47 protein-coding genes (1 of these 47 running past the window's edge) are annotated in these 49,609 nt (G+C 66.1%); 28 read left to right on the plus strand and 19 right to left on the minus strand.

Translation table 11 applies throughout. The annotated features are described in order from the left end of the window. The 6 genes from LC092_RS13380 to LC092_RS13405 form a co-directional block, all read left to right on the plus strand. On the plus strand, positions 1–572 hold the 3' portion of the coding sequence (locus tag LC092_RS13380) for an ABC transporter substrate-binding protein (protein ID WP_224807089.1). 463 nt of this gene lie to the left of the window's left edge; the window shows 572 of its 1,035 coding nt (coding positions 464–1,035); the start codon falls outside the window, past its left edge; it ends in the stop codon at positions 570–572. A 99-nt stretch (positions 573–671) separates the two neighbouring features. After that, positions 672–1,496 (plus strand): ABC transporter permease, encoded by an 825-nt coding sequence (locus LC092_RS13385; RefSeq protein WP_224807090.1) that lies wholly within the window; start codon positions 672–674, stop codon positions 1,494–1,496. Further along, the gene (locus LC092_RS13390; RefSeq protein WP_224807091.1) at positions 1,489–2,292 is read left to right on the plus strand and encodes an ABC transporter permease; all 804 of its coding nucleotides are present in this window, start codon (positions 1,489–1,491) and stop codon (positions 2,290–2,292) included. The genes LC092_RS13385 and LC092_RS13390 overlap by 8 nt, the downstream gene beginning before the upstream one ends. 3 nt (positions 2,293–2,295) lie before the next feature. After that, positions 2,296–3,345, plus strand: coding sequence for an ABC transporter ATP-binding protein (locus LC092_RS13395; RefSeq protein ID WP_224807092.1), 1,050 nt, complete (start codon positions 2,296–2,298; stop codon positions 3,343–3,345). 89 nt (positions 3,346–3,434) lie between these two features. Beyond that, positions 3,435–4,868, plus strand: coding sequence for an aminobutyraldehyde dehydrogenase (locus tag LC092_RS13400; RefSeq protein WP_224807093.1), 1,434 nt, complete (start codon positions 3,435–3,437; stop codon positions 4,866–4,868). Positions 4,869–4,917: 49 nt separating this feature from the next. After that, positions 4,918–5,850 (plus strand): LysR family transcriptional regulator, encoded by a 933-nt coding sequence (locus LC092_RS13405; RefSeq protein WP_224807095.1) that lies wholly within the window; start codon positions 4,918–4,920, stop codon positions 5,848–5,850. A gap of 43 nt (positions 5,851–5,893) precedes the next feature. Here the strand turns inward: LC092_RS13405 and LC092_RS13410 are convergent, their stop codons facing one another. The 4 genes from LC092_RS13410 to LC092_RS13425 all read right to left on the minus strand — a co-directional run bounded on the left by LC092_RS13410 (position 5,894) and on the right by LC092_RS13425 (position 8,300). After that, positions 5,894–6,916 (minus strand): fatty acid desaturase, encoded by a 1,023-nt coding sequence (locus LC092_RS13410; RefSeq protein WP_224807097.1) that lies wholly within the window; start codon positions 6,914–6,916, stop codon positions 5,894–5,896. Positions 6,917–7,118: 202 nt separating this feature from the next. Then, positions 7,119–7,328 (minus strand): cold-shock protein, encoded by a 210-nt coding sequence (locus LC092_RS13415; RefSeq protein ID WP_029058547.1) that lies wholly within the window; start codon positions 7,326–7,328, stop codon positions 7,119–7,121. A 271-nt stretch (positions 7,329–7,599) separates the two neighbouring features. Beyond that, positions 7,600–7,905: a PilZ domain-containing protein gene (locus tag LC092_RS13420; RefSeq protein WP_224807099.1), complete on the minus strand. Its 306-nt coding sequence runs from the start codon at positions 7,903–7,905 to the stop codon at positions 7,600–7,602. Positions 7,906–7,970: 65 nt separating this feature from the next. Further along, positions 7,971–8,300, minus strand: a complete 330-nt coding sequence (locus tag LC092_RS13425; RefSeq protein WP_224807100.1) for a TraR/DksA family transcriptional regulator — start codon at positions 8,298–8,300, stop codon at positions 7,971–7,973. A 180-nt stretch (positions 8,301–8,480) separates the two neighbouring features. On the opposite strand from LC092_RS13425, the gene LC092_RS13430 reads away from it, so the two are divergent. The 4 genes from LC092_RS13430 (at position 8,481) to der (ending at position 12,781) form a co-directional block, all read left to right on the plus strand. Continuing rightward, a complete protein-coding gene (locus tag LC092_RS13430; protein WP_224807102.1) occupies positions 8,481–9,056 on the plus strand; it encodes an NnrU family protein in 576 nt (191 codons plus the stop codon). Between the two features lie 198 nt (positions 9,057–9,254). Continuing rightward, a complete protein-coding gene (locus tag LC092_RS13435; RefSeq protein WP_224807104.1) occupies positions 9,255–9,929 on the plus strand; it encodes a tetratricopeptide repeat protein in 675 nt (224 codons plus the stop codon). Then, a complete protein-coding gene (locus LC092_RS13440) occupies positions 9,926–11,257 on the plus strand; it encodes a PQQ-binding-like beta-propeller repeat protein (protein ID WP_224807106.1) in 1,332 nt (443 codons plus the stop codon). Before LC092_RS13435 ends, LC092_RS13440 begins: the two co-directional genes overlap by 4 nt. A gap of 90 nt (positions 11,258–11,347) precedes the next feature. Further along, a complete protein-coding gene (der, locus tag LC092_RS13445; RefSeq protein WP_263627132.1) occupies positions 11,348–12,781 on the plus strand; it encodes a ribosome biogenesis GTPase Der in 1,434 nt (477 codons plus the stop codon). An 18-nt stretch (positions 12,782–12,799) separates the two neighbouring features. Here der and LC092_RS13450 read toward each other — a convergent pair whose 3' ends face one another. The 4 genes from LC092_RS13450 to LC092_RS13465 form a co-directional block, all read right to left on the minus strand. Continuing rightward, complete coding sequence (locus LC092_RS13450) at positions 12,800–13,480, minus strand: LutC/YkgG family protein (RefSeq protein WP_224807118.1); 681 nt, start codon at positions 13,478–13,480, stop codon at positions 12,800–12,802. Beyond that, positions 13,477–14,898, minus strand: coding sequence for a LutB/LldF family L-lactate oxidation iron-sulfur protein (locus LC092_RS13455; RefSeq protein WP_224807120.1), 1,422 nt, complete (start codon positions 14,896–14,898; stop codon positions 13,477–13,479). The genes LC092_RS13450 and LC092_RS13455 overlap by 4 nt, the downstream gene beginning before the upstream one ends. Before the next feature lie 65 nt (positions 14,899–14,963). Then, complete coding sequence (locus LC092_RS13460; protein ID WP_224807122.1) at positions 14,964–15,782, minus strand: (Fe-S)-binding protein; 819 nt, start codon at positions 15,780–15,782, stop codon at positions 14,964–14,966. After that, positions 15,779–16,609, minus strand: coding sequence for a FadR/GntR family transcriptional regulator (locus tag LC092_RS13465; RefSeq protein WP_224807124.1), 831 nt, complete (start codon positions 16,607–16,609; stop codon positions 15,779–15,781). Before LC092_RS13465 ends, LC092_RS13460 begins: the two co-directional genes overlap by 4 nt. Before the next feature lie 334 nt (positions 16,610–16,943). On the opposite strand from LC092_RS13465, the gene LC092_RS13470 reads away from it, so the two are divergent. The 4 genes from LC092_RS13470 to LC092_RS13485 all read left to right on the plus strand — a co-directional run bounded on the left by LC092_RS13470 (position 16,944) and on the right by LC092_RS13485 (position 22,043). After that, complete coding sequence (locus tag LC092_RS13470; RefSeq protein WP_224807125.1) at positions 16,944–17,981, plus strand: TRAP transporter substrate-binding protein; 1,038 nt, start codon at positions 16,944–16,946, stop codon at positions 17,979–17,981. A 293-nt stretch (positions 17,982–18,274) separates the two neighbouring features. Further along, a complete protein-coding gene (locus tag LC092_RS13475; protein WP_224807127.1) occupies positions 18,275–19,237 on the plus strand; it encodes a TRAP transporter small permease subunit in 963 nt (320 codons plus the stop codon). A 16-nt stretch (positions 19,238–19,253) separates the two neighbouring features. Further along, complete coding sequence (locus LC092_RS13480; RefSeq protein ID WP_224807130.1) at positions 19,254–20,630, plus strand: TRAP transporter large permease; 1,377 nt, start codon at positions 19,254–19,256, stop codon at positions 20,628–20,630. Between the two features lie 81 nt (positions 20,631–20,711). Beyond that, positions 20,712–22,043: a DUF3422 family protein gene (locus tag LC092_RS13485; RefSeq protein WP_224807131.1), complete on the plus strand. Its 1,332-nt coding sequence runs from the start codon at positions 20,712–20,714 to the stop codon at positions 22,041–22,043. Positions 22,044–22,191: 148 nt separating this feature from the next. Here LC092_RS13485 and LC092_RS13490 read toward each other — a convergent pair whose 3' ends face one another. Beyond that, entirely contained in the window at positions 22,192–22,593 is a 402-nt protein-coding gene (locus tag LC092_RS13490) for a c-type cytochrome (RefSeq protein WP_224807133.1), read from the minus strand. A gap of 159 nt (positions 22,594–22,752) precedes the next feature. Further along, positions 22,753–23,703, minus strand: a complete 951-nt coding sequence (locus tag LC092_RS13495) for a LysR family transcriptional regulator (protein WP_224807135.1) — start codon at positions 23,701–23,703, stop codon at positions 22,753–22,755. A 197-nt stretch (positions 23,704–23,900) separates the two neighbouring features. Between LC092_RS13495 and LC092_RS13500 the strand changes: the two genes are divergently transcribed. Beyond that, positions 23,901–25,397, plus strand: coding sequence for an FAD-linked oxidase C-terminal domain-containing protein (locus LC092_RS13500; protein ID WP_224807140.1), 1,497 nt, complete (start codon positions 23,901–23,903; stop codon positions 25,395–25,397). 11 nt (positions 25,398–25,408) lie between these two features. Next, positions 25,409–26,620, plus strand: coding sequence for an FAD-binding protein (locus tag LC092_RS13505; RefSeq protein WP_224807142.1), 1,212 nt, complete (start codon positions 25,409–25,411; stop codon positions 26,618–26,620). Positions 26,621–26,729: 109 nt separating this feature from the next. Here LC092_RS13505 and LC092_RS13510 read toward each other — a convergent pair whose 3' ends face one another. After that, the gene (locus tag LC092_RS13510) at positions 26,730–27,371 is read right to left on the minus strand and encodes a hypothetical protein (protein WP_224807144.1); all 642 of its coding nucleotides are present in this window, start codon (positions 27,369–27,371) and stop codon (positions 26,730–26,732) included. 146 nt (positions 27,372–27,517) lie between these two features. Here LC092_RS13510 and glcF point away from each other — a divergent pair, with 146 nt between their 5' ends. Next, complete coding sequence (glcF, locus tag LC092_RS13515) at positions 27,518–28,876, plus strand: glycolate oxidase subunit GlcF (protein ID WP_224807146.1); 1,359 nt, start codon at positions 27,518–27,520, stop codon at positions 28,874–28,876. A gap of 3 nt (positions 28,877–28,879) precedes the next feature. Here glcF and LC092_RS13520 read toward each other — a convergent pair whose 3' ends face one another. The 4 genes from LC092_RS13520 to LC092_RS13535 all read right to left on the minus strand — a co-directional run bounded on the left by LC092_RS13520 (position 28,880) and on the right by LC092_RS13535 (position 32,102). Next, positions 28,880–29,371, minus strand: coding sequence for a c-type cytochrome (locus LC092_RS13520; protein ID WP_224807148.1), 492 nt, complete (start codon positions 29,369–29,371; stop codon positions 28,880–28,882). A 72-nt stretch (positions 29,372–29,443) separates the two neighbouring features. Beyond that, positions 29,444–30,178: a hypothetical protein gene (locus LC092_RS13525; protein ID WP_224807150.1), complete on the minus strand. Its 735-nt coding sequence runs from the start codon at positions 30,176–30,178 to the stop codon at positions 29,444–29,446. 172 nt (positions 30,179–30,350) lie between these two features. Beyond that, complete coding sequence (locus LC092_RS13530) at positions 30,351–31,079, minus strand: L,D-transpeptidase (protein WP_224807152.1); 729 nt, start codon at positions 31,077–31,079, stop codon at positions 30,351–30,353. 288 nt (positions 31,080–31,367) lie between these two features. Continuing rightward, complete coding sequence (locus LC092_RS13535) at positions 31,368–32,102, minus strand: DUF2927 domain-containing protein (RefSeq protein ID WP_224807154.1); 735 nt, start codon at positions 32,100–32,102, stop codon at positions 31,368–31,370. A 250-nt stretch (positions 32,103–32,352) separates the two neighbouring features. On the opposite strand from LC092_RS13535, the gene LC092_RS13540 reads away from it, so the two are divergent. From LC092_RS13540 to LC092_RS13565, 6 genes are all read left to right on the plus strand, one after another. Further along, positions 32,353–33,072, plus strand: a complete 720-nt coding sequence (locus tag LC092_RS13540; RefSeq protein ID WP_224807155.1) for a protein phosphatase CheZ — start codon at positions 32,353–32,355, stop codon at positions 33,070–33,072. A gap of 201 nt (positions 33,073–33,273) precedes the next feature. Next, complete coding sequence (locus LC092_RS13545) at positions 33,274–33,924, plus strand: DNA-3-methyladenine glycosylase I (protein ID WP_224807157.1); 651 nt, start codon at positions 33,274–33,276, stop codon at positions 33,922–33,924. 176 nt (positions 33,925–34,100) lie between these two features. Beyond that, positions 34,101–35,111, plus strand: coding sequence for a TRAP transporter substrate-binding protein DctP (gene dctP / locus LC092_RS13550; RefSeq protein ID WP_224807161.1), 1,011 nt, complete (start codon positions 34,101–34,103; stop codon positions 35,109–35,111). Between the two features lie 99 nt (positions 35,112–35,210). Continuing rightward, positions 35,211–35,714, plus strand: coding sequence for a TRAP transporter small permease (locus LC092_RS13555; RefSeq protein WP_224807163.1), 504 nt, complete (start codon positions 35,211–35,213; stop codon positions 35,712–35,714). Between the two features lie 10 nt (positions 35,715–35,724). Then, complete coding sequence (locus tag LC092_RS13560; RefSeq protein WP_224807165.1) at positions 35,725–36,999, plus strand: TRAP transporter large permease; 1,275 nt, start codon at positions 35,725–35,727, stop codon at positions 36,997–36,999. Between the two features lie 52 nt (positions 37,000–37,051). Beyond that, positions 37,052–37,921 (plus strand): isocitrate lyase/PEP mutase family protein, encoded by an 870-nt coding sequence (locus LC092_RS13565; RefSeq protein ID WP_224807167.1) that lies wholly within the window; start codon positions 37,052–37,054, stop codon positions 37,919–37,921. 212 nt (positions 37,922–38,133) lie between these two features. Here LC092_RS13565 and LC092_RS13570 read toward each other — a convergent pair whose 3' ends face one another. The 4 genes from LC092_RS13570 to hisS are packed head-to-tail and all read right to left on the minus strand — an operon-like array spanning position 38,134 to position 43,269. Then, a complete protein-coding gene (locus LC092_RS13570; protein WP_224807170.1) occupies positions 38,134–39,582 on the minus strand; it encodes an amidase in 1,449 nt (482 codons plus the stop codon). Positions 39,583–39,624: 42 nt separating this feature from the next. Beyond that, positions 39,625–40,599 carry an ATP phosphoribosyltransferase gene (hisG, locus tag LC092_RS13575; RefSeq protein ID WP_224807179.1) on the minus strand — a complete coding sequence of 325 codons (975 nt, stop codon included), beginning with the start codon at positions 40,597–40,599 and terminating at the stop codon, positions 39,625–39,627. 7 nt (positions 40,600–40,606) lie between these two features. Continuing rightward, the gene (locus LC092_RS13580; RefSeq protein ID WP_224807183.1) at positions 40,607–41,719 is read right to left on the minus strand and encodes an ATP phosphoribosyltransferase regulatory subunit; all 1,113 of its coding nucleotides are present in this window, start codon (positions 41,717–41,719) and stop codon (positions 40,607–40,609) included. Next, on the minus strand, positions 41,716–43,269 hold the full coding sequence (gene hisS / locus LC092_RS13585; RefSeq protein ID WP_224807184.1) for a histidine--tRNA ligase: 1,554 nt from the start codon (positions 43,267–43,269) through the stop codon (positions 41,716–41,718). The genes LC092_RS13580 and hisS overlap by 4 nt, the downstream gene beginning before the upstream one ends. A gap of 335 nt (positions 43,270–43,604) precedes the next feature. Between hisS and LC092_RS13590 the strand changes: the two genes are divergently transcribed. From LC092_RS13590 to LC092_RS13610, 5 genes are all read left to right on the plus strand, one after another. Further along, positions 43,605–44,747, plus strand: a complete 1,143-nt coding sequence (locus tag LC092_RS13590; protein ID WP_224807213.1) for a glycosyltransferase family 2 protein — start codon at positions 43,605–43,607, stop codon at positions 44,745–44,747. 7 nt (positions 44,748–44,754) lie between these two features. After that, positions 44,755–46,269, plus strand: a complete 1,515-nt coding sequence (locus tag LC092_RS13595; RefSeq protein WP_224807185.1) for a glycosyltransferase family 39 protein — start codon at positions 44,755–44,757, stop codon at positions 46,267–46,269. A gap of 51 nt (positions 46,270–46,320) precedes the next feature. After that, positions 46,321–47,127, plus strand: a complete 807-nt coding sequence (locus tag LC092_RS13600; protein WP_224807193.1) for a ChbG/HpnK family deacetylase — start codon at positions 46,321–46,323, stop codon at positions 47,125–47,127. 272 nt (positions 47,128–47,399) lie between these two features. Beyond that, entirely contained in the window at positions 47,400–48,089 is a 690-nt protein-coding gene (locus LC092_RS13605; RefSeq protein ID WP_224807195.1) for a Crp/Fnr family transcriptional regulator, read from the plus strand. Between the two features lie 177 nt (positions 48,090–48,266). Continuing rightward, a partial coding sequence (locus tag LC092_RS13610) for a cache domain-containing protein (RefSeq protein WP_224807205.1) occupies positions 48,267–49,609 on the plus strand: 1,343 nt, incomplete at its 3' end.

The raw sequence follows: 49,609 nt of genomic DNA on the forward strand, positions 1-49,609 counted from the left end.
AGGCCTATGCCGACCACATCGTGCTGACCGATATCTCCAACGGCTACGGCATGCTCGGCTTCCTGATGCTCAACAAGGTGCGCGGCGGCACGCTGGATGACATCCAGCCGGGTCTCGACGCCGTGACCGAGCTGCTCGACAATGGCGCCATCGTCGTGAACACCTCGCCTGAGATCCAGCAGGAATTCGCCCAGAACGACGCCTGGGTCGCGCCTTATGCCTCCGACTATGCCTTCACGCTGCGCAAGGCCGGCCTGCCGTCCGCCTTCGTGCAGGGCGAGGAAGGCACGCCGGCGAGCTTCATCACCGCCAACCTCGTCGCCGGTCGCGACAACCAGGACCTGGCGCTGAAGTTCATCGACATGTCGATCTCGCGCGAGGCGCAGGAGTGCTTCGCCGGCGAGCTGCGCTACTCGCCGACCAACAAGACGGTCGAGCTGTCCGATGAGGTCGCTGCCGACGTCGCCTATGGCGAGGCCGCCGTGGCCGGCCTGCTGCGCTTCGATCCGACCGTGATCGAGGCGAAGCGGTCGGAGTGGGTCGACGCCTGGAACCGGACCATCGCCCGCTAAGCCGACACGACACCGCACCGCCGCGTGGCAGTATCGCCGCGCGGCGGTCGCCTTTTCAACGACCGTCCGGCGCGAGCCGGCGCAAGGCAAGGGATCCCGATGAACGATCGCGCGGAAAACACGCTGCTGGTCTTGCCTGGCCTGGCTTTGCTGGCCCTGGCGTTCTTCGTCCCCATCACCCAGATGCTGATCCTGTCGGTGTCCGGCGATGACGGGCCGACGCTGGCCCATTTCACCCGCTTCCTGGGTGACCCCTATTATCTCGGCGTGCTGTGGCGCACGGTGCGCCTGTCGATCCTGATCACCGTGATCTGCGCGGCCATCGGCTTTCCGCTTGCCTACATCATGGCGCGAGTCGGGCCCCGGCTGCGGCTGTGGCTGATCGTGCTCGTCATCCTGCCGCTGATGACCAGCGTCGTGGTGCGCACCTTCGGCTGGATGGTGCTGCTGTCGCGCTCCGGGCTGATCCCCGAGATGCTGCGCGACATGGGCCTCGTCGGCCGCAATTTCGCGATCATGCAGACCGAGACCGCCATCGTCATCGGCATGGTGCAGGTGCTGCTGCCCTTCATGACCCTGTCGATCCTGGGCATCGTCACCCGCATCGACCCGCGGCTGGAAGAGGCCGCGCGCACCATGGGGTGTTCCTTCCTCCAGTCGCTGCGCACCGTGGTGCTGCCGCTGGCGGTTCCCGGCATCATTGCCGGCTCGCTGCTGGTCTTCACGCTCTCGGCAAGCTCCTTCGTGACGCCTAACCTGCTCGGCGGGTCGCGCATCCAGGTGCTGGCGGCCTCCATCTACCGCTCGGTGACGCAGACGCTCGACTGGCCCTTCGCGGCCGCCCAGGCGGTGATCCTCTTCGTCGGCATCCTGCTCATCCTCGTGCCTTACGCCCGTCTCGCCGGAGGTCGGTCCAATGGTTAAATCCATCTCGACGCCGCTGCGCCTCGCCACAATGGTGTTCGTGGTGTTCACGGCGATCTTCCTGCTGGCGCCGCTGGTCGTCGTTGTCGGCGTGTCGGTCTCCGAAAGCCAGTTCATCGCCTTCCCGCCGTCCGGCTTCTCGCTGCGCTGGTACGAGGAGGTGCTGGGATCCGACGCCTATGTCGGGGCCGCCTGGATCAGCCTGCGGGTGGCGATCCTGGTCACGCTGACGGCGACCTTCGTCGGCGGCGCGGCGGCGATTGCCCTGCACCGGCGCAAGCTGCCGTTTTCCGGCGCGCTGGCGACCTTCTTCCTGTCGCCGCTGGTGCTGCCGACGATCATCTACGCCATCGGCATGCTGATGCTGTGGAGCGCGATCTTCGGTCCCGTCTCCATCGTCACGCTGTGGCTGAGCCACACGGTGATCACCATCCCCTATGTGGTGCGCACCACGCTGGCCGTGCTGTCGGAATCCGATCCCTTCCTGGAAGAGGCGGCGCAGACCATGGGCGCAAGCCGCCTGCAGCGGCTCTGGCTGGTGGTCGTGCCGCAGTGTCGCCCCGGCCTGATCGCCGGCGCCTTCTTCGCCTTCAACATCTCCTTCGACGAGGCGGTGCTGGCGCTCTTTCTGCGCAAGCCCGGTCTCACCACCTTGCCGGTGCAGATCTATGGCCAGCTCGAGTTCAGCCCCGACCCCTCGGTCGCCGCTGTCTCCACCATCATGATCGCCCTCACCATCACCTTGATCCTGGTTATCGACCGCCTGCTCGGTGTCCAGAAATTCGCGAGTGCCTGACCCATGGCTGATGTCCGTCTCACACAGATCAAGAAGTCCTTCGGCCAGGTCGAGGTTCTCCACGGGATCACGCTCGACATCGCCTCGGGCGAATTCATCAGCCTGCTTGGCGCCTCGGGCTGCGGCAAGACCACCTTGCTGCGCATCGTCGCCGGCCTGGAAGGCGTCACCAGCGGCACGGTGGAGATCGCCGGCCGCGACGTGACGGAGCTTCCGCCGGAAAAGCGCGACATCGCGATGATGTTCCAGTCCTATGCGCTTCTGCCGCATCTCTCGGTATCGGAAAACGTTCGCTTCCCCTTGCGCATGCGCAAGATCGGCAGCCGCGAGGAGCAGGCGGAAAAGGTGCGCGACGCGCTGGAGACGGTGCAGCTCGGCCATCTCGCCGACCGCAAGCCGCGCCAGCTCTCCGGCGGCCAGCAGCAGCGCGTGGCGCTGGCGCGGGCCATCGTCTCGCGCCCGCAGGTGCTTTTGCTGGACGAGCCGCTGTCGAACCTCGACGCCCGGCTGCGCGAGGACATGCAGGTGGAACTGATCGAGATCCACAAGCGGCTCGGCCTCACCTCCATCTTCGTCACCCACGACCAGGAGGAGGCGCTGAGCCTTTCCGACCGCGTCGTGCTGCTGAACGGCGGCAAGGTCGAGCAGGAAGGCGCGCCGAGCGAGATCTATTCCAACCCGGCGACCGGCTTTGCCTCGAATTTCCTGGGGGCTGCAAATCTCCTGCCGGCGACGCTGACGGAGACTGCCGCCGGACGTGCCGCGAAGCTGGAGGACGGGCAGGTGTTCCCGATCGAGACCGGCGCGGGCGAGGGCGGCGAGGTCACGCTCGCCCTGCGTCAGGAGGATGCGACGCTCTGCGCCGAGGGAGAGGGCCAGCTCACCGGCGTCGTCGCCGCGCGCATCTATCTGGGCGCGCGCAACCGCTATGTCGTCAAGGTTGCCGGCCACGAGGTGCGCGTGCTGACGGGGACGGAAACCCTGTATGAAAGCGGCGCCCGCGTCGGCCTGCAGATCGATCCTGCGCGCGTTCGCGTCCTGCCGCGCGACTGAGCCCGACCCCGCCGCAAGTTCCAGCGCCCCCGCCGCGGCAGATCGCCTGCGTCAGGGACGGCGCCACCCCAAGACGGAGACAACCGATCATGATCGCTTTCGAGACCGGCCTGTTCATCGATGGTGCCTTTGTTGCCGGGGAGGGCGCTTGCGAGCCGGCGCGCGACCCTGCGCGCGGCACGCTTCTCGCCGAGGTTTCCTCCGCAAGTCTGGCGCAGGTCGACCGCGCCGTCGAGGCCGCCCATGCGGCCTTCGCGACCTGGCGGCGCACGACGCCGAAGGAGCGCAGCCGCCTGCTGTGGGCGATCGCCGATGCGGTGGAGGCGAATGCCGACACGCTGTCGGAAGTGGAATCGCTCAACGCCGGCAAGCCGCGCCGCTTCGTCGCGATGGCGGAACTGGCCAATGTCGCAGATGTCTTCCGCTTCTTCGCAACGGCGGTCCGCAACATGCCGGCGGTCGCGGCCAACGGCTATCGCTCCGACACGATGACCTCGATGCTGCGCCGCGACCCGATCGGCGTGATCGCCTCCATCGCGCCGTGGAACTACCCGCTGCTGATGGCGGCGTGGAAGCTGGCGCCAGCACTTGCCGCCGGCAACACGGTGGTGATCAAGCCGTCGGAAAACACCCCGCTCAGCTTGTTGGCCTTTGCCGGCATTCTCGGCGAGTTCCTGCCCAAGGGCGTGGTCAACGTCATCTGCGGCAACGGTCCGGACGTCGGCCAGCGGCTGATCACCCACGATCTGGTGCGGATGATCTCGCTCACCGGCGACGTGCGCACCGGCCGCGCCATCCTGAAGGCGGCCGCCGGCGACACCATCAAGCGCACCCATCTGGAGCTTGGCGGCAAGGCGCCGGTGATCGTGCTCAAGGACGCCGATCTCGATGCGGTGGTCTCGACGATGCGCGAGGCGAGCTTCTACAACGCCGGTCAGGACTGCACCGCCGCCTGCCGCGTGCTGGTCGACGCCTCGGTCGCCGACGAACTCGCGGCGAAACTGGCGGAGATGGTCGGCAGCCTCGTCTACGGCGAACCGGAGCGCGACGACGTCGAGTTCGGCCCGCTGATCAGCCAGGCGCAGCAGCAGCGCGTCGCCGGCTTCGTCGAACGCGCCCGCGCCTCCGGGGCGGAGATCCTCGCCGGCGGCAACATCGTCGAGGGGCCGGGTTTCTTCCACGAGCCGACGCTGGTGCGCGCGCCGATCGAGGCGGAAATCGTCCAGAAGGAGGTGTTCGGTCCGGTGGTGACGTTGACGCCCTTCGAGACGCCGGAGCAGGCGCTCGCCTGGGCGAATGCCTCGGAATACGGGCTGGCGTCCTCGGTGTGGTCGCGCGACGGGCAGGCGGCGATGCGGATTGCCAATGCGCTTGAATACGGCATCACCTGGGTGAACACCCATGGCGTCTTTGCGACCGAGATGCCGCATGGCGGCATGAAGAACTCGGGCTACGGCTCGGATCTTTCCATGCAGTCGCTCCTCGACTACACCCAGGTTCGACATGTGATGATCGCCTCCTGACCGGATACGGCCAGGGTCGGGCGTCTGCGCAAGCCGGTGGATCCGTGATATGAATGACCGCATGCGCCTGCTGGACATGAAGACCTATGTCGTGCTGGCCCGAAATCGTCATTTCGGCCGTACGGCGGACGAGCTCAACACCACCCAGCCGGCGATCTCCAGCCGGCTGGCCTCCATCGAGCGCGAGCTGGGGTGCAAGCTGGTCATCCGCGGCGACGGCCGCTTTGCGCTTACCGCCGATGGCGAACGGGTGCTGCAGCATTTCGAGACGGTTCTCGACGACATCGATGCGCTGAAGGATTCGCTTGCCGGCGCCGACCACCACAGCCACGAACCCTTGCGCATCGGCGCGATCGATTCGGTGTCCTCGACCTGGATGCCGCAGCTGATCGAGGCGCTGCACCAGCAGTTTCCCGGGCTGAAGATCGAATTGACGGTGGATGGCACCAAGCCGCTCGTCTCGGGCATGCGCAAGGGCGAGTTCGACCTGATCTTCTGCCTGCACCCGGTGCTCGACGAGGGCTTTCGCAGCTACACCGCCTGCGTGTTCCAGATGAGCTGGGCCGGCTCGCCGAAGCTGATCGATCCCGACCGGGTCTATTCGGTGGCGAGCCTTGCTGACCTGCCGATCATCTCGTTTCCGAAGAACTCTCCGCCCTACCAGATGGTCGCGCCGTATTTTCACGACGAGCAGGCGCTGGCCTCCAAGCTGACCAGCTGCAATTCGCTGTTCGCGATCATCAACTTGCTGATTGACGGCTTTGGCGTCGGCGCGGTGCCGACGGTGACGATCTGGCGCGAGCTGGAAATGGGCCTGCTCAAGACGATCACCGTCACCAAGCGCTTTCCGCCGATGCCGATCATCGCCTCTTATCAGGCGAGCCTGCGTCAGGAGTTCATCGGCCAGATCGTGCGGCAGGCGAAACACTGCGTCGCCGACTATTGCGCGCGGGTCACACCCGACATGGTGTGGATCGACTGACGCGGCCCTGCACGGACCGCGTCTGAGTTGTGTCGGGCTGCCGTCAGGCGGCGGCGGCCTGGGCCGCGTTTGCGGCGCGCGCCTCGCGGAAGGACACGAGCCGGTTTTGCGCCTCGTCCCAAAGCGCAAGCTTCACGCAGGAAAAGCTCTCCCGCAGCGTGATCCGGCCGATGTTGCGAAGTTCCGGGTGGTCGCGCAGGATCTCCGGCAGGCGGTAGAACGGCACTTTCGAGCACAGGTGATGCACGTGGTGGATGCCGATGTTGCCGCTGAACCAGCGCAGCACTGCCGGCAGGTCATAGTGCGAGCTGCCATGCAGCGCGGCGTGCTGGAACGTCCAGTCGTCCGTCTGCGACCAGTGGGTCCCCTCGAACTGATGCTGGACGTAGAACAGCCACACACCGCCGGTGGCAGCCATCAGCGTGATCGGGATCTGCACCATCAGGAAGGGGCCGAGGCCGATCAGCCAGATCAGCCCGGCGACAGGAACCGCCACGGCGAGGTTGGTCGAGATCGTCGAGATCCAGGGCCGCGCGCCGGCGCGCATCAGGCCGATCGGCAGCCGGTACTGGCATACGAACAGCCAGGCGGGGCCAAGGCCGAACATCACGACGGGATGGCGATAGAGGCGGTAGCGCAGTTTCGCAAAGCGCGACAGCGCCTGGTATTCGGCGACCGTCAGCGTGTCGACATCGCCGATGCCGCGCTGGTCGAGATTGCCGGCGGTGGCATGGTGGACGGCATGGGTGTGCCGCCAGTAGTCGTAGGGGGTTAGCGTCAGGACGCCGATCACCCGGCCCACCCAGTCATTGGCGGAGCGTCTGGTAAACAGCGAACCGTGACCGCAGTCGTGCTGGACAATGAACAGGCGGACCAGAAAACCGGCCGCCGGAATGGTCAGCAAAAGCCCCCACCACTGGCCGTGGATCGCGGCAAGCGCGCTCAGCGCCCACAGCGCGGCGAAAGGCACGGCCGTGAGCACGATCTCGAGACAGCTGCGCAATGTGCTCGGCGCCCTGTATTGCATCAGGACCTTGCCCCAGGCACGGGCCTCGGCAGCCTTCATGGCGTGATCTTCAGGGGATGGGTGCATGGAAACCTCAAGAGACGGATGACCACCTTGATGTGGTCTACCGGCACGACGCGATCAAGACGGACCCTGCCGCAACAGCTCGCGCGTGAACGAAAAAAGGCCGGGCAATGCCCGGCCTTTCTGGATACCGACGATCGCGCCCACCGGATGACGGTCGCGGATCGGAATCGGTAACTCAAGCTTCCTGCAGGTTGTCCGCAGCGCTCTTGCCCGAACGGCTGTCCTTGACGACGTCGAAGGACAGCTTCTGGCCTTCCACGATCGTGTGCAGGCCAGCGCGCTCGACGGCGGAGATGTGGACGAACACGTCCGGGCCGCCATTGTCGGGCTGAATGAAGCCGAAGCCTTTGGTGGTGTTGAAGAACTTAACGGTACCAGTGTTCATGACGATTTCCTTTCAATCGGTCACAAAGAAATGCCCGCCACGCGAAAGCCGCGCGACCAGCGGTTAGGATCGACATTGAGAAGGAAGTTCGTCGTAGCGCCGAAGCACGGTAACAAAGTTCTACCAGCAAGATCGATGAAGAGCTTATAGCCGCAATCGGTGTTCAAAATAAGATGCTAAAAAAAATAAATTCTTCAGGGCGGTTAACGCCGGGCGGCCTGCGCCGGCCACGCCCGGAAAACGGCTCGGACCGGGCGGATCGCCTCCACCGTCATTCGGTGCTTTTCTCGAACTGGACGCCGAGTTCCGTCCCCGTGCGCCAACGCACCAGGGCAATCACCTGGATGTCCTCGTTGACGATGCGCAGTTCGAACCGGTCGGGAATGTCGATGGTGCTGGGCAGCTTGAGCAGCGCGCCGTCCTCCGACAGGTTGCGGACGCGGCAGTCGAAAACCATCGTGTGATTGCCAAGAACGATCTTGCCGCTCTTCAATGTGCGGTGACGGGGGCTGCTCCGCCGGTTTTTGTCGCTCATCGTGTGCTGGCCCCGCTCCACGTCCTCGTTGATTGTCATCATCCCCGATCATCCTATGCCTATTCGGCCTGATTGCGCCCGCAATCGGGCAATTTCGCGCCCTGTTCCTAGGTGGCGCAGGCAATGCACAGTGACGCCGCCGGGTCGGCCTCAAGCCGCCCCTGCGCGATCTCCTCGCCGCACGACAGGCAGTCGCCATAGGTGCCGGCATCGATACGGTGCACGGCGGCGTCGATCCGGGCAAGCTCGGCGACGCGTTGGCGCTCCGATGCCTGCGCCATTGCCTGTCCCTGAAGGGCATCCATGCGCGACAGCCGTCCGACGGACTGCTGGTCGAGGGAAACGACGCTGCGGGCATCGCGCGCCATGGCGCTCAGGTCAACGAGCTCGCGCCTGCGCGCGAGCAATGCCCGGCGTGCGTCTTCCGGATCGATCATCGGTGTGGTTCCCGCTGCCCTCGACGATGGCAAGGTTCCACAGCCGTCGCCGTCGCGCAATGGGGCTGATCGCGCCGCCGGCTCCGGGCGCGGCGCACGCCAATGCTTGACCGCAGGCCCCCGGGCAGGCATTCCCTTGGAGACTTGCGTCTCTTTCGATCGCGAGGGTGGAGCCCAAACATGACGTATCTGATAGCCGGACTGATCATCTTCTTCGGGGTACATGCCCTGCCCATGCGTCCCGCGCTGCGCGGTCGGATGCGCGAGCGTCTGGGCGACCTCGGCTACAAGGCCGCTTTCGCCCTTGTCTCGCTTCTGGGTCTCGTGCTCATCATCCATGGGTACGGCATGGCGCGCGCCGCCGGGTCGCCGATCCTGTATTCGCCACCGGTGTGGATGAGCCACATCACCATGTTGTTGATGGTTCCGGTGTTCGTGCTGCTGGTCGCCGCCTATGCGCCGACAGGCACGGTCAAGGCCCGCAGCAAGCATCCGATGATTCTCGCCGTCAAGATCTGGGCGCTCGCCCATCTCCTGGCGAACGGCGACCTGGCCTCGGTGGTGCTCTTCGGCAGCTTTCTGGCATGGGGGGTCGTCGATCGCATTTCGCTCAAGCGGCGCGGCGACATCGGCGGCGCCGGCGCACTGCGCAAGTCGATCGCGGGCGACGCGATTTCGGTGGTCGTCGGTCTCGCCCTTTATGCCGTGTTTGTCGTCTATCTGCATACGTGGCTGATCGGCGTGCCGGTGATCTAGCGGGACGCGCGGTTTGGCCGCCTCACTTGTGCCATCAAGACGCGCAAGGGAAGCGGTCGAATGCGGACAGGAAACGGTTCGTGCGCTGGCGTTGACGGCGGTCAAAGGCCGTTTGCCAGTCTCAGGTCAAATGGATAAGGTGGCGCCGCGCGGCACGGATCGCGCGCTCCATGCATTGTTTTCGGGAAAACGCAGCGTATGTCGGACATTTTTCGCGAGGTCGACGAGGAAATCAGGCACGAGCGCTACAAGCGCCTGTGGGACCGCTTCGGACCGTATCTGATCGCCGGGGCCTTACTGATCGTCGTCGGCACGGCCGCCTATCGCGGCTGGGTCTACTGGCGCGAGACCGAGGCGCAGGCGTCCGGCGATGTCTTCGTGCAGGCCGTACGGCTTGCGGAAGAGGGCAAGTTCGCCGACGCCGAGGCTCGCCTCGGCGATCTGTCCGACGCGCCCGGCGGCTATCCGAGCCTCGCCCGGCTGCGCGCGGCAAGCCTTCAGGCCCAGGCCGGCGATCCGGCCGCGGCCCTTGCCCGCTTCGACGCGATTGCCGCCGACAGCGGCGAGAATGACGCGCTGCGCGACATCGCCCGCCTGCGCGCCGGCTATGTCGCGCTCGACACCCAGGATTTCTCCGGCGCCGCCGACCGGCTCGAGCCGCTTGCGGGTGACGACAACGCCCTGCGGTTCCTGGCACGCGAGGGGCTTGCGCTTGGCGCCTGGAAGGCGGGCAACACGGATGACGCGCGTCGCTGGATCGCCGGTATTCTCGACCAGGAAGGCGCGCCGAGCGATGTCGCGACCCGGGCGCGGACCTTGCTCGACCTGCTGAACGCCGCCGAGGGAACTCCCGACGACAAGGCTGACTCATGATGACAGTGCCCGGCTTCAAATGGGCTGCGCTCCTCGGCGCGGCACTTGCGCTTTCCGCATGCGAAACCGTTTCTGACCTTAATCCGTTCTCCAAGGAAGACATCCTTCCCGGCGAACGCGAGGCGCTGTTCGACAACGCCGATCCGATGTCCGGCCAGACCCAGGCCCGCAGCGCCAGCATCGGCGGCGCATCGGGCGTGACCTGGAGCCAGGGCGGCGGCAATGCGGCCAACAATCCGGGCAATGTCGCGGTGTCGATTTCCGGCGGACGCTCGTGGCGCTCCTCCATCGGCAGCGCCGGTGGCGGCATCTTCTCCGGCAGCGTGCGCACCACCGCCCGCCCGGTCTCGGCCGACGGGCGGATCTTCGTCTACAAGCAGAATGGCGACGTGGTCGCGCTGTCGACCAACGGCGGCCGGCTGTGGAGCCGCTCGCTGCGGCCCGAGGGCGAGCGTGATGTGGCCTCAGGCGGCGGTGTCGCCGTCGATGGCGGGCGCGTGTTCGCCGCCACCGGCTATGGCCAGCTTGCCGCCCTCGACGCCGCCTCCGGCCGCGTGCTCTGGTCGAAGGACATCGGCGCGCCCGCACGCCAGGCCCCGGCCGCGTCCGGCGGCAATGTCTTCGCCGTGACCCAGAACGGCGAAATTCACGCCCTGAAGCAGGGCGACGGCGAGGAAAACTGGACCTATACGGGGATCGCGGAAAACAGCGGGCTTCTCGCCTTCGCCAATCCGGCGGTTGCCGGCGGCATGGTGATCGTGCCCTTCACCTCCGGCGAGGTGATGGCGCTCGACATCAAGAGCGGCGAACCGAAGTGGATCGAGGGCGTGACCCGCTCCTATCGCACGCGCGCCGTCTCCGGCTTTTCCGATGTCGCCGCAAGCCCGGTGGTCTCCGACGGCGTGGTCTATTCCTCCGGCGTGTCGGGCCGGCTGGTGGCCAGCCGCCTGTCGACCGGCGAGCGCGTCTGGGAACAGGATGTCGGATCGCTGCACACGCCGGTCGTGTCCGGCAATGCGGTGTTCCTGATCGACATTGAGGACCGCATGGTCGCGCTTGACCGCAAGACCGGCGATCCGCTGTGGCGCACGGTGCTGCCGAATGTCGAGGGCCGCAAGAAGTCACGGATCAACTGGGCCGGACCGGTGCTTGCCAACGGCGTTCTCGTCGCCGTGTCGAGCGACAGCCGGCTGGTGCGCATCGACGCCGCGTCGGGCCGGATCCTTGGAACCTCCGAGACGTCGGAAGACATTTATGTTACCCCGATCATCGCGGGCGGACGCATGATCACCATCACATCGAAAGGCGACGTCGTCGCCTTCAACTGACGCGCGGACCGCGTTCCATTCCCGGCAACCGCCTAGGGCGCCGCCTGGGGGTCGGGCGGCCGCTTACCGGATGACGCACCTGTGCCTGCAATGATCGCCATTATCGGACGGCCGAACGTCGGCAAGTCCACCTTGTTCAACCGCCTCGTCGGCAAGCGCCTGGCGCTGGTCGACGACACGCCGGGCGTGACCCGCGACCGGCGTGCCGGCGATGCCCGCCTCGGCGATCTCCGGTTCACGATCCTGGATACCGCCGGTCTGGAGGAAGCGGACGCCCGCACGCTCGAGGGCCGCATGCGCGCCCAGACGGAAGAGGCGATCGCGGATGCCGATGCGGTGATCTTCGTCGTCGACGCGCGTGCCGGCATCACCCCCAGCGACAGCCATTTCGCCAATCTGCTGCGCCGGACCGAGACGCCGGTGATCCTGGTCGCCAACAAGGCGGAAGGCCGCGCCGGCGAGCCCGGTCTCTACGAGGCCTTCGGGCTCGGCTTCGGCGAGCCGATCGCGCTGTCGGCCGAGCACGGCGAGGGCCTGTCGGATCTCTATGACGCGCTGCTTCCGATCGTCGATGCCGCCGATGCCGTCGATGCGGCCTCGGAGTTGGAAGCGGTCGACAATCTCGACGTCAATGTCGATATCGATCCCGATGCCGAAGAAGAAGACAAGGGACCTGCGGCCGGAACCAAGGAAAAGCCGTTGCGCGTCGCCGTCGTCGGACGGCCCAACGCGGGCAAGTCGACGCTGATCAACCGCCTGCTTGGCGAGGAGCGCCTGCTCACCGGCCCGGAAGCCGGGATCACCCGCGACAGCATTTCCGTCGACTGGATCTGGCGCGATCGCCACGTCAAGCTGTTCGACACCGCGGGCATCCGCCGCAAGGCACGCGTCCAGGAGAAGCTGGAAAAGCTCTCCGTCGCCGACGCGCTCAGGGCGATCAAATTCGCCGAAGTGGTCATCGTCACGCTGGACGCGACCATGTCCTTCGAGAAACAGGACCTGCAGATCATCGAGCTGTGCGCCCGCGAGGGCAGGGCGATCGTGATCGCGATCAACAAGTGGGACCTGATCGAGGACCGCTCGGAGGCGATGCAGAAGCTGAACGATGCGGCGGAACGCTATCTGAACCAGATCCGCGGCGTCCAGATCGTCACCCTGTCCGGCCTGCACGGACGCGGCCTCGACAAATTGTTCGAGGCGGCCTTCAAGGCCTACGACATGTGGAACCGGCGCATTTCCACCTCGCGCCTCAACCGCTGGCTCGACGGCGTTCTGGTGCACCATCCGCCCCCCGCCGTTGCGGGACGGCGCGTCAAGCTGCGCTACATCACCCAGGCCAAGGCGCGGCCGCCGCATTTTATCGTGTTCTGCTCGCGCCCCGAGGCGTTGCCGGAAAGCTATACCCGCTATCTGGTCAACGGCTTGCGCGAGCGCTTTGAAATGCCGGGCACGCCGATCCGCCTCAGCTACCGCAAGGGTGAGAACCCCTATGCGGCCAAGGCGAAGAAGCGCAACATCCAGTAAGCGGGGCGGCGGTCTCCGTCAGCCCTTGTCGACGATGACGATGTGCAGCGCGCGCGGTCCGTGCGCGCCAAGCAGCAGCGTCTGCTCGATGTCGGCGGAGCGCGACGGGCCGGTGATCATGTTCACCGTGCGTGGCATGATGCCCTTGCCGAAGCGCTCGCGGATGCGCGCCCACACGCTTTCATAGTCGCCGGCGATATCGGCTTCCTCCAGCACGACGATGTGGTGCTCGGGCAGGAAATTGAGCGTCGTCGGATTGTCGGGACCGGAGACGAGCATCAAGGTGCCCGTTTCCGCCACGCCGCCGAGTGCATGCGACACGGTGGCGAGATCGGCGTTTTCCGCGCGCCCTTTCAGGATTTCCATGTGCTTTTGCGCCGACCACGGCATCTCGGCCAGCCGCGCGTCCTCGCCCATGCGCACGGTCGCCGGAAGGTTCTTCGATTTCAGATAGGCCGAGATCGCGTCCGGGACGTCCGCGCGCGAGGCAACCCGCACGACGCTCGCCTGGACCGCCTCCGCCATCTTCTGGAACAGCGCCGTGCGCTCGCTCTCCGGAAGCTGGCCGCGTGCCGGCAGCGGGCCGCGCGGGCTTCTTTGCAGCCGGTCGGCGACGGCGGCCTTGCGCTCGACATCATCGGCCTTGCGGCCCATGGCGCTGCGCATTTTGGCAAGGATCGCGCTTCTGGCGTCGCTCATGCCGCCTTCCTCCGTTTCGCCCACTGCGCCTGAAAGGTCTCGCCCTCCGGCGCGGGGAGGTCGCGGTATTTGGTCCAGCCGCCGGCAAGCGGCATTGCCGAAAAGCGCCCCTTGCTGCGCCCGAGACGTCCGAGAACGGCCATCGCCACGCGCGTCGCCGCCTGGTAGAGCGCCGGCCGCTTGGCGAAAAACGCCCAGGCGCCGAGCCCGTAGCGGGCGGTTGCCGGCGTGAGGTTTCGCGAGAACTCGCGCTCGCGCCAGTGACGCATCATCTTCGGCAGCGGGATGCGCATCGGGCACACGCTCTCGCAGCGCCCGCAAAACGTCGAGGCGTTGGGCAGGTGCCCGGACTTGTCGACGCCCATCAGCGACGGCGTCAGCACCGCGCCCATCGGACCAGGATAGACCCAGCCATAGGCGTGGCCGCCGACCGCGTGATAGACCGGGCAATGGTTCATGCAGGCGCCGCAGCGGATGCAGCGCAGCATGTCCTGGAACTCGCTGCCGAGCATCGCCGAGCGGCCGTTGTCGAGCAGGACGACGTGATAGTCCTCCGGCCCGTCGGGGTCGATGTCGCGTTTCGGACCGGTCGAAAACGTCGTGTAGACCGACATGTCCTGTCCGGTCGCCGAGCGCGCCAGCACCCGCAGGATCTGGGAGACGTCGTCCAGCGTCGGCACGATCTTCTCGATCGAGGCGACGACGACATGGGTCTTCGGCAGGTTCTGGGTGAGATCGCCGTTGCCCTCGTTGGTGACGATCACCGAGGTGCCGGTCTCGGCGATCAGGAAGTTGGCGCCGGTGATGCCGATGTCGGCCTCAAAGTATTTCTCGCGCAGCACGCCGCGCGCCTCGCTGAGCAGCGTGGTCGGCTCTTCCAGATTGCGCGCCGGGTCGAGATGGGTGTGCACCCGGCGGAAGTCCGCCTCCACCTGGTCCTTGTTGACATGGACCGCCGGCGCGATGATGTGGCTGGGGTGCTCGCCGCGCAACTGGATGATGTATTCGCCGAGATCGGTTTCCACCGGCGCGACCGCGTGTTCCTCCAGAAAGTCGTTGAGCCCGATCTCCTCGGTGATCATCGACTTTCCCTTGGTCACCGTGCGGGCGCTCTTGTCGCGGCAGATCTCCAGGATGATGCGCCTTGCGTCCTCGGCGGTCTCCGCCCAGTGCACATGGCCGCCGGCGGCTTCCACCTTTTCCGCATAGGCCTCCAGATAGAGGTCGAGATGCGCCAGCACGTGGTCCTTGATGTCGCGCGCATTGTCGCGCAGCACGTCGAACTCCGGCAGGGCAGCGGCGGCCTTGGCGCGCTTTTCGATGAAGCCCTTGCGCACGTTGCCGAGCGCGCGCTGCAACGGCGCGTCGTCGAGCGCCGTGCGCGCATTCTCCTTGAACCCGGGCGATGTGATCTGCATCTTCGCTTCGCTCCTTCGCGGGGCCCGTTGCGGGTCGCGTTCACCGGTCCGCCGGGAATTGGTGTCTAGCGCCGGCCGCCGCCGATCGCCGGCTGGTCCGTCATGCCGGCAAGCACTTCCGCCACGTGCCGCACCTCGATGGCGGTGCCCTCGCGCTTCAGCTTTCCGGCCATGTTCATCAGGCAGCCGAGGTCGCCGGCGAGCAGGACGTCCGCCCCGGTCTCGGCGATGGTCCTGGTCTTTTCGCCGACGATCTTGTTGGAAATGTCGGGATATTTCACGCAGAAGGTACCGCCGAAGCCGCAGCAGACGTCGCTGTCGCGCATTTCGCTGAGCTCCAGCCCGTCGACCGTTGCCAGCAGCTTGCGCGGCTGGCTCTGGATGCCGAGCTCGCGCAGGCCCGAGCAACTGTCGTGATAGGTCGCGGTTCCCTCGAAGCGCGCATCGACCGACGACACGCCGAGCACGTCGGTCAGGAAGCTGACAAGCTCGAACACCCTTGCGGAGAACGCTTCCGCGCGCTGCTTCATCGCCGGGTCGTCCTCGAAGAGTTCGACATAGTGCTTCTTCAGCATGCCGGCGCAGGAGCCGGACGGGGCGACGACATAATCATAGCCCTCGAAAGCGCGGATCACCGAGGCGGCGATGGCGCGCGTGTCATCGCGGTCGCCGGAGTTGAAGGCCGGCTGTCCGCAGCAGGTCTGTGCCGCCGGTACCTCGACCGTGCAGCCGGCGTCCTCCATCAGCTTGACGGCGGCAAAGCCGACGCTGGGGCGGAACAGGTCGACGAGGCAGGTGACGAACAGGCCGACCTTCGGCCTGCCCGGCGCGCCGCCGCCCTGGACATCGGCAAGGGGCGGATCCTGCGGCGCGGAAGATGTCATGGGGTCGTCGCTTCCTCTGTGGAGCGGCGGGGGGCACGCCGCCGCCGCGTATCGTCCTGCTTGGTGTCGAGCCTTTGCTCCAGGCGCATGGCCGACACATTGTTCCAGTTGCCGGTGCGCGCGACTTCATGCACCACCTGCTCGACGTAGTCTATATGCGCCGTCGCCGCCTTTGTGGCGGCCTCCGGGTCGCCGTCCATCACCGCAGTGTAGATGGCGCGGTGCTGGCACAGCAACTGCTCGCGCGAGCCGGGATTGCGGTAGAGTTGCGCCCGATTGTAAAAGACGCCGTCGGCCAGCAGCCGGTAGCAGGAGCGCAATGTGTGCAGCAGGACGATGTTGTGCGCGCTTTCGCCGATGGCCGAGTGAAACTCGACGTCGAGCTCGGCTTCCTCGGCAAAATCGGCCTTCTCATGCGCTTCTTCCATGGCGCGGAAGATGCGGGTGATGATCTCCCGGTCGGCCTCGGTCGCGCGCATGGCCGCAAAGCGCGCCGTCGTCCGCTCGATCTCGCGGCGGTACTCCAGATAGTCGGCGATCGCCGGCGGGTGGCGGCGCACAAGCTCCACGACGGCATCGGAGAAGACCGTCCCGATCACGTCCGCGACAAAGGTGCCGCCGCCGTGACGCGTGGCCAGCAGGCCGCGTTCCTCCAGCGTCTTAAGCGCATCGCGCAGGATCGGGCGCGAGACATCCACCTTCTTCGCAAGGTCGCGCTCGGACGGCAGGCGGTCGCCCGGCCGAAGGACTCCCTGAAGGATAAGCTCTTCAACCTGATCGACAACCGCATCCGCCGTGCGATTGTGCTGGATCTTCTGGAATACCATTTTCCCGTTCGATTATATTGCGGTGCGTGCAAGTAATTATTGCGACGCAACATTAAATGCTTCGCGCCAGTCTTCTTTCCGGCAATCTATTCCGTGTTGCGTTGAGTGGTCAATATTGTTATCCAATTAACCCGGAGCGGTTGTCTCGGTTGGGAGGCCGGGTCTCGCGGTTGCATTCAGACGGCGTCACCGACAAATTCGTGTGTCGGCAGGGGTCCATGGCAGTCGCGGGGAAGACATCGTTCCGCTTCAGGCGTGAGATGCAAAGGCATCACGTCGGGGAACTGCCGGAGGACTCTTTCCGGCAAGCCTTTTCGATGGGAGGACAGGTGCAGTGAAGAAGATTTTATCAGCGATTGCCGTAACGGCGTCCCTTGCCACCGTGGCGCCCGCCATGGCGCTGGACGAGATCAATTGGGACATGCAGTCGACCTATCCGGGCTCGCTCACGCAGCTCGGCACGCTCGGCAAGGTCTTGTCGGAGCGCCTGACGGCGGTGTCCGGCGGGTCGATCAATCTGAAATTCCAGGAGCCGGGCGCGATCGTCCCGGCGCTTGAGACCTTCGACGCGGTCGCGTCCGGCGCGGTGCAGGCCGGCTGGTCGACGCCTGGCTACTGGACCGGCAAGGATACATCGCTTGCGCTTTTCGCGGCGGTTCCCTTTGGTCCGCGCGCATCCGAATACATCGCCTGGATGAAATTCGGCGGCGGGCAGGAGCTGCTGGACGAGGTCTACAGCGCCTATGGCATCAAGTCGCTGGCCTGCGGCGTGATCGCGCCGGAAGCATCCGGCTGGTTCCGCAACGAGATCAACTCCGTAGACGATCTCAAGGGCTTGAAGATGCGTTTCTTCGGCCTTGGCGCCAAGGTCATGCAGAAGATCGGCGTGTCGACGCAGCTGCTGGCCGGCGGTGACATCTTCCCGGCCCTCGAGCTCGGAACGATCGACGCGACGGAATTCTCGATGCCGGCGATCGACCTCAAGCTCGGCTTCTACCAGGTCGCCAAATACTACTACTTCCCGGGCTGGCACCAGCAGTCGACGATTTTCGAGCTGATGCTCAACAAGGACGAGTGGGACGCGCTCGACGACCAGACCAAGGCCGTGTTCGAGACCGTGTGCGACGCCAACATCACCTACGGCATTGCCGAAGGCGAGGCGATCCAGCCGGCCGCGATCGCGGAGCTGAAGGAAAAGGGCGTCAACATCAAGCAGTGGGATCCGGCGATCCTGGATACGCTGCGCGGTGCCTGGCTCGAGGTTGTCGAGGAAGAGAAGGCAGCCAACCCGAACTTCGCCAAGGTTTGGGAATCGCTGACCGAATTCCGCAGCCAGTACGAGGGATGGTCGGAGCTCGGCTATCTGAAGTAAGCGACGGTCAGTAGACCGGCTTCGGCGAGAAGCAGACACGCCCCGCGGTCCTTTCCGGGACGGGCGGGGCGTGCGCCCGTCGCACGGGTGGCATGGTCCGGCCGCCTGTCTTTCCCGCCACGGCATTCCCTCGGGGATGACATCGGTTCGGCGCGCGCACCTCCTTGTCGTCACGCCCGGCTCTTGCAGCTCCGGACCCTGGTCCGGCAGGCAGCCGGTTAAAATGCCCTCGTCCAGAAGATCCCGCGGGCTCTCGCGGGTTCGGGTGTCTCGGTCCGGGAGAAGAGCCTTTCATGTCAACGCTGCTCTGTTTGATTGGTATCGCGCTTGCGGCGCTAGCGCTGGTGGGTGTCGGCGTGCCGGCCTATCTGTTGTGCGTCGCCGGATTCGCGCTCTGCGTGATCGGCGGTCTGGGCCGCGCGCGTCTGTCGGTGGCGATTGCCGGCATGGTGTTCACGATCTTTGCCTTCGCCATCGCGCCCGACGGGTTTACCGCCGTGCTGCAGATGATGGACGTCAATCCGAAGCGCTTCTTCAAGTTCTACGACGGCATGTCGGGCTTCGTCGGATCGCTTGTCGTGCTGGCGCTGACCCTCGTCATGATCCGCCGCCATGCGCCGCAATCCTACGAGACGATGCTGGGCGCGTCGGATGATTTCGACAAGGTCGTCGTCGGCGCCGGCAAGCTGGCGTCCTGGCTCTTCATTCCGACGATGTTCGTCATCTTCTACGATGTCAGCCAGCGCAAGATGCTGGACTTCGACAACAATATCATCGATTCCGCCTTCTACTTCGACAGCACCAAGCTGCAGGAACTGGAATGGCACCTGCATTCGGTCCTGTTCCTCCTGTGTCTCGGCTTCGCCTACCGCTACGACGCCCATGTGCGCATCGAGCTCGTGCGCGACCGCATGGCGCAGCGCTCCCGGGTGTGGATGGAGCTGGTCGGCATCGTCTTCTTCCTGCTGACCTATTGCTACCTGATCGTCGAGTTCGGCTGGGTCTTCGCCAACAACTCCTACAAGATCGGCGAGGTGTCAGCCGCCCAGACCGGTCTCAGCCATCGCTGGATCATCAAGGCGATGCTGCCGTTCGGCTTCGCGTTGCTGTTCACGGCCGGGCTGTCGGCCGCATTCCGCTGCGTCGTCTATCTGTTCGGCCCGACCTATCTCAACGAACGCGCCGGCGATTATGCCGGCACCCATCACGCGGATCTGCCGGAAGACGTGGCCGTCAAGGGCCCGATAACGGATTGATCGGGGAAAACACACCATGACATTTGTGGAACTTCTGCCGGTCTTCATGTTCCTGGCACTGGGACTGTTGCTCTTCACCGGCTTTCCGGTCGCCTTTATTCTGGGCGGCATCGGCCTCGGCTTCGCCTTTCTCGCGCAGGAACTTGGCGCCTTCAACGTCGCCCGGCTCGTCATCATCCCGAACCGCATCTTCGGTTCGACGATGGAAAACCCGGTGCTCGTCGCGATCCCGATGTTCATCTTCATGGGAACGATGCTGGAGAAATCCGGCGTCGCCAAGGACCTGCTCAACTGCCTGCAGGTGCTGACGCGCCGGGTGCCGGGCGGGCTTGCGCTCTCCGTCACGCTGATGGGCACCATCATGGCGGCCACCACCGGTATCATCGGCGCCTCCGTGGTGATGATGACGCTGCTGGCGCTTCCGGTGATGATGGAGCGCAACTACAACATCCCGCTGGCGACCGGAACCATCGCGTCGTCGGGCACGCTCGGCATCCTCATTCCGCCGTCGATCATGCTGGTGATCATGTCGGACCTGATGTCGATCCCGGTCGGCACGGTGTTCGTCGCCGCCATCGTTCCGGGCCTTCTGCTGGCGGCGCTTTATGCGCTTTATATCCTGGTGCTGTGCCACTTCAAGCCGCAGCTCGCGCCGCCGTTGCCCGACGACATCGGTCCGACGACGCGGGCGGAATTCTGGATCATGATCCTGAAGAGCTTCGTGCCGCCGGTGTTCCTGATCGTCATCGTGCTCGGCTCGATCTTTGCCGGCCTCGCGACGCCGACGGAAGCCGCGGGCGTCGGCGCGGTCGGGGCGACGCTGCTGGCGCTGCTCAATCGCAAGCTCCGCTTCAGTGTCCTGCGCGATGTCTGCCATCGGTCGGCCCTGACCACGGCGATGCTCTTCGGCATTTTCCTCGGCGCGACCTGCTTTTCGCTGGTGTTCCGCTGGCTCGGCGGCGAGGTGCTGATCGACGAGTTCATCGCCTGGGCCGGCGTCGGTCCGTGGGGGATCCTCTTCGTGCTGATGGGCATGATCTTCTTCCTCGGCTTCTTCTTCGACTGGGTCGAGATCACGCTGATCGTGCTTCCGGTGTTCGGGCCGATCGTCGCCAAGCTCGACTTCGGCATGCATCTCGCCGGCTTCGAGGGGGTGGGCGAGGTGGCGCTGATCTGGTTCACCATCCTGGTCTCGACCAATCTGCAGACCTCCTTCCTGACGCCGCCGTTCGGCTTCGCGCTGTTCTACATGAAGGGCGTGGCGCCGCCGGAGGTGAACATCCAGCAGATCTACAAGGGCATCATTCCCTTCGTCCTGTTGCAGCTCATCGGGCTTGGTCTTTGCATCCTGTTCCCGGGGATCGTCCTGTGGCTTCCCAACGCATTGCTTTGAGTAAGCGCGCGTGACGTAATGCCGTGAAACCGGAAGCGGCCGGAGGTGTCCGGCCGCCGTCAAAGAAGATGGGCGGCATCGATGTCAGAGACGGACGACAACGGCGCGCGGGGCAGCGGGCTTCCCGCCTTCGAGGCGCATCCGGCCAGGGCCCTGGTCATCGGCGAGGTGCACGCGCGCCCGTTCCATCCCCTGTCGGGACCGCGGGTGTTCCTGCGCTACGGCTTCATCGCCGACGAGACGGCGGTTGAGGCGGACCGGGACTGGTTCGGCCGCTATTGCCAGTCGGTGGGCGAGCAGGGACCGGGCAAGGCGTCGCGCCACCATCTGGTGCGCATCGGCGAGAGCGTGTTGCGCCGCGAGCGGCACGGCGAATTCATCACCTACACCTGGGACGGGCCGGCCGGCCCGGAGGACGATCCGGCCGCGCCCCCGCCCGATCATCCCTTCGGGGCGCGCTTTCGCGCGCCGGGACCGCTGATGGTCGCCGTGCGCTGCGACTTCCTGCCGGCCGACAGCCCCGCCTTCCAGCGCCAGTTCGACCGTTTCGACCAGACCAGCCTGTCGGTGTCGGATGTCGACCAGAAGGCGGCGATCATCGCCACCGACTTCCGCCAGGACCGGGACGGGCTGACCCGCATCCTGATCGGCGACCGGACGCTCAACCAGGTGCAGGCGGGCGCGCTAACCCAGCGCCTCCTGGAACTGGAGACCTATCGCACTTTCGCCATGATGGGCCTGACCGAGGCCAACCGCCAGGCGCCGAAAGTGTCGATCATCGAGACCGGGCTGCTTGGCATCGCCGAACGCATGCGCGCCAGCGAGGGGCTGGAGGCGAACCGGCTGCTGCTCGACGAGCTGACGCGGCTGGCGGCGGATCTGGAAGCAGGTGCTGCCGCCAGCGCCTATCGCCTCGGCGCCAGCCGCGCCTATTATCTGATCGTGAAGCAGCGCCTCGAGGCGCTCGGCGAACAGCCGCGCGACGGGCATTTCACCTTCACGCAGTTTCTCACCCGGCGGCTGGCGCCGGCCATGCGCACCTGCGAGACGCTGGAAACCCGCCAGGCCAATCTGTCGCGCAAGCTGGCGCGCGCGGCGACGCTGTTGCGCACCCGTGTCGATGTGGAGCTGCAGGAACAAAACCGTGGCCAGCTGGCGGCGATGAACCGCCGCGCCCGGCTGCAGCTTCGCCTGCAACAGACCGTCGAGGGCCTGTCGGTCGCGGCGGTGAGCTACTATGTCGTCGGCCTGTTCGCCTATCTCGCCAAGGCGCTGGCCGACAGCCGTGTCGGCGCGGTCCTGCCGTCGCAGGGGGTGATGACGGGGATCGCGGTTCCCGTCGTGCTCATCACGGTCTTCGTGTTCGTTCGCCGCATCCGCCGCCATCATGACGAGCGCGAGGGCGATGAGTGAGGCTTTGGCAGATCACGGGTCCGGCCAGGCGCCGGCCTCGCGGTGTGGTGGCGCGGCGCCGGCCGCGGGACGGAGCCGGATACGAAAAGAGGCCGGACTGATGCCCGGCCTCGAAAGTCTTGGACACGACCGCCTGAGGCGGTCTGCGTCACTTCATGGTGCCGTCGGCATTGAACTGCGCCAGATAGGCAATGACGTCGCGCCGATCGTCTTCCTTGCGCAGCTTGAAGGCCATCTTCGACCGGCCGCCGAGGAACTTGCTCGGATCTTCGAGATAGGCGAACAGCTCGTCTGCGTCCCACTCGCCGGTGGTTTCGGCATGTTCTTCCGCGGCCTTGGAGTACTTGTAGTCCTCGACGCCGGCGGCCATGCGGCCGACAACGCCGTTCAGCTGCGGGCCGACCTTGTTGCGGGCGTCTTCGCCAACGGCATGGCAGGCCTGGCACTTGCGGAACACTTTTTCACCGGCGGCAGCGTCGCCTTCCTGGGCGTAGGCGTTCGCGGACATGGCCATGACGGCGGCGCCAGCAAGCAACATAAGACGTTTCATACGTTTCTCTCCCGAGATTCTCGTTTGCTACAGGTGGGACCGATCGTGCCCGAATTCCTGACTCCTGTACGGGTGAACACTAACACGATCTTGCGCGACGTCACCCCTGACGGGCATTTTGTCGCATTGGATTCCTGCCAGAATGCGGCTGGCAAACGGTCATTCCGCGGCAGCCGCCTCAGCCTCCGGCAAGGTCAGCCAATCGTCCAGCCCCTGGTCCCAATACGGAGCCGGCCCATAGAGTTTGGCGAGGAAGTCGATGAACACCCGCACCTTGGCGGGCAGAAAACGCCGGCTCGGATAGACCGCGTGGAGGCCGACGTTCTTCGAGGCGCGATAGTGCGGCAGGACGATGCGCAGCTTGCCTTCCCGCAGCTCCGGGCCGATGTCCCAGGTGGAGCGAAGCGCCACGCCGAGCCCGGCCAGAAGCGCCTCGCGCACGACCTCGCTGGAGTTCGTGCGGATCGGACCGCCGGTGCGCAGCATCTCCGTGCCCTGAGGACCCGACAGGCGCCAGACGTCCTGCTGCGTTGTCGCGAGGCAGGCGTGGTTGGCCTGCAGGTCTTCCACCGAAACGGGAGCGCCGGCGCGCTTCAGATAGTCCGGCGCGGCGCACAGGATGCGGTGAACCGGCGCCAGTCGGCGCGCCACCAGGCTGCTGTCTTCCAGCTCGGCGATGCGGATCGCCAGGTCGTAGCCCTCGCCGACGATGTCGATGAGTTCGTCGGACAGGTCGAGATTGACGGACAAGTCGGGATTGTCGGCGAGAAAGGCCGCCAGATGCGGCGCGATATGCATGCGACCGAAAGAGGTCGGCGCGCTCACCTTCAGCGTGCCGCGCGCGATCGCCGACCGGCGGGACACGAAGGCTTCCGCCTCTTCGACCGAGGCGAGTATCGCGACGACGCGTTTGTAATAACCCTGTCCGGCTTCCGTGAGCGCGAGCTGGCGGGTGGTGCGTTGAAGAAGCCGCGTGCCCAAGCGGTCTTCGAGCCGTCGAAGTCGTTTCGAGACGACCGCGGGCGAAAGACCCATTTCCCGGCCGGCCGCGGACATGCTCCCGGCTCCAACCACGCGCGCGAAGATTTCCATGTCGGGAAAACTGCTCATTTTCAACGCACCGGAATTTGTTTTTCTCTGGCTTCAACGATTTATGGACAAAGCCGGGTCTGCCAAGGTCGTGAACGCTCTTACCCTCGACGAAGTCCGGAATTGGCCCATACTGGTCTCTATTGGGTGTGTACGCGCACAAAAAGCGGGCGGATTTGTTTTCGTCACAGCAAAAATGTATCAGGGAGGATCGCTCGATGAGCGGGATAGTCATGCCCCGGCCCGACGACGAGGTCTTGGCGCGCCGCGGCGAGATCGTTGCGGCACTCAAGCGGCTGGTGCCCGGGGAGGGGGTCATCGACGCCGCCGTCGAGATGCGCGCCTACGAAAGCGACGCGCTGACGGCCTACCGGCAGCTTCCGCTGGTCGTCGTGCTGCCCGAGACGGTCGAGCAGGTCTCCGCCGTCTTGCGTTATTGCCACGAGAACAGCGTCAAAGTGGTCCCGCGCGGGGCGGGCACGTCGCTGTCCGGCGGGGCGCTTCCGGTCGGCGACGGCGTGCTGCTGTCGATGATGAAGTTCAACCAGGTTCTGGACATCGACCCGGCGAACCGGGCGGCCGTTGTCCAGCCCGGCGTTACCAACCTCGGCATCACCCGCGCGGTGGAGCATCTGGGCTTTTATTACGCGCCGGATCCCTCCTCGCAGATCGCCTGTTCCATCGGCGGCAACATCGCGGAAAATTCCGGCGGCGTGCATTGCCTCAAATACGGCCTGACCACCAACAACGTGCTGGGGCTGGAAATGGTGCTGGTCACCGGCGAGGTGATCCGGCTCGGCGGCAAGCATCTCGACGCCGAAGGCTATGACATCCTGGCGCTGATGACCGGGTCGGAAGGGCTTTTGGGCGTCGTCACCGAGGTCACCGTGCGCATCCTGCAAAAGCCGGAGACGGCGCGCGCGGCGCTGATCGGCTTTCCCACCAGCGAGGACGGCGGCCAATGCGTCGCCGACATCATCGGCGCCGGCATCATCCCCGGCGGCATGGAGATGATGGACGAACTGGCGATCAACGCGGCGGAGGACTTCGTCAACGCCGGCTATCCGCGCGACGCCGGCGCGCTGCTGATCGTCGAGCTCGACGGCCCGGAAGCCGAGGTCGATTACCTGCTCGGCGAGATTGAGGCGATCGCCCGGCGCAACAAGGCCAGTTCGCTGCGCGTCTCCACCAGCGAGGAGGAGCGCAACACCTTCTGGGCGGGACGCAAGGCGGCCTTTCCCGCTGTCGGGCGGATCTCGCCCGATTATCTTTGCATGGACGGCACCATCCCGCGCAAGGCCCTGCCGGAAGTGCTGACGCGCATGCGTGCGCTCGGCGAGACACACGGGCTGCGCTGTGCCAACGTCTTCCATGCCGGCGACGGAAACCTGCATCCGCTTATTCTCTATGATGCCAACCAGCCGGGGCAGCTTGAGGCGGCCGAGGCCTTCGGGGCCGATATCCTCAAGCTGTGCGTGGAGTTCGACGGTGTGCTCACCGGCGAGCACGGCGTCGGCATCGAAAAGCGCGACCTGATGCCGGAGATGTTCACCGAGGACGATCTGAAGCAGCAGCAGCGGGTCAAATGCGCCTTCGATCCCAAGCAGTTGCTAAATCCCGGGAAGGTGTTTCCCGTGCTGCACCGCTGCGCCGAGCTCGGCCGCATGCATGTGCACAAGGGGCAGTTGCCGTTTCCCGACATTCCCAGGTTCTGAAGGCTCAGTCGATGTCAGATACACTGTCACCGCGCAGCGCGGACGAGGTTCGCGAAGCCGTGCAATGGGCGGCAGCCGAGGAGCAGCCGCTGGAGGTTCTCGGAACCGGCTCGAAGCGTGCGCTCGGGCGACCGGTTCAGGCGGCTCATGCGCTGGATCTCTCCGCGCTCTCCGGCATCATGCTCTACGAGCCGGCCGAACTGGTGATTTCCGCGCTTGCCGGAACGCCGCTTGCCGAAATCGAGGCAGCACTTGACGCGCACAACCAGGAGCTCGCCTTCGACCCGATCGACTATGGCGCGCTGCTCGGCCACGCTCCGGGTGCGGGAACCGTGGGCGGAATGATCGGCGCCAATCTCGCCGGCTCCAAGCGGCTGAAATTCGGCGCCGCGCGCGACCATATCCTCGGCATGGAAGCGGTCTCGGGCCGGGGCGAGATCTTCAAGTCCGGTGGCCGCGTCGTGAAGAATGTGACCGGCTACGATCTGCCGCGCACGCTGACCGGCTCCTGGGGGACGCTTGCGGTCGCGACCCGGATCACGCTGAAGGTGCAGCCAAGGGCGGAGATGGAAGCGACCTTCGTCATTTCGGGGTTGAACCCGCGCGAGGCGACGCAGGCGATGACCGCGGCGATGGGATCCTCCGCCGAGGTTTCGGCCGCGGCGCATCTTCCGCCGGAGATCGCCGCCGTGCTGTCGGCGCACGGCCACGCGCTGAGCGGGGCGGCGACGCTTCTGCGCCTGGAGGGCTTTGCCTCCTCCGTCGACTATCGCTTTGCCGCGCTCAAGGCGCTGCTGCAGGTCGGCGGGACGGTCTCGCGGCTCGAGGCGGAGGCCTCGCGCGCGCTATGGCGGGACGTGCGCGATTGCCGGGCGTTTGCGGGAACGGACGAGCATGTGTGGCGGATTTCCGTGGCGCCGACAGCCGGAGCCGATTTCATCGCGCGGGTGCAGGCGGCGTTTGCCTGCCAGGCCTATTGCGACTGGTCGGGCGGTCTGGTCTGGCTGGCGGTGTCGGGAGAGGATCCGCAGGCGGATGCCGTGCGCGCGGCCGTGGCTGACGTGGGCGGCGGGCATGCGATGCTGGTGCGCGCGCCGGCGCCCCTCCGCACCGCCGTTGCGGTGTTCCAGCCGCAGCCTGAGGCGCTTGCCGCCTTGTCCGCGCGGATCAAGGCGCAGTTCGATCCGCACGGCGTGCTCAACCCCGGACGGATGGGGTCGTGAGGAGATGAGGGGATCGACGGCTTCCGGCGGGCGCGCAGCCCCAACGCTGCGCGATGCCTGGTTCGAGACGGTCCGCGCCGGGGCGGCGCGGACCCGTGCCGGCTCCGGTTCAGGAGGTTTTTTTCTTCAGCCCGGCGTTGCATTGGACCGGCACCTGATAGGTCATGCCGTCGCGCTGGTTGGTCGTGGTCTTGATCGACCATGTGTTGTTCTTGGCCTTGTTCTTGCGGGCAGCGACCGCGTCGAGCTCGAAATAGGCGCGGGCGCTGACGGTCCAGGTCTTGAGAAGAACGGCGGACTTCCGCAGGCCCTTGGCCCTCTGGTTGGTCAGGTTGATCTCGCAGGCCTGTTTCGGCGACGGCCCCTGCCAGGCGGTCTTGGCGGTCGGCACGACCGGGCTGACGTTGAGGGTCACGGTGCGCCGGGTGCCCGAACCGACATCGCGGTTGGCGAAGGACCGGCTCCACTTGCCGCCGTCGCCCTCGAAGTAGAGGACGCCCTTGAAGGCGCCGAGCTTCATGGCGACGATGCGCTCGCCGCTGGTGGCGCGGGCATGCAGCTTCAGCAGGAACCGGTGGCCGGAACTCTTGATCTTCGTATAGCCGCCGGCATCGGCCGAGACTTCGATCGGGACGGCATCGATGCCGTCTTTCGTGAGGCTCACGGTCTCGATCCAGTCCTTGGCCGAAGCCGCGGAAACGAGCGAAACGACAAGCGTGGATGCGATTAGGATTGTCCGGGTCGTGTGCATCGAAAACACTCCAAGGCGTTTGTGTGTGCCTCGCCTTGGAAACAAGCCTTAGGGCAAGCCGCCTGAACGCACTGTGACGCAGATCTCAATCCGGCGTTCATGTTCGACAAACGCCGCAATCGTCGATGGAAGAGGAACAGGGTCGGATGCAGACGAATTTCTCGATTCACCAGCTGGCCGATCCGCATGTCGCGGAATCCGAGAAGATCCTGCGCAAATGCGTGCACTGCGGCTTTTGCACGGCCACCTGCCCGACCTTCGCGCTTCTGGGCGATGAACTCGACAGCCCGCGCGGCCGCATCTACCTGATCAAGGAGATGCTGGAGAACGACCGGCCGGCCGACGCGCGCACGGTGAAACACATCGACCGCTGCCTGTCGTGCCTGTCCTGCATGACGACCTGTCCCTCCGGCGTCCACTACATGCATCTTGTCGATCATGCGCGCGCGCATATCGACAAGACCTATCGCCGACCGCTGGCGGACCGGGCGTTGCGCGAGCTTCTGGCCTTCGTGCTGCCCAAACCCGACCGCTTCCGCCTGTCGCTGGTCGCGGCCTTCTTTGCCCGTCCTTTCGCCGGGGCGCTGAAGGCTGCCGGCGGACCGCTGAAGCAGATGGGGGCGATGCTGGAGCTTGCGCCGGCCAGAGCACCGGCACGCTCGCGCATGGAAGGTCCGGCGACATTTGCGGCCGAAACGCCGGCCCGCGCCGGGCGCGTGGCGCTTCTGTCCGGCTGCGCCCAGCCGGTGCTTGCCCCGCATATCAACGATGCGACGATCCGGCTGCTGACGCGAAAGGGCGTTGACGTGGTGCTGCCGAAGGGCGAGGGCTGCTGCGGCGCGCTGGTGCATCACATGGGCAAGGAGGAGCGGGCGCTTGCCGATGCCAGGCGCAATGTCGACGCCTGGACGGCGGAGATCGAGGGGGAGGGCCTGGACGCGATCCTGATCACGGCGTCGGGCTGCGGCACCACGGTCAAGGACTACGGCTTCATGCTGCGCGGCGATCCGGCCTATGCAGAAAAGGCCGCGCGGGTATCGGCGCTGGCCAAGGACATCACCGAATATCTGGCGACGCTGTCGCTCGGCGATCCGGTCGCGGCGCCCGATCTCACGGTTGCCTATCATTCGGCCTGTTCGATGCAGCACGGGCAGAAGATCACCCGCCAGCCCAAGGACCTGCTGAAAGCGGCGGGCTTTGCGGTGCGCGACGTGCCGGAAGGGCATCTGTGCTGCGGGTCTGCTGGCACCTACAACATCCTGCAGCCAGATCTCGCGCGCCGGCTGCGCGACCGCAAGGTCGCCAACATCGAGGCGACGCGGCCCGACCTTATCGCCACCGGCAACATCGGCTGCATGACGCAGATCGGCGGTGGCACGGAGGTTCCCGTGGTGCACACGGTCGAGCTGCTCGACTGGGTGTATGGCGGTCCCGTCCCTGTGACAATTGCCGAGACGCCGCTTGCCGGGCGCACGGTGCCGCGCGTGCAGGAAGCGGCCGGGTAGCCCTCAGTTTTTCTTGATGCGGTAGCTCTCGTGGCAGGACTTGCAGGTCTGGCCCATGGCCTTGAGCGCCTGACGGAGCGCGCTGCGGTCGAGGTCGTCGGGGTCGGTCTCGGCAAGGTCGACCGCCGCAGTCGCCAGGGCATCCGACTTGGCCTGGAAGTCATCGAAATCCGTCCAGATCTCCGCGCGCGCCTCGCTCAACTCCGACAGGCTTCCTTCGGGAAACTGGTCGGGAAACAGCTTGGCATGCTCGGCGACCCGGGATCCAATCTCCCGTGCGGCATCCGCATCGACCTTGTCCGACTTCACCATGGCGGCGAGCGCCTTCATGTCCCTGGCAATCTCCGACATGGTGTCCATGCGCTCCTTGACGATGCCGGTTGCGCCCTGATGCGCGACCGCCGACACGGTGGCAAGGCCAAGGGTTAAGGCGAGGGCGCAGGCCGCAACGCGCGCCGGGCCGGTCTTGAACATCGAAAGCGGGGCAAATCGCATCGGCTGCGGGACTCCCTGTGCAAAGTGAGTGTTTTTACGTGGATGACGCAGCGGCAGGATGCAGGAGGCCGCTCAATTTCGCAAGACCGCGACCGACGCGACGGGGGACGGCGGGTCGGGTAACAGCATCGTCGTATGCACCAAATGCGTATAGGCGATGTTCAACAGGGACACCGCGATCAACAGGGCGATCACAACGCCGAGCGATACGGGCGCGCAGAGCTTTTGCTTGAGATATGCGAGCGTCGCGACGAAGGCGGCGGCCGGCTGTTCTGCGGAGGGCGGGCTGGCGACATCCGCCGCCGGCGGCAAGGGCGGCACGCTCGTGTCTGATGCGGCGGAGCGACTGACGGTCTGGTTCGCCTGCGCCGCTGCCGGTTCCTGCGCGCGCCCGCTGGAGCTGTCGGAAGACGGGGGTTTGCGGCGGATCTCGAGCGTATAGCCAACGTTGGCGAGATGAATATGGACGGGCTCGGCGGCGCCATCGCCGGCAAAATGCTTGCGCAGAACGTTGCGCAGCCGGGAGGCATTGACGCGCACAATCGGATTGGAGCGGGGATTGAAGCCGTCACGCTGGTCGAAAACCGCACCCGCGATCACCGGCTCGCTCAGGGCGTCGGGCGTCGCGTCAAGATGGACGTTGACGAGGTAAGCCAGCAGGCGGCTGATCTTCGGCGCGCGCGCGAGCGCCGGGGCGGACAGAAGGCGCTGAAGGGCGGCACGTATCTCGTCGGCCGTCAGCGGTTCCACATCCCCGGTGTCTTTCGCGACCGCGATGCGATCACGACCTGCCTCCTGCGTCGCCATAAGCCCCCCGATAATGGCGTAAACCTGCCAAACGCGTCTGCCACGGGTAAACTATAGGGATTTTTCACAATGGCGCAAACCGCCAGACGCATGGCGCGTCAGGCGATTTCGGTGCAGGTTGCAGGCGGGCGCGCCTGAACGTCCGGTCCGTGCGGCGACGATCGGGTCCTGTCTAGATGACCTGGACCTTCGCGCCGACCGGAACACGGTTGTAGAGGTCCGTGACATCCTCGTTGCGCATGCGGATGCACCCGGAGGACACTGCACGGCCGATTGTCCAGGGCTCGTTCGATCCGTGGATGCGATAGAGCGTGGAGCCGAGATAGAGCGCGCGCGCGCCAAGCGGGTTGTTGGGGCCGCCCGGCATGAAGGTCGGAAGATTCGGCTGGCGCTTGCGCATTTCCGCCGGCGGACGCCAGTCCGGCCACTCGGCCTTGCGCGACACCGTATGGGTTCCGGCCCATTCAAAGCCCGGCCGGCCGACGCCGACGCCGTAGCGGCGGGCGAAACCGCCTTTTTCGATGAGATAGAGATAGCGCGCGCCCGTATCGATGACGATCGTGCCGGGCTTCTGCTTGCCGTCCCAGGCAACCGTGGTCGGCAGGAACCGCGGATCGATGCCGCGCTGGGCGGTGCGGCGCGGGCTGGCGACCGCCGGAGCCGAGGCCCGCACGGTACCCCGGCGGACCTGCTGCCGCTGGCGCGGCAGGGGGCGGTTGCTCACCGCGGGGCGCATCGCGCGCCGCTGCGGTTGCAGCTGCAACACCCAGGGCTCGGTGAGATCGGGGCTGAGCAGAAGCGGCGGCGCGCCGGCGCCGCTGCGGAAATCCGCCTGCGCGGACGTGACGAACGGGGCGCAGGCAAGCGCCAGCGCCATCAGGACAATTCGGGATCGGTGCATCGACGTACTCGCAACCTCTTCGCCGGAACCATGGGCCGCGCGCCGCCGTCAGGCGCCTTTGACCCTTCCGGCTCAAGGCTCCCGCAACGGAACGCATGGCCGCAAGGATAGGGCCGGCGAAACCAGCAAAGGTGAATCCGGGCGCGTTTGGGCGGGTTTCGATGCGTCTTTCTGCCGGCGTGGTTAGCGCCGCGTTTCCAGACGTGGTCAACGAGATCTGAAGAGGATCGGCGGCGCGGGCCCCGGCGTTAACCTGCCGGTCCGCCGCTCCCGGTCCTTCGGGCGCCCTCAGTTCACCAGCGGCCGGATCTCGCGGACGATGGAGGGCAGGAGCGGCTCCACCTGGGCCGGACGCATGCCCGGCCGGATGCGCCGGTGATAGAGCATGTTCAGGATGTATTTGTCGAAGGAGGTGAAACGGCTGTGGCGCGAGCGGTCGTTGAAGACCGAGTGGGACAGCGAGGGATCGTCGTTCATCGGTCCCAGGCCCTGCAGCACCTCCTCCACCAGGCAGCGGCGAAACAGGAAGTCGCCCTCGTCCGACACGATAACGGCGGCCGACTGGGAAATGCCGCTGCTGTCCGACACCACCCGCACCAGGCAGCGGCCCGGCACATCGGCGCGCGGATCATTGTAGATCCTCTCGCGCACCACATCTCCGTATTGGCTGCGGTCGACGATATAGATGTGAAAATTGGCGTCCTCGGGCCTGGCCACGATGGTCGTTGCCAGGCCGCGCACGCTGCGTCCGAGCGAGCCGATGAACCGATAGGCCACCGGCTTGCGGTCCCGACGTGCCAGGTTGTGGACGTAGAACCGGACCGGGCCGACGTATTTCTTCACCAGATACGGCTGCCAGCTCCAGGAGCGGTACTCCAGTCCGAAGACCGTTTTCATGAAGCCGCTGATCAGTTCCTCGGTCGAGAACGTGTAAGGGGCCGCCCTGGTTTGCGCGAGCGGCGCCGAAAGCCCCAGAAACAGGGTGGCGAGGAGGACCGACAAAACGGTTCTGGCAATGCGCACGGGCGGCTTCCGGCTTCCGGGTCTTGCGATGATCGACGACCATCGTCGCCGGAGACCATACAAAATGGAGCGACCGAGCGGAACGGCAAATTGCCTGTCGTCGATCGGCCTGTTTGGGCGGGCTGTGGCGCGTATCCGGTGAGGCGGCGGGCAAACGCAGGGGGCGGGAACATTTCCTTAAACCTCGTCGTCTATACAGGTTTTCCATGCACGGTGGCGCCCGGCCCGAGATGTGGAGACGGACAAAACAATGACGGCGACAAGAAGAGCTTTCAGAGCCGAAAGCCTATTGCACAAGTCGGATTCTTCGCGCACCGGCGACGGAGCCAGCGGTCGGCAGCATCAGGAGATCATGGCGGAGATCGCGTCGATCAAGGCGCTGATTCGCCCCTCCGAAGAGGTCGGGCACACGATGCTCGAGACCTTCAAGGCCGAGCTTGGCGAAGCGTTCAAGCTCAAGGCCGAACTCGATTCCATCTATGAGGCGATCGCCAAGACCAAGCGCGAGATCGCGACCCTGCACAACACCGCAGGGTCCGAGAGCCAGGACATGACCCGCGTCACCAACGAACTCGACGCGGTTGTCTCCGGCACGGAAGGCGCGACCGAGGGCATTCTCTCCGCCGCCGAGTTCATCGACGAGACCGCGAACACCTTGAGTGCGCGGCTGTCGGGCCAGGACGCGGAGCTTGCCAACGATATTCAGGAGAAGGTCGTCCAGATCTTCGAATCCTGCAATTTCCAGGACCTCACCGGCCAGCGCATCACCAAGGTCATCAACACGCTGCGCTTCATCGAGGACCGTATCGTCCGCATGATGGACATCTGGGGCGGCATCGAGACCTTCAAGTCGATCGAGCCGGAAACCCGGCCCGAGCGCGAGGGCGACGCGGCCCTGCTCAACGGTCCGTCGCTCGACATCGACGCCGGCGTCGCGAGCCAGGACGATATCGACGCCCTTTTCGCCTGACCGGCCGTTTCCTCATCCGACACGTCGCGCAAGGCATCGGCTTCCCCGCTCCAACCGTACGACGCATCGCTCCAATGCCCCTGCTTGAACGCGCGGGCATTGGAGTCTAGTGTGAACAAATCAGGAACTTTCGGGGCGGGAGGCTGTGACGCCGTTCGCGGTGCGGTCTCCCGCGTCCCTCGCCAGTGGAACGGAAACGAGATGGCCGACGAGGACGTGAAAAAGGGGTTGTTGCGCGGCGAGGACGGGCAATTGCGCTGCTGGTGGCATGGCAACAAGCCGGACTACCTCGTCTATCATGATGCGGAGTGGGGGCGGCCGATGGCCGACGACCGCCGGCTGTTCGAGAAGATCTGCCTGGAGGGCTTTCAGTCGGGCCTGTCGTGGCTGACCATCCTGCGCAAGCGCGAGAACTTCCGCGCCGCCTTCGCCGGTTTCGACGTCGATCGGGTCGCGGAGTTCGGCGAGGCGGATATCGCCCGCCTGCTCACTGATGCCGGCATCGTGCGCCATCGCGGCAAGATCGTGTCGACCATCAACAATGCGGCCCGCGCCCGCGAATTGCGCGACGAGTTCGGCTCGCTCGCGGCCTATTTCTGGCGGCACGAGCCGGGGCCGGAGGAACGTCCGGCGCGGTGCGACCATGCCAGTCTCTCGGTTCTGGCGCAGACGCCGACGTCAAAGGCCCTGTCGAAGGATCTCAAGAAGCGCGGCTGGAGTTTCGTCGGTCCGACGACCGTCTATGCCTTCATGCAGGCCATGGGGCTGGTCAACGACCACCTCGAAGGCTGCTGCATGCGCCAGACCGTGGAGGCGGAACGGCAGGCGTTCCGGCGGCCGGGCGGCGGGTGATCGCACTTTTGTAGTATGAATCTCGCCGAACGTTGCGTTCCCGAATCTTATTCGGCTATTTTGACGATGGGATTCGGTCCTTTGTCGCATGCTTCCGCAAGGATGCGCGGCCGGGGACGGGCTCGCGAGCGAACAACAGGCGCCGTCAACAAGGCGCCCCTAGGGGAGGTTTTAGGATGAAACTTGCGCGCATCGCCGCCGGTCTGGCGGTTGGCGTGGGTCTTGGCGTGGCATCGGTGATGTCGCCGGCCCTCGCGGAAGAGACCACGCTCCGCATCACGCTTCAGTTGCCGATGAAGAGCCACCTCGGCCAGAACGTGGCGCTCTTCAAGGAGAAGGTCGAAGCGCTCTCGAATGGCGACGTGTCGGTCGAGATCTACGATTCCGCCCAGCTCTACAAGGACAGCGAAGTGCCCCAGGCGGTCGGCTCCGGCGCCATCGAGATGGGCGTGGCGTCGCTCACCCGCTATGTCGGCGACGTTCCGGCCGTCGACCTGTTCTACATGCCCTTCCTGCTGAACAACGAGGAACTGGTGCGCAAGGCCGTCGCGCCGGGCAGCCCGGTGCGCGCGCCGCTCGACGAGGCGATCCTCGGCACCGGCAGCCGCGTGCTGTGGTGGCAGGCCTATGGCGGCGTCGTGCTGCTGTCCAAGGAGGCGCCGCTGAAGACCCCGGCCGACATCGAGGGCAAGAAGGTCCGCGTCTTCGGCAAGACACTGGGCGAATGGATCAAGGCCGCCGGCGGCGCGCCGACGCTGATCTCCGGCTCCGAGCAGTATATCGCCTACCAGCGCGGCACGGTGGATATCGGCATGACCGGCGTGTCCGGCGTCAAGAGCCGGCGTCTGTGGGAAGTGATGGACACGATCACCGTCACCAACAACGCCGACATCGAGTTCATCGTGGTGGTCAACGAGGACTTCTGGCAGGGCCTGCCGGAGCAGCACCGCGACTGGATCACCCAGGCCGCTCTTGAGGCCGAGCAGGACGTGCGCGACCGCATGGCCTCCATCGAGGCGGAAGCCTATGCGATGGCCAAGGAGAACGGCATGACCGTCTACGAGCTAAGCGACGACGAAATCGCGGCCTGGAAGGCGGCGGCCCAGCCGGTTTACGACCAGTTCGCGGCCGATGCCGGCGATCTCGGTCAGCAGGTGCTCGACGCGGCGCGCAAGCTCGCCGAATAACGCAGGCGCTGTCCCGGCCGGAGCGGCAGGTCCGTTCCGGCCAGTTCCTCGCCGGAGCGGTCCATTCGCTCCGGCCCTTTTTCTGTGATGGACCCTCTCATGTTGCGGATCATCGACGGCGCTTCGCGCTTTGCCGGCCTGATTGCGGGCTGGGGTTACTTCCTGATTGCGCTGATGCTCGGATACGAGGTGCTGATGCGCTATCTCGGCGATCCGACCATCTGGGCCGAGGAGCTGTCGCGCATGGTCCTCATCTGGGCGACCTTCGGCGGCGCCGCGCTGCTGCTGCATCGCCGGCAGCACATCGTGATCACGCTGCTGACCGACAATCTGTCTGCGGGCGCACGCCGCGCGCAGGAGCTTTTCGTGCTCGCCTTCATCGTCGTCCTGTCGGCCGTCATCGTCTATTACGGCTCCGGCATCGCGATGGATTCCTTCACGCGCGGACGCACCACCGGCTCCATGCTCGATGTTCCCGCCTGGTGGTCGCAGGCTTCCATTCCCGCCTGTTTCGCGCTGCTCGGCATCCAGGCGCTCGCCGAGGCCCTGCGGGTCGCCGTCAACGGCATCGACAGCGCCGCGCCGCAGCGCGTCGATCACTGAGGCCGCCGACATGACATCCCTGCTCATTCTCGCGGCGCTCTTTGCGCTTCTTCTCGCCGGCATCCCGGTCGCCTTCGCGCTGACCGGCCTCGGCTTCGGCCTTCTCGCCGTCGGCGGCTTCTCGCCGCTGATGGTGCCGCAGGGCCTGTTGTCCTCCGCCGACAGTTTCGTACTGGTCGCCGTGCCGCTGTTCCTGCTGATGTCGAACGTGCTCTTGAAGGGCGGTGTCGGCCGCGACCTCTTCGCTGCCGTCCAGGCCTGGGTCGGACACTGGCCCGGCGGGCTGGCTGTTGCCACCATCCTCTCCTGCGGCATCTTCGCGGCGATTTCCGGCTCCTCCGTCGCAACGGCTGCCACCATCGGCACGGTGGCGATCCCCGAGATGACGCAGCGCGGCTATCCGCGTCGTTTCGTGCTCGGACTTCTGGCGGCCGGCGGCACGCTCGGCATTCTCATTCCGCCCTCGATCCCGATGATCGTCTATGGCGTGATCACCGAGGAATCGATCATCTCGCTGTTCCTGGCCGGCATCGGTCCCGGCCTGTTGCTGATGGCGCTCTTCATCGGGTGGTCGGTGCTTTATGCAAGCTTTGCCTCCGACTACCAGCCGAGCCCGCGGTCGAGCTGGGCGGAACGCCGGCGCACCGCATTGCGCGCCTTCCCGACGGTCGTGCTCGCCGCTCTCGTCATCGTCGGCATCTACACCGGCCTGTTCACGCCGACGGAGGCGGCGGCCGTCGGTTTCATCGGCGCTCTGGTGGTCGTCGGCCTCATCCTGCGCACCCTCGACTGGCCGAAGCTGCGCGACGCGGTCGCCGAGGCGATGACGACGACGGTCGCGATCCTGCTGATCGTTGCCGGCGCCAAGGTCTTCGGCAAGGCGATCACGCTCTACCGGATCCCGCAGGACATCTCGATGTTCCTGTCGGAGCATATTTCCTCCGCCGGCATGTTCGTGCTGCTGGTGGCGCTGGTGCTGCTGGTCATGGGTCTCTTCCTCGAGGCCCTGTCGATGATGCTGATCATGGTGCCGGTGCTGTCGGGCGCGCTCTTTGCCCTCGGCCTCGATCCGATCTGGTTCGGCGTCTTCTTCGTCGTCATGGTCGAATGCGCGCTGATCACCCCGCCGGTCGGGCTCAACCTCTATGTCATCCAGGCGGTCGGCAAGGCCACCATGGGCGAGGTGTCCTCCGGTGTCTGGCCGTTCCTGCTGATCATGCTGTTCAGCGTGCTGCTGATCTTCTGGTGGACCGACCTGGTGCTCTATATCCCCTTCAAGATGTAATCCTGCCGGGGGCGCGGGACCGCCTGCGCCTCCTCCGAGAAAGGCTAAGACCATGACAACGCCCGCCGCGCGCCTGCGCGCCCATTTGGCCGCGACCCCGCTGACCGTGATGCCCTGCTGCTTCGACGGCCTGTCCGCGAGGCTGATCGGCGATGCCGGCTTTCCGGTCTCCTTCATGTCGGGCTTCGCCGTGTCGGCCGCGCGTATCGGTGCGCCGGACACGGGCCTGATCTCCTATGGCGAGATGGTCGACCAGGGCCGCAACGTTTGTGCCGCCACCTCCGCGCTGATCATCGGCGACGGCGACACGGGCTATGGCAACGCTCTCAACGTCAAGCGCACGGTCAAGGGCTACGCGCAGGCGGGTTTTGCCGCCGTGATGATCGAGGACCAGGTCGCGCCCAAGCGCTGTGGTCATACCAAGGGCAAGCTGGTGGTCTCGCGCGAGGAGGCGGTCGACCGGATCAAGGCGGCGGTGGACGCGCGCGAGGAAGGCTCCGACATTCTCATCCTGGCGCGCACCGATGCCCGCCACGGCCATGGCCTTGACGAGGCTCTGGAACGCGCCCGCGCCTTCAAGGAGGCGGGTGCCGATCTTCTTTTCGTGGAAGCGCCGCATGATGTGGGCGAGATGGAAACGATCTGCCGCGAGGTGCCGGGCTGGCACATGGCCAATCTGGTGGAAGGCGGGGCGACGCCGCTGTTGCCGCATGCCGAACTGGAGCGCATCGGCTATCGCCTTGCCGCCTATCCGCTGACGCTGCTTTCCGCCGCGATCAAGGCGATGCAGGGCGCTTTGAGCGAAATGGCCGCCGGCCGGCACCCCGACGCAGCCCTTCTGCCTTTCGCCGATCTGCGCAAGGCGGTCGGCTTTGATGCCTATTACGAGGAAGAAAGCCGCTACGCCGACAGGCGCGACTGACGGCAGGCGTTGCGGCACCGCGAAAAAACACGCGGCCGCGTTGATCCACCGCTCGTCACCTTGCGTAAGGTTTGCTGAAAGCCGGAGGACGACGGCCGTTCCCGATCCGCCGTCACCCACCCGAATCCGGCTTTTCGGGCGGTCCACCCCGATCGGCCACCCGTTTTGGAGGTCGCTCTCCCCCGGAGCGGCCTCCTTTTTTTATGCGTGCTTCAGGTGCCGCCAACCGCCATCGCCGGGGCCTTCGCCGTCCAGCCCGTCGCCTCGTCATAGGCCTTGGCGACCTGCAAGACACCGAGATCGTCACGCGGCCGGCCGATGATCTGGAAACCCGTTGGCAGGCCTTCGGCGTTGAAGCCGGCCGGCACGGACACGGCCGGAAGGCCCAAGAGGCTGACGCCGATGACCGTCTCCATCCAGCGGTGATAGGTTTCCATCGTGCGCCCGGCGATCTCCTTCGGCCAGTCGAGTGTGACGTTGAAGGGATAGACCTGTGCGCTCGGGGCGACCAGATAGTCGTAGCGCTCGAAAAGCCGCAGCACGGCGCGATACCAGGCGCTGCGCATTGAACTCGCCTCTTCGATGGCCGTCATCGACAGCGCGCGCCCGCGTTCGATCTCCCAGATCGCGGCGGGCTTCAGCTTGTCGCGGGTGGCGGGGTCGTCGTAGATCGCTCCGAGTTTCGCGGCCACGCGCCAACTGCGCAGATCCGTCCAGGATTGCCAGATGCGCTCCGGGGCATAGCCCGGTCCGGTTTCCTCCACATGGGCGCCAAGCTCGACGAGCCGCGTCAGTCCGTCACCCACGAGGTCGAGAATGCCGTCCTCGAACGGCAGATGGCCGTCGAGATCGCCGAGCGACCCGATGCGCAGGCCCTTGGCCTTCGGCGTGAGCGGTGCTGCAAAGAGGCTGCCGTCACCGTCGAGCGACTGCGGCGCGCGCGGGTCGTGGCCGGCCTGCACGGACAGGAGCATCGCCAGATCGTCGAGGTCGCGGGCCATCGGCCCGTCGGTCGCCATCGTGTCCATGAAGAGTTCGGGCGCGGGGCCGGACGGCACCCGTCCGTAGCTCGGGCGCATGCCGATGACGTTGTTGAAGGCGGCCGGATTGCGCAGCGAGCCCATCATGTCGCTGCCGTCGGCAACCGCGAAGATCCGGGCCGCGATGGCCGCCGCCGCCCCGCCGCTGGAGCCGCCGGCGCTGCGGGTGGTGTCATAGGGGTTCAGCGTCGGGCCGAACAGCGGATTATAGGTATGCGAGCCGAGGCCGAATTCCGGGACGTTGGTCTTGCCGATTAGAATGGCCCCGGCCGAGCGCATGCGCGCCACATGGATGCTGTCTTCCGCCGGCACCTGACGGGCGAAGACGGGCGATCCCATGGTGGTCGTCAGCCCCGCCGTCATGGCGAGATCCTTGATCGCCTGCGGCATGCCGTGCATCCAGCCGCGCGAATGCCCGGCGGCAAGTTCGGCGTCCAGCGTGTCGGCTTCGGCGAGCAGCGCATCCGTGTCGCGCAGCGACACAACGGCATTGAGCGTCGGATTGAGCGTGGCGATGCGGGCAAGCGTTGCCTGCATCACCTCGCGCGCCGAGACACGCCTTGCGTGGATCGCGTCCGACAGGGCGCGCGCGGACAGCGCGGTGATTTCGTCTGCGGTCATTGTCCGGGCCTCCCGTCCCGTGTGCCTTGAAGAAACAGGGACTTAAGAGCCGACCTTTTCCGCCAGCGGATCGTAGAGCGGATTGCTGGTGCCGAACACATAGTCAAGCGTGGTGACGCTGACATGCGGCGCGCCGTGGTCGCGCAGCAGCGTCGCGCAATCGGCGGCACTTGCAGCCGGGCAATGCAGCAGCAGCGGCTGGCCGACCTGGGTGCCGAAGGGCGCGATCGCGCCGAACTGCTCGCCGGCCGCGCGGGCCGTCAATTCGGGGGCTGCCACCAGCGCGCGGATTTCCCGGAAGCCCCGGGCGCGCTCTTCGGCCGCGATCCGGTCGAGGATGATGCGGGCAAAGCCCAGCTGCTCGGCGCTCCAGTCCGCGCTCAGCGAGGCGACCAGATTGGCCTGGCTCTTCAGGATCACGCCGTCGTCGAGGATCTTCAGATTGTTGGCGACAAGCGTCGAGCCGGTGGTGGTGATGTCGACGATCAGTTCCGCCGTTCCGGCCGCCGGCGCGCCTTCGGTGGCGCCGGCGCTTTCCACGATCCGGTAGTCGGAAATGCCGTGTTCGGCGAAGAAGCGGCGCGTCAGCGTCACATATTTGGTCGCGACCCGCAGCCGCTCACCCTTGCGGGCGCGAAAATGCGCCGCGACATCGGCAAGGTCGGCCATGGTCGACACGTCGATCCAGGCGTCCGGCACGGCGACCACAACATCTGCGAAGCCGAAGCCGAGCGGGGTGACGGTGTGCACGCTGGTCTCTGGGTCAGCAATGGTTTCATGCACCAGATCGAGCCCGGTGACGCCCAGATGCGCCTGACCGTTGGCGAGTTCCCGCGCGATTTCGGAGGCCGAGAGAAAGGCGATTTCCACCTGGCTGGCCTCGAAGCGTCCGAGCCGGCCGCGATAGTTGCGCGCGCCGCCGGGCTGGCGCACGGGCAGGCCGGCGCGGGCGAAGAAATCGTGCGTGTTGTCCTGCAGCCGCCCCTTGGAGGGAATGGCGATGGTCAATGCCGTCATGACACCCTCAAATGCGATCCAGCCAGATGGAAAACCCGGTGGCCGGAATGTGAGCCGTGGCGCCGAGCAGCGCCAGAAGCCTGTCGTAGCGTCCGCCGCCGACGATCTGGCCTGCCGTCTCGCGCGAGGCGGAATGGATCTCGAAAACGAAGCCGGTGTAATAGTCGAGCCGGCGACCGAAATCGGCGGCAAACGTCAGGGACGCGTCGGAGATGCCATGTGCGGCGATGGCATCGAGGCGGGCGGAGAAACTCTCCAGCGCCTGCGTCAGGTCGAGGCCGACGTCCTTCGCAAAGACCTCGATGGTCTTCACCGAGGCGCGCGGATCGCCGGCAATCGCCAGATAGCGGGTCAAAACGTCGGCAGCGCGGTCGGTCTCGGGGTCGTGGCGGGCAAGGGCCGCCTGTTCCAAAAGCCGCTCGGCGATGTCGCTGGCGCTGCGTCCGGCAATCGGCTTGAGGCCGGTCAGGCGCAGAAGCTCGGCGACCGCCGACTGGGCCGTGTCTTGGGCAAGCCCCTCGAGCGCGCGGGCAAGGGTCGCCGCCGAGGACGTGTCGTCGCGCTCCGCCTCGCCGCCGCTTCGCATGGCGCGGATCGCCGCGTCCAGCCGGTCGCGTTCGCCGAAGAGATCGCCGAGACGGCGCTCCCACACCGCCGGCAGGTTCAGCCCGCCGAGCACGGCGCGAAACAGCGCCTCGTCGCCGATGTGGATGCGCGCGTCGATGACGCCGAGCGTTTCCAGCGCGGAGAGCGCCAGCGCCAGCGTGTCGGCGTCGGCGGCTTCCAGGTCGGCGCGGCCGAGACATTCCACGCCCGCCTGCATGAACTCGCCCGCGCCGTCCTGGCGCTGGCGGAACACCTTGCCGCAATAGGAATAGCGCGCCGGCGTCTCCGGCGCGCCGCCGTCGAGATGCGCCCGGCAGACCGGGATCGTGTAGTCGGGGCGCAGGCAAAGCTCCTCGCCGGCGCGGTCGCTGGTGAGATACATGCGCCCGCGAATGTCCTCGCCGATCAGGTCGAGGAAGAGCCGCGAGGGTTGCAGGATCTCAGGTTCCATCGCCGGAAAGCCTTCGGCCTGAAACAGCTCGCGCAGACTGGCGTAAGGGTCGGGCAGGGTCATGCGCCGGCTCCTTCCGTGCCGCTCTTCGCGCGGTCGTCGGCCTGTTCGGCGAGCATGCGCTTCACCGTCTCGACCAGCTCGGCCTCGGGCACGCTGATCTGCGCCGGGCGGCTTTCGCGCCAGGTCACATTGTCGGCGATCTCGCCGGACAGCCGCTTGCCCTCGATCAGGTCCTTGATCTGGACGACGCCCTCGGCGCGTTCGTCGCCGCCCTGGATGATGGCGAGCGGGCAGTCGCGCCGGTCGGCGTATTTGAGCTGGTTGCCGAATTTCTTCCAGTTGCCCTGGTACATCTCGGCGCGGATGCCGGCGGACCGCAGGTCCTGGGTCATCTTCTGGTAGCGCGCGAGGTTTGCCGTGTCGCCGTCCATCACGGTGACCAGCACGGGCGCGAGCACCGCGTCGTCCTTGAGCTTGCCGAGGTTCTTCAGCGCCGTCATCAGCCGCGAGACGCCGATGGAAAAGCCGGTCGCCGGCACGTCGCGCCCGGTGAAGCGCTTGACCAGCCCGTCATAGCGCCCGCCGCCGCCGACGGAGCCGAACTGCACGACCTCGCCCTTCTCGTTGGTGACGTCGAAGAGGAGCTCCGCCTCATAGACGGGCCCGGTGTAATATTCGAGGCCGCGCACGACGGAGGGGTCGACGGAAATCCGGTCGGCCTTGTAGCCGGCCGAGGTCACCAGATCGGAAATCAGCTTGAGCTCGCTGAAGCCTGCCTCGAATTCCTCGTTGATCGCCAGCTTGGAAAGCGCGGCCGTCTTGAAGGTGAGATCGTTGCGGTCGTCGATCAGGTCGTCGATGGCCGAGGCTTCCAGGATCTCGATGATCGCCTCGATGGCGGTCGCGGAGAGGTTCGCGCCCTTGGTGAAGTCGCCGCTCTCGTCCTTGCGGCCCTCGCCAAGCAGCAGGCGCACGCCTTCGCTGCCGAACTTGTCGTATTTGTCCATCGCCCTGAGCACGGTCAGCCGCCGCTCGGCGTCTTCCGGATCGCCGAGGCCGATCGCCGCCATCACGCCGTCGAGCACCTTGCGGTTGTTGACGCGGATGATGTACTGGCCGCGCGGAATGCCGAGGGCCTCCATCGTGTCGGCCATCATCATGCACATTTCCGCGTCCGCCTGGACGCCCGGTGCGCCGACCGTATCGGCGTCGAACTGCATGAACTGACGGAAGCGACCGGGGCCGGGCTTTTCATTGCGGAACACCCAGCCGGCGCGGTAGCTGCGAAACGGCAGCTGGATCTCGTTGATGTTTTCCGACACATGGCGGGCGAGCGGCGCGGTCAGGTCGTAGCGCAGGCTCATCCACTGTTCGTCGTCGTCCTGCACGGAAAAGACGCCGGCATTCGGCCGGTCGGTGTCGGGCAGGAATTTTCCGAGGCAATCGGTGTATTCGAACGCCGGCGTTTCCACCGGATCGAAGCCATAGGCCTCGTAGACGCCGCGGATCTTCGCCAGCATCGCGTCGGTCGCGCGGATGTCTGCGGCGGAGCGGTCGACGAAGCCGCGCGGCAGGCGCGCCTTGAGCTTGTTCGGTTTGGTCTTGGCCATTGGCGTTTGAAGGTCCGTTCAATCGGGAAGGGGCAAAGGGGACAAACCCCGGTGCCGGTTGCCGGTTTCCTAGACGAAACGGCGGTCGCGGGCAAGGATCGCAGCCGAAACGCGGGTTTGCGGCTTAACCGAGATCGAAGCCCGCCCGCCTGAACGCTTGCAATCGGGGACGGGCGGACTATGGTCCCGCGCGAAAACGCGACCGTGCGGCACTTGAGCTGCGCGCACGTCACGTCGCGTCTCTCTCGCTGAGGTTCAACGTGCCCATGCCGGTCGACGGCGCATCGCTTCCGCAATCCACGAGCGCCGACGCATCCGCCGGCGACGCCTCCGGCATGCCGGGCGCCGCAGCGCCCGCCGTGCGCGCACCGCGCCTGTCGGTCGTGCTGCCGACGTTCAACGAACGCGACAACCTGCCCGTCCTGATCGAGCGGCTCGACGCCACGCTTGCCGGCATCGCCTGGGAAGCCATCGTCGTCGACGACAATTCCCCCGACGGCACGACCGAGGTCGCGCGCCGGCTGGCGAACAGCGACCCGCGCATCCGCGTCATCCGCCGCGTCGGCCGGCGCGGCCTGTCGGGCGCCTGCATCGAGGGCATGCTGGCCTCTTCCGCCGACTTCGTCGCGGTGATGGATGCCGACCTGCAGCACGACGAGACGCTCCTGCCGAAGATGCTGGCAAGGCTCGCCGGAGACGGCACGGCCGGCAATCCGGGTGCGGATCTCGCCGTCGCCAGCCGTCATGTCGAAGGCGGGGCTGTGGGCGACGGCCTGTCGGCGGTGCGCGCATCCGGGTCGGGCCTTGCCAACCGTCTGGCGCGCATCTTCCTGCATGTTGATCTTTCGGATCCGATGAGCGGCTTCTTCATGATCCGCCGCGCCGAGGTTGAACGTCTCGCGCCGCAGCTCTCCTCGCAGGGCTTCAAGATCCTGCTGGACATTGTCGCCAGCGCGAAGGGATCCTTGCGCATCGTCGAGCTGCCCTTCGTCTTCCGCGAAAGGCTGCACGGTCAAAGCAAGCTCGACACGCTGGTCGCGCTCGATTTTCTGGGGCTTATCTTGTCGAAACTGGTTGGCGATCTCGTGTCCGTGCGCTTCCTGATGTTCATGATGGTCGGGGCCTCCGGCGTCGTCGTGCACATGGTGGCGCTGTTCTCGCTGATCGAAGGCTTCGCGATGAACTTCCAGGTCGCGCAGACGGCGGCGACCTTCGTTGCCATGACGACCAACTTCTATCTCAACAACCGGCTGACCTACCGCGACCGCCGCCTGCACGGCTGGGCCGCCTTGCGCGGGCTTTTCACCTTCTATGTGGTCTGCGGCTTCGGCGTGATCGCCAATGTCGGCGTCGCCTCGCTGATCTATCAGGAAGACGCCGGCCGCATCCTCATCGGCGTGGCCGGTGCCGCCGGCGCGGTGATGGGCGCGGTGTGGAACTATGCCGCAAGCTCGGTCCTGACCTGGCGCAAGGCCTGAGGCGGTGATGGCGCCCGCGACCCGCGAGGCCGGAACGGAGCTGACGGTCTGGCTGCGCCCGGCCACGCTGGCGCTCCTCGTCCTGGCGCTCACGGCGGTGAAGCTTGTCGTCGCCGCCAATTCGGGGCTGGCCGAGGATGAAGCCTATTACCGGCTCTGGGGGCTGAACCCCGCCGCCGGCTATTACGACCACCCGCCGATGGTCGGCTGGTGGGTGGCGGCCGGCCTGTGGATCGCCGGCGACACGCCGCTCGGCATTCGTCTCCTGCCGGTTCTCTCCGCTCTTGTCGGTTCGGCTGCGCTCTGGCGCACCGGTTTCCTGCTCTTCGGCGCGCGCGCGGCCGGCTGGGCGGTGCTCTTCTTCAACGCCTCGCTTCTGATCGGGATCGGCAGCCTGCTCGCCACCCCCGACGCCCCCTCGGTGTTCTTCTGGGGGCTGACAATCTGGGCGCTTGCCGAGCTGCACGCCGGCCGAAACGCCAACTGGTGGCTGGCCGTCGGCGTCTTCGCCGGGCTTGGCCTTGCGTCGAAATATTCGGTTCTCTTTCTGGGGGCCGGCATCGTGCTGTGGCTTCTGCTGGTGCCCGACGCCCGGCGCTGGTGGGCGAGCTGGCAGCTCTGGGCGGGGGGCCTCATCGCCTGTGTCATCGTCGCGCCGGTGGTGCTGTGGAACGCCGATCACGAGTGGGCGTCCTTCATCAAGCAGTTCGGCCGCGCCGTGCCGGACGGCTGGAGCACAAAGTATATTTTCGAATTTATCGGCGCGGTGATCGGCCTGCTCAATCCGCTGGTCGCGGTTCTGGCGGCGGTCGGCCTTGCCAGAGCCATTCGCGGCGCCCGGCGGGGCGATGCCGCCTTCGGCCTCATGCTCTGGACCTGCGTGCCGTTCTTCGTCTACCTGCTGGCGCATTCGCTGCATTCGCGCGTCCAGGGCAACTGGCCGGCGCCGCTCTTTCCAGCCCTTGCCCTTCTGGCCGGCGTCGTTGCCGCCGATCCGCCGGCGGCATTCCGGCGCGGTTTTGGCCTGCTGGCCAGGGCTGCGGTGGTGCTTGGCGTTACCGTGTCGCTCGTCGTCTATGTGCATGCGGTGCAGCCGCTGACCGGGAGCCTGGCGCGCAAGGATCCGACCTTCCAGACCCGCGGCTGGCCGGACATCCGCGATGGGGTGATAAAGCTTGCCGAAGACGAGGGCGCGGCCTGGATCGCGACCTACGGCTACGGGCTCAACGCGCAGCTTGCGGTCAATCTCGCAGGCATCCTGCCGGTCGAACAGCTCACCGAGCGCATCCGCTATGTCATGCGGCCCTCCCTCGATGCCGCGACGCTGGCCCGCCCTGCGCTCTTCGTCGTGGAGGCGCGGCGCGATCCGGGCGCGGCGGTGCTGGGCGAGCGCTTCGGCGAGGTGGCCCGTGTTGCCGTGCTGACCCGCCGGGTGAAGGGCGTGGCGCTGGAGGATCTCGTCGTCTACCGGGTCGCGGCGCCGCGCGGCGCTCCGCTCGACCCGGTTTACCCGCTCCCCTGAGCCGCCTCACCCTCTTGGCAGGGACCGCGGATCGGCGCATAGGATAGAGCGATGAAACGCATTCTCATGACCGCGCCCGACTACGGGCTGGCCTTCGGCATCGACCGGACCCTGCGCGAGCTGATCGCGGAAGGCCGCTTGTCCGCCGTCGGGTGCCTGGTCGCCTCCGACCTGTGGTCGCGCGAATATCTGCCGCTGCGCGATGCCGTCGATGCGCAGCGCCACCGAACCCTGGTCGGGCTGACGGTCGCGCTAACCCGTCCCCATGCGCCGGTGTCGGTGCGCGGGCGCACCCGCTTCGGCGATGCCTTTCCGCGCCCGCGCTGGTGGCGCTGGCGCGATGCGCTGCGGCTTGTCCCGGCGGAGGATCTGGCGGAAGAGGTCGACGCCCAGCTCGTGTGTTTCGAGGAATATTATCAGCGCCCGCCCGACTTTTTGCATGTGGCGGACGACCTCATGGCGCTGCCGCGCGTCGCGCGCATCGTGATGAAGACGGTCGCCCTGCGCAAGCACGCGCCGGCGCTGCTGTCGCCGGCCTGGGAGGGCGAGGGGCGGCGGGCCCGCCACGCCGCGCGCGTCTTTGCCCGGCAGGCGGCGCGGGCGCGCCTGCGCGTGCTGCAGCGCGGCCCGTCGTTTCCCCAGGTGCCGGCCCTGGACGCGCAGGAGACCCACCTGCGCAGCGGCTTCAACGGGCTCGACGACCGCACGATGGTGTTGTGCCGGCTTGGCGAGGCGGATGACCGTCTTCGCCGCATGGAGCCGCGGACCGAGCTGAGCGTGCGCGAGACCCAGACCGGGTTTTTCAAGAGCCCGGTGTTTCCGCTGCTTCTCGTCGAGAAGGACATTTTTCTGTATTGAGCAGGCGGGCAGCTTCTCGAACGAAATCCGGCCCCCCGCGGGGATTGGGGAGCCGGATTTTCGTTGGGGAGGACCGCCGCGAGGTCAGGGAAGCGGCGGTTGGTGACTGCAACCATGCGTCAACCGTGTTTTGCGAACAGTGACGGCGATCACACAATGCGTTTTGTCGCAAGGCAAGGCACGGTATGATGGCCGGCAGCGGCGCGTGCACCGGGGCAGGATGGTTTGCGCGCTGCGATGCAGATGAGATGCGGCCAAGCGGGGCAGGGCGGATGCTGGAACTCAAGTCGTTTCTGGAAAACAGCTTTTCGCTGGAGGGGCTGGACTGTGAGCTTGCGTCCGGGCTGGCCGAGCTGGCGCGCCCCTTCTCGGTGAAGCCCGGCGCGATCCTGTTCGAGGCGGGCGATCCCGGCAATGGCTGCTATGCGATCCTGGAAGGCTCGCTCAAGGTCTCGATCGTCAGCGTCGACGGCGACGAACAACTTCTGGCGGTTATGGGGCCGGGCAGCATTGTCGGCGAACTGGCGCTTCTCGACGGGCGCGCGCGCTCCGCCACCGTCACCGCGCTCAAGCCGACGCGCCTCGCCTTCATCGAAAAGCACCGCTTCGAGCGTTTCGCCGACGAAAACCCCGCGCTCTACCGCCACATGCTGTCGATTGTCGGCAGCCGGCTCAGGCAGGCAAACGACGTGCTGGCGGCGCGCTCCTTCCTGCCGTTGCCGGGACGCGTCGCGCAGACGTTGCTGCAACTGGCCGAAACCTTCGGCAAGCCCGTCGACAACGGCCGCGTGCTCATTCACTACAAGCTGTCCCAGGCCGATATCGCCAATATGGCGGGTGCGGCGCGCGAAAACGTCAGCCGCGTGCTCAACGACTGGAAGCGGGCGGGCACGGTCAGCCGGATTTCCGGTTACTACTGTTTGGAAAACCCGGAGTGGCTGCGCCAGGCTTCGGCCCTATAGGCGGCAATGCCGGCTTGCTTTTTGTGTATTTTACCTTGCGTGAACTTTCTGGTTGCGTTGTCGGATCGCTTTTTTGAAACAAAAACAAGTTTAAACGGCCCTCATTAAGTCGTCGGTAACACGACTCCCACTATGCCCAAAAGACCATTGTACCGGGCCAGAGTGTGGAGTTTGGAAATGCGGTTTTCCGATCTGTCGATTAGAAACAAGCTGCTGATCAGCGCGGGCGCGCTGTTCTTTACATCCCTGATCGGGGTTACCCTGACCGGATCCATCGTGATGTCCTCGGCGGCTGAGGAAACGGCGCTTGAGGAAGCCCGTACGCTTCTCGATGCTTACGCATCTGATGTTTCAGGCGAAATCGGCGCGTCGCTGACGGTCGCCAAGTCCGCCGCCGCCGGTGTGGAAGGCCTGCTCGGGAACGGCATGCGCGATCGCGACGCCCTTGGCGACATGATGATCCGCACCGTGGAGAACACGCCGGAACTGGTCGGCATGACGCTGGCCTTCGAACCCAACGGGCTCGATGGCCGCGATGCCGATTTCAAGACCCACAAATATTCCGACGCCAATGGCCGCTTTGTCCCCTATTTCTACTATTCGGACGGAAAAGTCGTTTTCGAGAAACTGGTGATGACCAAGGAAGCGGGCACGGAGGGCTGGTACGACAAGCCGATCCGGGAAAACCGGTCGCTGATCACGCCGCCCTACACCTATCCGATCGACGGCAAGGACGTGCTGATGACCACGATCAGCTGGGTCGTGCGCGAGAACGGCAAGGCGATCGGCATCACCACCTCCGACCTGTCGCTGACCGATATCGTGGAAAAGATGTCGACGCTCAAGCCGTTCGGCGCCGGTGAGGTCAAGCTCGTCGGCGGCGACAATCTCTGGGTCGCCAATGCGGATGCTTCCAAGCTCGGCAAGCCCGTGCAGGAGGCTGAACTGCTGGATCTCATCGCGTCGACGGGAGGCGGCGACCGCATGCAGCGGATCGGCGACCGGTTCGTCGCGCTGGCGCCAGTCAGCTTCAAGGGCGTGGAGGATGTCTGGTATGTCGCGATCGACGTTCCCTATTCCGCGATGGTGGCCGGCGCGATTGCCGCGCGCAACACGATGCTGGCGATTTCCGGCGTCCTGCTGCTGTTGGTGATGGGGCTGGTCTGGTACGGCGCGGGCGCGCTGGCCCGCCCGGTCGCGGGTTTGACCCAGGTGATGCGCCGCCTCGCTGACGGCGACACCTCGGTCGAGGTCGCGATCGACGACCGCAAGGACGAGATCGGCGACATGGCCATTGCGGTCGAGACCTTCCGCGAGAACGCCATCGAGCGCCAGCGTCTGGAAGAGATCCAGAGCGAGGACGAAAAGACGCGCATGGCCCGCCAGGCGCGCACGGAAGAGCTGATCGCCGGCTTCCGCGGCACGGTGCAGCATCTGATCGGCACGGTCAGCGAAACCGCCGTTGGGCTCGACCAGACGGCGCGCGAGCTGAGCGCCTCGGCCCAGGACAGCGCGGAACG

The sequence above is a fragment of the Stappia stellulata genome (assembly GCF_020176715.1).
Taxonomy (GTDB): Bacteria; Pseudomonadota; Alphaproteobacteria; order Rhizobiales; family Stappiaceae; genus Stappia.

What these genes read in the sequence shown, in the direction of transcription:
- LC092_RS13385 (WP_224807090.1), top strand. Translation starts at nt 672, where the DNA reads ATGAACGATCGCGCGGAAAACACGCTGCTGGTCTTGCCTGGCCTGGCT.
- LC092_RS13390 (WP_224807091.1), top strand. Translation starts at nt 1,489, where the DNA reads ATGGTTAAATCCATCTCGACGCCGCTGCGCCTCGCCACAATGGTGTTC.
- LC092_RS13395 (WP_224807092.1), top strand. Translation starts at nt 2,296, where the DNA reads ATGGCTGATGTCCGTCTCACACAGATCAAGAAGTCCTTCGGCCAGGTC.
- LC092_RS13400 (WP_224807093.1), top strand. Translation starts at nt 3,435, where the DNA reads ATGATCGCTTTCGAGACCGGCCTGTTCATCGATGGTGCCTTTGTTGCC.
- LC092_RS13405 (WP_224807095.1), top strand. Translation starts at nt 4,918, where the DNA reads ATGAATGACCGCATGCGCCTGCTGGACATGAAGACCTATGTCGTGCTG.
- LC092_RS13410 (WP_224807097.1), bottom strand. Translation starts at nt 6,916, where the DNA reads ATGAAGGCTGCCGAGGCCCGTGCCTGGGGCAAGGTCCTGATGCAATAC.
- LC092_RS13415 (WP_029058547.1), bottom strand. Translation starts at nt 7,328, where the DNA reads ATGAACACTGGTACCGTTAAGTTCTTCAACACCACCAAAGGCTTCGGC.
- LC092_RS13420 (WP_224807099.1), bottom strand. Translation starts at nt 7,905, where the DNA reads ATGATGACAATCAACGAGGACGTGGAGCGGGGCCAGCACACGATGAGC.
- LC092_RS13425 (WP_224807100.1), bottom strand. Translation starts at nt 8,300, where the DNA reads ATGATCGATCCGGAAGACGCACGCCGGGCATTGCTCGCGCGCAGGCGC.
- LC092_RS13430 (WP_224807102.1), top strand. Translation starts at nt 8,481, where the DNA reads ATGACGTATCTGATAGCCGGACTGATCATCTTCTTCGGGGTACATGCC.
- LC092_RS13435 (WP_224807104.1), top strand. Translation starts at nt 9,255, where the DNA reads ATGTCGGACATTTTTCGCGAGGTCGACGAGGAAATCAGGCACGAGCGC.
- LC092_RS13440 (WP_224807106.1), top strand. Translation starts at nt 9,926, where the DNA reads ATGATGACAGTGCCCGGCTTCAAATGGGCTGCGCTCCTCGGCGCGGCA.
- der (WP_263627132.1), top strand. Translation starts at nt 11,348, where the DNA reads ATGATCGCCATTATCGGACGGCCGAACGTCGGCAAGTCCACCTTGTTC.
- LC092_RS13450 (WP_224807118.1), bottom strand. Translation starts at nt 13,480, where the DNA reads ATGAGCGACGCCAGAAGCGCGATCCTTGCCAAAATGCGCAGCGCCATG.
- LC092_RS13455 (WP_224807120.1), bottom strand. Translation starts at nt 14,898, where the DNA reads ATGCAGATCACATCGCCCGGGTTCAAGGAGAATGCGCGCACGGCGCTC.
- LC092_RS13460 (WP_224807122.1), bottom strand. Translation starts at nt 15,782, where the DNA reads ATGACATCTTCCGCGCCGCAGGATCCGCCCCTTGCCGATGTCCAGGGC.
- LC092_RS13465 (WP_224807124.1), bottom strand. Translation starts at nt 16,609, where the DNA reads ATGGTATTCCAGAAGATCCAGCACAATCGCACGGCGGATGCGGTTGTC.
- LC092_RS13475 (WP_224807127.1), top strand. Translation starts at nt 18,275, where the DNA reads ATGTCAACGCTGCTCTGTTTGATTGGTATCGCGCTTGCGGCGCTAGCG.
- LC092_RS13480 (WP_224807130.1), top strand. Translation starts at nt 19,254, where the DNA reads ATGACATTTGTGGAACTTCTGCCGGTCTTCATGTTCCTGGCACTGGGA.
- LC092_RS13485 (WP_224807131.1), top strand. Translation starts at nt 20,712, where the DNA reads ATGTCAGAGACGGACGACAACGGCGCGCGGGGCAGCGGGCTTCCCGCC.
- LC092_RS13490 (WP_224807133.1), bottom strand. Translation starts at nt 22,593, where the DNA reads ATGAAACGTCTTATGTTGCTTGCTGGCGCCGCCGTCATGGCCATGTCC.
- LC092_RS13495 (WP_224807135.1), bottom strand. Translation starts at nt 23,703, where the DNA reads ATGAGCAGTTTTCCCGACATGGAAATCTTCGCGCGCGTGGTTGGAGCC.
- LC092_RS13500 (WP_224807140.1), top strand. Translation starts at nt 23,901, where the DNA reads ATGAGCGGGATAGTCATGCCCCGGCCCGACGACGAGGTCTTGGCGCGC.
- LC092_RS13505 (WP_224807142.1), top strand. Translation starts at nt 25,409, where the DNA reads ATGTCAGATACACTGTCACCGCGCAGCGCGGACGAGGTTCGCGAAGCC.
- LC092_RS13510 (WP_224807144.1), bottom strand. Translation starts at nt 27,371, where the DNA reads ATGCACACGACCCGGACAATCCTAATCGCATCCACGCTTGTCGTTTCG.
- glcF (WP_224807146.1), top strand. Translation starts at nt 27,518, where the DNA reads ATGCAGACGAATTTCTCGATTCACCAGCTGGCCGATCCGCATGTCGCG.
- LC092_RS13520 (WP_224807148.1), bottom strand. Translation starts at nt 29,371, where the DNA reads ATGCGATTTGCCCCGCTTTCGATGTTCAAGACCGGCCCGGCGCGCGTT.
- LC092_RS13525 (WP_224807150.1), bottom strand. Translation starts at nt 30,178, where the DNA reads ATGGCGACGCAGGAGGCAGGTCGTGATCGCATCGCGGTCGCGAAAGAC.
- LC092_RS13530 (WP_224807152.1), bottom strand. Translation starts at nt 31,079, where the DNA reads ATGCACCGATCCCGAATTGTCCTGATGGCGCTGGCGCTTGCCTGCGCC.
- LC092_RS13540 (WP_224807155.1), top strand. Translation starts at nt 32,353, where the DNA reads ATGACGGCGACAAGAAGAGCTTTCAGAGCCGAAAGCCTATTGCACAAG.
- LC092_RS13545 (WP_224807157.1), top strand. Translation starts at nt 33,274, where the DNA reads ATGGCCGACGAGGACGTGAAAAAGGGGTTGTTGCGCGGCGAGGACGGG.
- dctP (WP_224807161.1), top strand. Translation starts at nt 34,101, where the DNA reads ATGAAACTTGCGCGCATCGCCGCCGGTCTGGCGGTTGGCGTGGGTCTT.
- LC092_RS13555 (WP_224807163.1), top strand. Translation starts at nt 35,211, where the DNA reads ATGTTGCGGATCATCGACGGCGCTTCGCGCTTTGCCGGCCTGATTGCG.
- LC092_RS13560 (WP_224807165.1), top strand. Translation starts at nt 35,725, where the DNA reads ATGACATCCCTGCTCATTCTCGCGGCGCTCTTTGCGCTTCTTCTCGCC.
- LC092_RS13565 (WP_224807167.1), top strand. Translation starts at nt 37,052, where the DNA reads ATGACAACGCCCGCCGCGCGCCTGCGCGCCCATTTGGCCGCGACCCCG.
- LC092_RS13570 (WP_224807170.1), bottom strand. Translation starts at nt 39,582, where the DNA reads ATGACCGCAGACGAAATCACCGCGCTGTCCGCGCGCGCCCTGTCGGAC.
- hisG (WP_224807179.1), bottom strand. Translation starts at nt 40,599, where the DNA reads ATGACGGCATTGACCATCGCCATTCCCTCCAAGGGGCGGCTGCAGGAC.
- LC092_RS13580 (WP_224807183.1), bottom strand. Translation starts at nt 41,719, where the DNA reads ATGACCCTGCCCGACCCTTACGCCAGTCTGCGCGAGCTGTTTCAGGCC.
- hisS (WP_224807184.1), bottom strand. Translation starts at nt 43,269, where the DNA reads ATGGCCAAGACCAAACCGAACAAGCTCAAGGCGCGCCTGCCGCGCGGC.
- LC092_RS13590 (WP_224807213.1), top strand. Translation starts at nt 43,605, where the DNA reads ATGCCGGGCGCCGCAGCGCCCGCCGTGCGCGCACCGCGCCTGTCGGTC.
- LC092_RS13595 (WP_224807185.1), top strand. Translation starts at nt 44,755, where the DNA reads ATGGCGCCCGCGACCCGCGAGGCCGGAACGGAGCTGACGGTCTGGCTG.
- LC092_RS13600 (WP_224807193.1), top strand. Translation starts at nt 46,321, where the DNA reads ATGAAACGCATTCTCATGACCGCGCCCGACTACGGGCTGGCCTTCGGC.
- LC092_RS13605 (WP_224807195.1), top strand. Translation starts at nt 47,400, where the DNA reads ATGCTGGAACTCAAGTCGTTTCTGGAAAACAGCTTTTCGCTGGAGGGG.